Origin of the sequence: Plantibacter sp. H53, from assembly GCF_001650455.1 — a bacterium.
Classification (GTDB): Bacteria; Actinomycetota; Actinomycetes; order Actinomycetales; family Microbacteriaceae; genus Plantibacter; species Plantibacter flavus_A.
In genome coordinates, this window is record NZ_LWCT01000002.1 from 1 (window position 1) to 57472 (window position 57472).

Here is a 57472-nt window from a genome sequence, read left to right on the forward strand (position 1 = left end):
GGGATGGGACGGGCGTGGTTGCGGACGATCCTCGCGAACCCGGACACGGAACTCGTCGGCGTCGTCGACCTCGACACGGCCCTCGCGGAGTCGGCGGTGACCGAGGCCGGGCTCGTCGTGGGCCCCGGGGGTGTCGTCGTCGGCACCAGCGTGTCGGTCGTCGCCGAGGCGACGGGGGCGGACGCGGTCGTCAACGTCACCGTGCCCGCCGCGCACCACCCGGTCAACACCGAGGCGCTCTTCGCCGGATTGCCGGTGCTCTGCGAGAAGCCGATCGCACCGACGGTGGCGCAGGCCCTCTCGTTGGCGGCGACGGCCGAGGCCAGTGGGCAACTGCTCATGACCAGCCAGTCGCGTCGCTACTACGCGTCGATCGCCGCCTTCCGGGAGCAGGTCGCCACGCTCGGTCGGCTCGGGTCCGGGACGACGGAGTTCTTCAAAGCACCGCACTTCGGCGGCTTCCGCGAGGAGATGGCGCACGTGCTGCTCGTCGACATGGCGATCCATGCCTTCGACGCCGCCCGCTACGTCCTCGGCAGCGACCCGATCGCCGTGTACTGCGAGGAGTACAACCCGGGGTGGAGCTGGTTCTCCGCCGACGCCGCCGCGACCGCGATCTTCGAGTTCGCCGGAGGAGTCCGCTACACCTACAGCGGCAGCTGGTGCGCGGACGGCGTGGAGACCTCGTGGAACGGCAGTTGGCGAGTGAACGGTGAGTACGGCACGGCCGTCTGGGACGGCGACTCCGCTCCGCAGCGGCAGCTCGCGCCGCAGGGCGGATCTCCGTCGGCGGTCGAGACCGCCGAGCTCGAGCCGGACGTGCCGGAGGAGATCGCGGGCTCGCTCGTCGAGTTCGTCGACGCCCTGCGCACGGGGCGTGTCCCCTCGGGTGAGGTGCACGCCAACGTGCTGAGCCTCGCGATGGTGGAGGCCGCCGTGCGGTCCTCCGAGTCCGGCGAGCGCGTGGTCATCGCGGACGTGCTCGCCCAGGCGCACGCGCAGGCGATCGAGGCCGAGCCGCGCGACGACGTCCGGGCCGCGCTCGTCGCCTCCCGCTGAGGTGAGGCGGATCGTCGCCCGCGCACCCCGCGAGCGACGATCCGCCTCAGCTCACCAGGTCCCGTCGAGGAGGTCGCGGGTCACGACCAGGTTGAGCACCCGCCAGAGGCCGGAGTGACCAGGGGTCCGGCCCGGCCGGTTCGGCCACCCCTCGAGGCGTGCGACACGGACGAAGCCGACCTCGTGCCACACCGGGTCCGTCTTGCGGAACCGATCCGGCCGCCAGACGACCGGACGCTCCGGCAGATTGCCCGAGGCCGGCTCGCGCTTCGCTCGCAGCGTCGCCAGGGTCTCCGGCCCGGGGACCTGCTCGCCCACCCAGTCGAGCACGTCGAGCTCGGGTGAGTCACCGTATCGGGACCGATGGATGCCGGCGACCCGGAACAGGGCGGTCCGTCCGTTCGGCGCCGTGAACGCGAGGACGTCGCCCGGCGTCAGGTCGTCCTCCACATGGCGCCACGATCGCCGGAGGCGCTTCGGTGCGGGCTGCGGGCCGAGGAGCTGCTCGCGGAGGCGGTCGAGGGCCGCGGTCCGCCTGGCGACCTCCCCCGAGCCCGCTTCGGCCCACAGCTCGAGGTCGGCACCGCGATCGATCGCCGCGAGCGCCCGCGTCCGCACGTCGGGATCGAGCCGGCCGACCTCACTCTGCGCGGCCGCGAGCGGGATCCACAGCTCGCCGTCCTCGCGCTCCACCAGATGGGCGAACGACGCGATGGTCCGTCGCGTCGCCTCGTCGTCCGGCACCCGGTCCTGCACGTACTCGCGGTACTCGGTGCGGATGTCCGACGCCGTGTCGTTCGAGAAGATCGCCGTTCCCCATGCACCCATCCCGGCATCCTGCCAGACCCCTCGCGTCAGCGGCCAGGTGAGGCCCATACGATGGATCCAGCCCGATTCCGAGACGAAGGACGCTGCATGCCATCCCGCCCCACCAAGCTGATCCCGCCGACCTTCTCCCGCACCCCCTCACTCGACGCCGAGGCGGTCGAGCTGAGCGTCGCGATCGAACTCCCCGAGGGCGTCGAGGCGATCGGCCTGGCCGTCGCCCCCACAGCCGACGGCGCCGGCGACGACATCCCCGCCGCGCTCGGACTCGACCGCGCGGCACTGACCCGCGCCGGCTTCACCGGCGAGATCGGCCAGACGCTCGTCATCCCCAGCCAGGACGCCCCGACGTACATCGCGGTCGGCGTCGGTGCACCCGAGAAGCGCACCCCGGCAGCCCTCCGCGACATCGCTGCGGCCTTCACCCGTGCGGCATCCTCCTTCGCGAGCATCGGCCTCGACGTGGCGCGGTCGTTCGACCTCGACCCGGCCTCCGCCGGGCAACTCGTCGTCGAGGGCGCGCTCCTCGCCCGGTACCGCTACACCGAGTTGAAGCGGGAGACGAAGCGCACCCCGCTCGTCGCGCTCCACCTCGTCGCCGGTGCTGAAGACCTGCCCGAGACTGCGACGGGCGCACACCGTGGCGAGGTTCTCGCCCGTTCGGCGAACCTCGCGCGCGATCTCGCGAACACGCCTCCCGGACACCTCACGGCGACCGACCTCGCCGAGGTGGCCGAGACGCTCGGTGCCGCCAACGGGCTCGACGTCGAGGTCTTCGACAAGGACGCGCTCATCGAGCTCGGTCTCGGGGGCCTGCTCGGCGTCAACGCCGGTAGCGTCGAGGAACCGCGCATGATCAAGCTGCGGTACACGCCAAAGGACGACGACGGCTCGCCGATCGAGGCCGCAGGACACCTCGCGCTCGTCGGCAAGGGCATCATGTACGACTCGGGCGGCATCTCGCTCAAGCCGTCCGACCCGTCCCACGCGGCGATGAAGATGGACATGGCGGGCGCCGGAGCGATCCTGTCCGCCATGACGGCGCTGGAGGAGTTGCACTGCACGAGTAGCGTCACGGCGTTCCTCATGTGCACGGACAACATGCCCTCGGGCTCGGCCACGATGCTCGGCGACGTGCTGACGTTCCGCAACGGCACCACCGTGGAGATCAAGAACACCGACGCGGAGGGTCGCCTCGTCCTCGCCGACGGCCTGAGCCTCGCCGTCGAAGAGGAGCCGGACGCGATCGTCGACATCGCGACGCTGACCGGTGCCGCGATCATGGCGCTCGGCACGAAGACGGCGGCCGTGCACGGCACCGACCAGGGCATCGTCGACCAGACGCTCGCCTCATCGAAGGCCACCGACGAGCAGCTGTGGCAGCTGCCGCTCGAACGCAGCTACCGCAAGCAGCTCGACTCGGACGTCGCGGACCTCGCCAACATCGGCGGCCGGTTCGCCGGTTCGACGCTCGCCGCACTGTTCCTCGCGGAGTTCGTCGGCGACATCCCGTGGGCGCACCTCGACATCGCCGGCACCATGCTCGTGGAGTCGGACGAGTCGTGGCGGTCGAAGGGTGCGACCGGGTACGGCACGCGCCTCCTGATCGACCTGGCGCTCAACTTCCGCGCCTGACGCAGGACGCGGCGTCGATGCCCGGTCCCTGAGCCTGTCGAAGGGCGGCGACCGGACCGTCTTTCCCCGCGAGCACTTCGACAGGCTCAGTGACCGGATCAGCCCATCCGCAACCCGGTCACTGAGCCGCAGCCCGGTCCCTGAGCCTGTCGAAGTGTCGAAGGCCGCGCGGCGACAACCTCCGTTGCCGTTCCGGCAAGAAACGGCCGTTCGCAGCCGCTGCCACGGCAGGCTGATGCCATGACCGCTGAGCACGAGCCCGCCATCACCGATCCCGCCGCCTTCTGGGAGCACCGCTACAGCAGCCGCGGCCAGGTGTGGAGCGGCAAGCCGAACGCCGCCCTCGAGCGGGAGGTGGACGCGTTGGCGCCCGGCACCGCGCTCGAACTCGGCAGTGGAGAGGGCGCGGACGCCGTCTGGCTCGCCCGGCAGGGCTGGTCCGTGACCGCCGTCGACATCTCCCCGAGCGCGCTCGCCCTCGGAGCGTCGACCGCGGCAGAGGCGGGGGTCGCCGATCGCATCACCTGGGTGCAGGCCGACCTCGTCGAGTGGGAACCGTCGGCGTCGTTCGATCTCGTCACCGCGACGTTCCTGCACTCCCCCGTCGAGTTCCCGCGCGAGGCGGTCCTCCGTCGCGCGGCATCGGCGGTCGCTCCCGGCGGCACCCTCCTCGTCGTCGGCCACGCCGGTCCGCCGCCCTGGGCGACCGAGCACATCGCGCACGCGCACTTCCCGACGCCCGACGAGGTCCATGCCTCGCTGGAGCTTGAGGCGACCGACTGGGAGGTCGTCACCGCAGGCCTCGTCGTGCGCGCTGCGATCGGGCCCGATGGCGAGCCCGCCGAGCTCGACGACAGTGTCCTCGTCCTCCGTCGCCGTCCCTGACTCAGGAGCGTCTCGGCGTGTCGCGCCGTCCGCCCGGCGTGTCGCACCCGACACGCGGCAGAGGTCCTGAGTTAGGGACACAACAACACCCGCCGCGCATCCCGGCTCAAACCGGATCCCCCCGTCCCTACCTCAGGAGCGTCCCGGCGCGTCGCGGTGCCCGGCCGGCGTGTCGCGCCCGACACGCCGCGGCGGTCCTGAGTTACGAACCGAGGTCGACGGATCAGCGGGTCGGGGGCGCACCCACCGAGCCGCGCTCGATGAGCTTCTGGGCGAGCACGAACTCCTCCGCGTCTGCCCCCGCCCCACCGATCCGGGCGATCAACCGGCGTGCGGATTCCGCACCGAGTTCGTAGATCGGCTGCGACACGACGGTGATCGGTGGCGTGGTGAGGCTCGTCCAGTCGGCGTCGTCGAAGGCGATGAGCGACACGTCGTCGGGGATCGCGAGGCCGAGTTCGCGGATGGTCCGGAAGACCGCGGAACCGACCAGGCTGTCGGAGGCGATGATCGCGGTCACGGGGTCCGGGTCGCCGAGGACCTTCCGGGTGATGACGTCGATCCCCTCCGCACGCGCGTTGAGGTGGACGGACGCGGCCGGGTCCTCGACGCCGGCCTCGCGGAGTGCACCCGTGAAGCCGTCGATGCGATCGCCGACCGAGGAGGATCCGACATCGTCCCCTGCGGCATACGGCTCCCCGTGGCCGAGCGTCGAGATGAACGCGATCCGACGGTGTCCGGCGGCGAGGAGGTGCCGGGTGGCCACGGCCGCCCCGGAGGCGTTGTCGGCGACGACCGTGTCGGCCTCCATACCGGCCGCACGGCGGTCGAGGAGCACCACGGGACGCCCCTCGGCGAGCGCCGTTTGTAAACTTCTCGTTTCGATCGAGGAGGCCGGCGTGACGATGAACCCGTCCACGCGCTTGTCGAGGAGGAGCTCGATCGCTGCCGTCTCGGCATCGACCTCCTCATCGGAATTGGCGAGGATGAGATCGAATCCGGCGGCCTGCGCGACGTCGGATATCCCCCGGGTCGCACGAGCGAAGAACGGGTTCTCGATGTCGCCGATGACCACCCCGATCGTGTTCGACTTCCCCGTGTTCATGCTCTTCGCGAGGGCGTTCGGGCGGTAACCGAGGCGTTCCGCGGCCGCCTGCACGCGGTCCCGCACATCGTCGCTCACGGCCCCGTAGTCGCCGAGCGCGCGGGCCGCCGTGGCCTTCGAGACCCGAGCGGCCTTCGCGACGTCCGACACCGTCGCCTCGCGTCTGCCGGTACCCGGATCCGTTGCCATGTGCCCTCCGATGGGGTCTGCTGCGTCGTTGACGTTGTCCGAGAACCAGGGTACTGTCCTGGACAACCTGTTGAGACCGGTCTCAACCTACGACATTGAGACCGGTCTCACCAGCAGAACGACAGCAATGGAGCTGACGGCGTCCACAAGACACGAGCCGACGGTTCCCTCCACGCACCACGAACTCCTCCCCACGATTGGACTCGCCGTGACGAATCGCTTCACCCTCCGCAGGACGGCGCTCCTCGCCGTCGCTGCGGCGACCGCCCTCATCCTCTCCGCGTGCTCCGGTGGTGCCGGAACCGCCAGCAGCACCGAGGACAACCCGTACGGACTCATCACCCCCGGACAGATCCGCGTCGCCAGCCTCGGCGACTCGAAGCCGTACACCTTCACCGACGCCGACGGGACGTTCACCGGCTTCGACGTCGAGCTCTTCACCGACGTCGCCAAGCGGATCGGGATCGACGACGTCGTCTTCACCGGGCAGGACTTCTCCGGCCTCCTCTCCGCCGTCGCGAATGGCCAGTTCGACGTCGGCGTCGCCGCCATCGGCATCACCAAGGAACGCGAGCAGACCGTCGACTTCTCCAACGGTTACCTCGCCGGGTACCTCACGGTCATGGCGGCGAAGGACTCCGGCATCACCGACGCGGACAGCCTCGCCGGCAAGCGCCTCGGCGTCGTCCAGGGCACCCTCCAGGAGGCCTACGCGGTCAAGCACTTCACCGACACCGAGCTCGTGCGCTTCCCCGACAACAACTCGGCGATCTCGGCCGTCAACAGCGGCAGCATCGACGCCCACTTCCTCGACTACGAGGCGGCGAAAGAGTACGCGGCCCAGTACGGGCTCGTGAACGCCATCGACATCCCGTCCTTCGACGCACCGGCCGGGTTCGCCATCGCGAAGGACAAGCCCGAGTTCAAGAAGGCCCTCGACAAGGCCCTCGCCGAGGCGATGGAGGACGGCACCTGGAAGAAGCTCTACCAGAAGTGGTTCCCGGGCTCTCCAATGCCCGAGCAGTACCTCCCGAAGGCGGAGCAGACCTCCAGCCCCAGCCCGACCTCGTCGACCGAGTAGTCCCCGTCTCGTGGTGCGGGCCGAGCACCGGCCCGCACCACACCATCCCACCCCTCAGGAGCAGACAGCATGGACTGGCTCGACAGCATCATCAAGACCTTCTTCGACTTCGACGCGATGTGGCAGGTGTTCCCGCAGCTGCTCGGCACCGGGCTCGTCAACACCCTCGTCATCTCGATCGCCGCCACGGTGATCGGCGTCGTCCTCGGCATGATCATCGCCATCATGGGCATCTCGCCCTCACGCTGGCTCCGAGTACCCGCGCGGATCTACACCGACGTGTTCCGCGGCCTGCCGGCGATCCTCACCATCCTCCTCATCGGCCAGGGCTTCGCCCGCTTCAGCCAGCAGCTGTTCGGCCCCTCGCCCTATCCGCTGGGCATCCTCGCGCTCAGCCTCATCGCCTCCGCCTACATCGGCGAGATCTTCCGCGCCGGCATCCAGAGCGTCGACCGCGGCCAGCTCGAGGCCTGCCGGGCGCTCGGCATGAGCTACGGCAAGGCGATGCGACTCGTCGTGGTGCCGCAGGGCATCCGCCGGGTCCTCCCTGCGCTCGTGAACCAGTTCATCGCCATCGTGAAGGACTCGAGCCTCGTCTACTTCCTCGGGCTCCTCGTGAGCGAACGCGAGCTGTTCCGGGTCGGTCAGGACGCCGCCGTCCTCACCGGCAACCTCTCCCCGCTCGTCATGGCGGGGCTGTTCTACCTCGTCATCACCGTGCCCCTCACCCACCTCGTCAACTTCTTCGACAACCGCTTCCGGACGGGGCGCCGGAAGGCCACCCCGCCGAAGAGTGGCCTCGACGAACTCGACGAGGTGCAGCCACCCCTGCCAGTCACCACCGGGAGCAACACATGACCTACACCTCTCCCCTGCCCGTCACCGACGGGCACTTCTACCGCGGCTCGAGCCTGGAGCTCCGCGACGTCTCGATGGCGTACGGCGACATCGAGGTCATCCGCGAGGTGAGCATCGACGTCGAGCCCGGCACCACGACGTGCATCATCGGGCCGTCGGGCTCGGGCAAGTCGACGCTGCTCCGCGGGGTGAACCGCCTGCACGAGCCCACGTCCGGCGACGTCCTCCTCGCCGGCGAGAGCGCCCTGAAGATGAAGCCGGAACGGCTCCGGACGCGGGTCGGCCTCGTCTTCCAGCACTTCAACCTCTTCCCCGACCACACCGCGCTCGAGAACGTGGCCCTCGCGCTCCGCAACGTGAAGGGCATGTCGAAGAGCGAGTCGCTCCGGGTCGCGGCAGCACGCCTCGACGACGTCGGACTCGGCGAACGATCGGACCACCGACCCCGCGACCTCTCGGGCGGCCAGCAACAGCGCGTCGCGATCGCCAGGGCACTCGCGATGGAACCCGAGGTCATGCTGTTCGACGAGGCCACGAGCGCCCTCGACCCCGAACTCGTGAAGGGCGTCCTCAACCTCATGGCCGGCCTGGCGCAGCGCGGCATGACCATGCTCGTCGTGACCCACGAGATGGGCTTCGCCCGCAAGGTCGCCGACCAGGTCGTGTTCATGGACGAGGGCCGTGTGGTCGAGGCGGGCACCCCGTCGCAGCTGTTCGACGCCCCGCAGAGTCCCCGCCTGCAGCGCTTCCTCTCCGAGGTCCTCTGATGGCGGCACGCGTCTCCGGCACGATCAGGACGGGCGTCATCGGCTTCGGCACCTCCGGCGCGGTGTTCCACGCGCCGTTCCTCGCCGCGGATCCCGACTACTCGCTCGACCTCGTCGTGACCTCCGACCCGGATCGACGGGCCGAGGCGCTCGGCCGGTACCCGGGTGTCCAGGTCGTTTCGACCGCCGAGGAGCTCTTCGCCCGAGCCGACGAGCTCGACCTCGTGGTCATCGGCTCGCCGTCCGGCACGCACGCCGCGCTCGCGACAGCCGCCCTGGACGCCGGCCTGCACGTCGTGGTCGACAAGCCGTTCGCCGTCACCGCGGCCGAGGGCCGGGCCGTCGTCGATCGTGCTGCAGCTGCCGACCGCCTCGTCACGGTCTTCCAGAACCGCCGCTGGGACGGCGACTTCCTGACCGTGCGGCGGCTGCTCGACGAGGGCGCGCTCGGGCACGTCCATCGCTTCGAGTCACGCTTCGAGTGGTGGAAGCCCGATCCGCCCGCATCGTGGAAGACGGCCGCGACCGCAGCGGAGGGCGGCGGCATCCTCTACGACCTCGGCACGCACGTGATCGATCAGGCCATCCAGCTGTTCGGCGTGGTCGACGACGTCCAGGCGGAACTCGGCGTCGTCCGGCCCGGAGCGGTCGCGGACGACGACGCCTTCGTGGCGCTCCGTCACCGTTCGGGGGTCCGGTCGCACCTGTGGATGGGGTCGCTCGTCGCCCAAGCCGGCCCGCGGTTCCGCCTCCTCGGCTCCTCCGGTGCCTACACCTCGTGGGGACTCGACTGCCAGGAGCCCGCACTCAAGGCCGGCGCCGATCCACGCGACGACGGGTTCGGTCGGCGTGACCCGTCCGGCTGGGGCTCGATCGGAATCGACGGCGCGACGGAAACCGTCCCGATGGCCGACGGCGACTACGCCGCCTTCACCCGCCTCCTGGCGACCGCCCTCCACGACGGCGGTCCTCCACCGGTCGATCCGGCCGACGCGATCGCCGTCCTCGAGATCATCGAGGCCGTCCACGCGGCCGCAGCACCTCACGAACGCAGCACTCCAGAACAGAAAGAGCAGACAGCATGAGCAGCACCACCCAGACCAGCCGACGCGTCGTCGTGATCGGCGGCGGCATCCTCGGAACGTCCAGCGCCGTCGCCCTCGCCCGCCGAGGTGCCGACGTGACCCTCGTGACCGACCGCTCTCTCGCCAGCGGCGCCTCGGGACGATCGCTCGCCTGGTTGAACTCCGCAGCCCAGCGGTCGAGCGAGTACCACGCGCTCCGCGTCCTCGGGATCGATCGCTGGCGGACCTTCGCCGCGCAGATCCCGAGCGCGGACTTCCTCCGCTTCGACGGCGGACTGATGTGGGCACCGGAGGGCGAGTCCTACGCGGAGACCTTCGCCTACGAGCGCGGCATCGGCTACGACGCCCGCTGGCTGGCTCCGGAGGAGGTCGCCTCGGTCACGCCGGGTGTCGATCCGGCCGCCGTGGCTGCGGAGGGCGCGATCTTCAACCCGGGCGAGGGCTGGGTCGAGCTGCCGTCCGTGATCGAGGTGCTGTCCCGCGAGTTCGTCGCCCGCGGCGGGCGGATCGTGACGGACGCCGGCGCCGAGATCGCCTCGTCCGGTGGACGTGCCGTGGGTGCGGTGCTCGCGAACGGCGACCGCATCGAAGCCGACGCGGTCCTGCTGGCGACAGGTCCCGACGTCCCGGCCCAGCTCGCCGCACTCGGCATCACGATCGGCGACCAGAGCCCGGCCGCGTTCGTCGCGTTCACGAAGCCCGCCGCATCCGAGCTCGTCGCCGTCCTCAACACGCCGAAGGTGGCCGTCCGTCGCACCAGGGAGGGCGGCTTCGCGCTGGACTCCGCGTGGTCGGAGGAGGAGATCGAGGTCCGCGACGACGGCTCGCTGCACATCTCGGACTCGACCGTGGAGCGGCTGTTGGCCGAGGGATCGCGGGTGCTCGCCGGCAACCCGACCCTCGAACTCGACCACATCGGGGCCGGCTACAAGCCGATCCCCGGGGACGGCGAGCCGGTCTTCGGTGCGGTCCCGCAGCTGCCGGGCCTCTTCACGGCCTTCAGCCACAGCGGTGCGACACTCGGGCTCATCGCCGGTGAACTCCTCGCGGACGAGATCGTCGACGGCGAACCCTCGCCGCTGCTCGCGACCTTCCGGCCCGAGCGGTACGCGGAGTCACCCGTCCCCGCGTAGGCCTGGTCGGTTCACAACTCAGGATGGCCCCGGCGGGTCACATCGGCCACCCGGCGTGTCCGGCGGGACGCGCCGCACCGGTCCTGAGTTGTGAACCCCCGCCGTCCCCAACTCAGGAGTCGGCCGGTGTGTCGGCGGAGTTGCAGGTCGACACGCCGCAGGACTCCTGAGAACGGAACGGGAGGGACCACGACAGAACGCCCGCCGCACTGCTGGAGTGCGGCGGGCGTTCGGCGTTACGTGGTGCGACTAGTCGGTGCCGGAGTCGAACGCGGCGCCCTCGGAAGCGAGGTCGGTCGCGCGCTCGAGGGCGTCCGCCGTCGGGTCGAGGAGTTCGCCGCCGAGGATCTCCTGCGCCTCACCCTGCTCGAGCTGGCCGACGAGGTCCGCGGTCGCGCCGCCGACGATGCCGGCCGCTGCGTACTGCTCGAGACGCGAGCGCGAGTCCGCGATGTCGAGGTTGCGCATGGTGAGCTGACCGATGCGGTCGTCGGGACCGAACGCCGCGTCGCCGACGCGCTCCATCGAGAGCTTGTCGGGGTGGTAGCTGAGGCCCGGGCCCGAGGTGTCGAGGATCGTGTAGTCGTCGCCGCGGCGCAGACGGATCGAGACCTCGCCGGAGACGGCGGAGCCGACCCAGCGCTGGATGGACTCACGGAGCATGAGCGACTGCGGGTCGAGCCAGCGGCCCTCGTACATGAGGCGGCCGAGTCGGCGACCCTCGTTGTGGTAGTTGGCGACCGTGTCCTCGTTGTGGATCGCGTTGAGCAGACGCTCGTACGCGATGTGGAGGAGCGCCATACCGGGGGCCTCGTAGATGCCGCGGCTCTTCGCCTCGATGATGCGGTTCTCGATCTGGTCGCTCATGCCGAGGCCGTGACGACCACCGATGGCGTTGGCCTCGAGGACCAGCGCGACCGCGTCGGCGTACTCGACGCCGTTGAGCGCGACCGGGCGACCGGCCTCGAAGGTGACGGTGACGACCTCGGAGGCGATCGCGACGTCTTCACGCCAGAACGGCACGCCCATGATCGGCTCGACGAGTTCCATGCCGGAGCTGAGCTCCTCGAGGCGCTTGGCCTCGTGGGTGGCGCCCCAGATGTTGGCGTCGGTGCTGTACGCCTTCTCGGTGGAGTCGCGGTACGGGAAGTCTCGGGCGACGAGCCACTCGCTCATCTCCTTGCGGCCACCGAGCTCGTTCACGAAGTCGACGTCGAGCCACGGCTTGTAGATGCGCAGGCGCGGGTTGGCGAGCAGACCGTAGCGGTAGAACCGCTCGATGTCGTTGCCCTTGTACGTGGAGCCGTCGCCCCAGATGTCGACGCCGTCCTCCTTCATCGCGCGGACGAGCATGGTGCCCGTCACGGCGCGACCGAGCGGCGTCGTGTTGAAGTACGTCTTGCCGGCGTTGCGGATGTGGAACGCACCGCACTGGAGGGCGACGAGGCCCTCCTCGACGAGCGCCGACTTCGCGTCGACGAGGCGCGCGATCTCGGCGCCGTACTCCTTGGCGCGGTCGGGGACGGCGCCGATGTTCGGTTCGTCCGCCTGGCCGATGTCGGCGGTGTAGGTGCACGGGACGGCACCCTTCTCGCGCATCCAGGCGACGGCGACGGAGGTGTCGAGACCTCCGGAGAAGGCGATGCCGACGCGCTCGCCGACGGGGAGGCTGCTCAAGACTTTAGACACGCCTGCGATTCTACGGGTTCGCGCGCCACGGTGTTCATTCGCCCATTCTTGGGCGACGGAAGGCCCATTCGCCCAGGAATGGGCGAATGAACCGGAGCGGAGCACGTCGCCGCCGGTACCGCCTCGCCCGGGCCGGGGGACGGCGGGGGCTGTGGCGATATCGACGGCGACGCTGCTGTGAACCGGACGGATCGGACCAGGTCCACTCAGGCGCTGTTCGGGTCTCGCGCCATGAGCTTCTCGAGTGCATCGGGATGACGATTCGTCGACTCCAGAGTGATTCTCGCAGCGTCGACCGCCCTCCCACATGTCCCACTACTGGGGTCATCGGCAGGGGGCGACAGGCTCCGCGAGACGCGGCACTACCAGATGGTGGCGCGCTCCTCGGGGGCGAGCCATGCGGCGTCGGATTCGGTGACGCCGAACGCCTCGTAGAAGGCGTCGATGTTCCGGACGATCTGGTTGCAGCGGAACTCGTTCGGCGAGTGCGGGTCGATCGACAGCAGTCGGATGACCTCCGCGTCGCGTCCCTTCTGCTGCCAGGCCTGCGCCCAGGAGAGGAAGAACCGCTCCGCGCCGGTGAGGCCGTCGATGACCGGCGGCTCGGCGCCTTCGAGCGACAGCAGGTACGCCTTCCAGGCGATGCCGAGCCCGCCGAGGTCGCCGATGTTCTCGCCGATCGTCAGGGCACCGTTGACGTGGTGGTCGGGCACCTGGGCGGGAGCCAGCGCGTTGTACTGCTCGATGAGCGATGCGGTGCGCTCCTCAAACGCCGCGCGGTCGGCCTCGGTCCACCAGTCGGTGAGTCGGCCGTCGCCGTCGAACTTCGACCCCTGATCGTCGAAGCCGTGTCCGATCTCGTGACCGATGACCGCGCCGATCGCCCCGTAGTTCGCGGCGGCGTCGCGGCCGGCGTCGAAGAACGGGTACTGGAGGATGGCGGCCGGGAACACGATCTCGTTGAAACCGGGGTTGTAGTAGGCGTTGATCGTCTGCGGCGTCATGAACCACTCGTCGCGGTCCAGTGGCTTACCGATCTTGCCGAGCTCGCGGTCCATCTCGAACCGGCTGGCGCGACGGACGTTGCCGAGCAGGTCGTCGGCTTCGAGCTCCAGCGCCGAGTAGTCGCGCCACTTCACGGGGAAACCGATCTTGGGCGTGAACTTGTCGAGCTTCTCCAGCGCGCGCGTGCGGGTCTCGGGGCTCATCCACTCGAGGTTCTCGATGCTGTCGCGGTACGCCTCGACGAGGAAGCCGACGAGGACGTCCATCTCGTCCTTCGACGTGGCGCCGAAGTGCCGGTCGACGTAGATGCGGCCGACGGCCTCGCCGAGCATGCCCTCGACGAGCGAGACGCCGCGCTTCCAGCGCTCGCGCTGCTGCGGCGTGCCGGTGAGGGTCTTGCCGTAGAAGTCGAAGTTGGCGCGACCGAACTCCTCGGAGAGGTACGGAGCGGCACCGTGGACGACCTTCCAGGCCAGCCAGTCCTTCCAGGACTCGAGCTGCTCCGCGACGAGGAGTTCGCCGAGGCCCTCGAGGAAGCTCGGCTCGCGGACGACGATCTCGGCGAACACCGCGTCGGCGGCGCCGATCGCGTCGCGCCAGACGGCGAGGTCCGGGCCGTCGAGGTCGGCACCCGCGGCGAGCGCCGCCGCTTCGTCCCACGAGTACAGGTTGTACGTCTTCTCGCTGTCGCGGGTGGCGACGTTGTCCCAGTGCTTGGACGCGATCGCCGTCTCGAAGGCGAACACGCGGTCGGCGCGTGCGGCAGCGTCGTCGATGCCGGCGAGCTCGAACATCGTCTGGAGGTGTGCGCGGTAGGCGTCGCGGATCTCGGCGAAGGTGTCTTCACGGAAGTAGGACTCGTCGGGCAGCGTGATGCCGCCCTGCTCGGCGAAGACGAGGTAGCGCTCGGGATTGCCCGGGTCGTTGTCGACGAAGAGCTGCAGGAAGCCTCCGACCCCTTCGGCCTCGAACTCGCCGGACAGACGGAGGAAGGACTCGATGGAGTCGACCGCTGCGACGCGGGCGAGCTGGTCGGCGAGCGGGGTCGCTCCGAGGGCGTTGGCACGGTCGACGTCCATGAAGCTCGCGTACAGGGCGCCGATCTTCACGCCCTCCTCGCCGTCGGGGTTCGTCTGCGACTCCTCGATGATGTCGCGGACGGCGTTCTCGGCGTCTTCCGCCAGCTGGTGGAACGATCCCCATCGAGCTTTGTCGTCGGGGATCTCGGTGCGGTCCATCCACTTGCCGTTCACGTGGCGGAAGAGGTCGTCCTGCGGCCGCACGGCCGGGTCGAGTTCGGAACGGTCGATGCCGGAGGCGAGCTGCGCGTCAGTCATGCGGATCAGCCTAGCGACGGCACCTGATCACGGCTCGGGTGTTCTCTCAGAGCGGGCGTGCCGCTCTGGACGGAGTCCTGTGGAGGAGCGTCGCGAGCGCTTCGGGGAACGAGGGACTACCGTTGACCCACCCGGCCGGAAGGAGCCCGCGTGGACTGGTTGGCCGACTTCCCGCCCGGCGTCCTGCTCCTCGTCGTCTTCCTGGTCGTCGCGGTCGAAAGCCTCGGCGTGCCGTTGCCGGGAGAGACCGTGCTCATCGGGGCGACCCTCCTCGCCGCGTCGAGCGGCCTGAATCCGGTGTTCGTCGCCGCTGCGGCCGCCGGTGGTGCGATCCTCGGCGACTCGGTCGGGTACTGGATCGGCAAGCGATACGGTCGGCGGCTCCTGTCGGTGCTGAACCGCAGGTTCCCGAAGCACGTGGGGCCGAAGCGGCTGGGCGCCGCGGTGCACCTCATGCGGCGGTGGGGGCCGTGGGCGGTGTTCGTCGGACGGTTCATCGCGGTCCTCCGCGTCTTCTCCGGACCGCTGGCCGGTATGTTCCGCATGACGTACCCGCACTTCCTCGTCGCCAATGCGGCGGGTGGCATCGCCTGGGCCTCACTCGTGGTGACCGTCGTCACCATCCTGGGGAGCGCTGCGACCGAGTTCCTGCACCGCTTCTCCTGGGCGGCACTCGCGTTGGCCGGCGCCGCGGCCGTCGTGATCGCGGTGGTCGTCGTGTTCCGGATCCGTCGTCGGGCTGCCCAGCCGGCCGGCGATCGCGCGCCGGTGTCGATGACCGAGGCGGAGCTCGACGAACTGCTGTCGCCATCCGGATCGGCCTCGGCCACGACCGACGTCGGAGACCGCGTAGACACGCCGCCCACCCCTGCCGGCTCGGCCCCCGTCCGCACCGATCTGCGCGCCGCGATCGCCGTCGTCCTGACACCGCTGCGCTGGGCCCTGCGGACGACCCCCGCGACCACCGCCTTCGTCACCGTCTTCGTCGCCCTCGGCGTCGTGACCGGTGGCCTGTGGCGCCCGATCGACCAGGCCGCCTGGTACCCGGCGTTCGCCTACGGGGTGCCGAGCCTCGACGCCGGGCGCTGGTGGACGGTCCTGACGGGCATGTTCATCACCGCCGACCCGCTCGCCTACCTCATCGCGATCGTCGGCGCGGCCGTGTTCGGCGGGTGGGTCGAGGTCCGTTTCGGCACGCTGCGGGCGTCGGCGATCTTCGTGACCGGGCATCTCGTCGGCGTCCTCGGAGCCCTCGGTGCGGCCCTGGCGCTGGCTCGGCTCGACTGGCCGTGGGCGCAGTCCCTCGTGACGACGCTCGACGTCGGTCCGAGCTGCGGCATCCTCGCCTGCGTCGCGACCGCGACCGCGTTCATGCGTTCCCCCTACCGGCTGCGCTGGCGGCTGCTGCTCCTGTCGTGGGTGTCGATCGCGCTCCTCTACGTCGGGAAGATCGACGACCTCGAGCACTTCATCACGACCGTCGTCTTCGTGATCGTGACCCGCCTCCTCCTCGGCGAGCACCGGTCGACCCCGCGACCCACCATGCGCGACTGGCGACTCTTCGCGGTCGCCGGGTTGCTCGTGATCGGTGCGGTGCAGCTGCTCGTCACGCTGGTGCCGCTCGACGGGCCGCTCGGCTCGACCACCCTGACGCAGGGCTCCATTTTGGACGTCGGATTCGACACCGTCGCGATCCTGGTGATCGCGAACTGGCTCCGCCGCGGACACCGCTGGGCCTGGTGGGCGGCGATGGCACTCACCCTCGGCAACCTGCTGGTCACCCTCGCCCTCATCGCCCTCGCCTGGCTGGCCCAGGTGCCGGTCGTGGCGTCGACCATCTGGATCTCCGCGAGCGTCCTGTGGGTGGGACAGGCGGTGGTTCTCCTCCTGTCGCGCCACGCGTTCCGGGTCGCGGCGAACCAGGCCAGGCGACGCCTGCCGGGCGCGATCGGTCCTGGTGCGCGGCGAGCGCGCGCCCGGACGGCGCAGCTGCTGCGCGAACACGGCGGCGGACCGCTGGCGGCCTCGGCGCTCCGCCCCGAGAACCGGGTGTTCGTCACGGCCGACGGTGGACACGCGGTCGCCTACCAGCAGCACGCCGGCGTCGCGCTGGCCCTCGGCGAGCCGATCGGCGACCCCGGCGGTGCAGCAGCAGCGGTGTCGGCGTTCGCGACGGCGGCCGAGCAGGAGGGGCTCACCCCGGCGGTCTTCGCCACTCGCGACGCGCGCATCGTGCCCGAGGGGTGGCGGGTGTCGCCGCTCGGTCGAGACCTCGTGCTCGACCTCGGCGAGGCGGATGCATCAGAACCCGCTGGTCCGGACGATGCGACGGGAGCCATCGGCGCGGATTCGACGACCTCGATCCTGCTGCCCGCGCGCGAACTGCCGTGGGAGCTCCGCAGCCAGATCCGCGCGCTGTCCTCGGTGTGGGTGTCCGACCGGCACGTGCCCGAGCTCGGTCTCACCGTGGGTTCGAGCATCGACGCCCCCGATGGCGACGACCAGGAGTCGGCTGCCGCGGTCCGGGTCTCCGTCGTGACCGACGCCGCAGGCACCGTGCTCGCGGCGGTGTCCTGGTTGCCGATCCCCGGGGCCGGAGGCATCGTGCACGGGTGGGCGCTCGACGCGGTACGTCGTGCTCTGCCGGACGACGACGTCGACACGGCTGCGGGTGCGGGTGCGGGTGCGGGTGCGGGTGCGGGTGCGGGTACAGCGTCGGGGGAACGCACCAGCCGAGCCGTCGAGCGGGCCCTGACCGACGCCTGCCGACGATTCGCGTCGGAGGGCGTGGCCATGGTCTCGTTCGCTGCTTCCGGGCTGGCACAGGACGGCACCGAGCCCGACGGCGTCGCCGTGCGCACGATGGCCGGCATCGCCCACCGGGTCGACCCGCTCGTCGGCTTCACCGAGATCGCCGACGTCGCCGAGCGCCTGGGCGCCACCGCCGTGCCGCTGCTCCTCGCCTGTCGCGAGGACGCCGACCAACCGCGGGTCGCCTACGCCGCTGCCGCGGGATTCCTCACGGGCATCCGCCTGCGCGACCTCCCTGGCCTGAGCGGATCGCTGCTCGCGCGGTAGGCCGTCGACTCGTCCCGTCTCGGACGGCGACGCGGCGTGTCACCGCCCGAGGCTAGGCTCGGCGGGTGACCACGGGACAGGACAGGCGGCGGCTGCGGCCCGTCGACCGCGACATCCTGCGGCTCGCGGTCCCGGCGCTCGGGGCGCTGATGGCGGAGCCGCTGTTCCTGCTCGCCGACTCCGCGATGATCGGTCACCTCGGCGTCGTGCCGCTCGCCGGCCTCGGGGTCGCGAGCGCCGTCCTGCAGACGGTCATCGGGCTCATGGTGTTCCTCGCCTACGCGACGACACCGGCGGTCGCCCGTCGGCTCGGGCACGGCGACGAGCGCGGGGCGGTGTCGCTCGGGGTGGACGGCCTCTGGTTGTCGCTCGGGCTCGGCATCGTGATCGGTGCGGCCGGATGGTTCCTCTCCCCCACGCTCGTCGGGCTGTTCGGCGCGACGGACGACGTCGCCCAGCAGGCCGACACCTACCTCGGCATCTCGATGCTCGGCATCCCCGCCATGCTGCTCGTCTTCGGTGCGACCGGGCTCCTCCGCGGCCTGCAGGACACCACCACCCCCCTCGTGGTCGCCGGCGCCGGGTTCGCCGCGAACATCGGCCTCAACTTCCTCTTCATCTACGGCCTCGGACTCGGCATCGCGGGATCCGCCATCGGCACCGTCATCGCGCAGTGGGGCATGGTCGTCGCCTATCTCGTCGTCGTCCTGCGCCACGTGCGGCGGACGGGAGCGAGTCTCCGCCCGCACCGCGCCGGCCTCGGTGGAGCGGCCCGTTCCGGTGGGTGGTTGTTCCTCCGTACGGTCAGCCTCCGTGCCGCGATGCTCATCGCCGTGTTCGTCGCGACCGACCTCGGCACCGACGAACTCGCCGGGTTCCAGCTCGTCATGACCCTCTTCGCCACCCTCGCGTTCGCGCTCGACGCCCTCGCGATCGCCGCGCAGGCGCTCGTCGGCAAGGGACTCGGGGCCGGCGACGTGGCAGGGGTGCGCGCCGTCCTCGTCCGCTGTCTGCAGTGGGGCGTCGGCTCGGGGATCGTGCTCGGCTTGGTCATCGCCCTCGCGAGCCCGGTCATCGGCCTGCTCTTCACGAGCGACCCCGACCTCGCGGCGCTCATCGTGCCCGCGATCGTCGTGCTCGCCGTCACCACCCCGCTCGGTGGCGTCGTCTTCGTCCTCGACGGCGTCCTCATCGGCGCCGGTGACGCGAGGTACCTCGCGATCACCGGGCTGCTCAACACGCTCGTCTTCCTGCCGTTCGCGCTCGCGGTCCTCGCCTGGGCACCCGGCGGGCAGGCGGGACTCACCTGCTTGGCGCTCGCCTTCTTCGTCGGCTATCTCGGTGCGCGGGCGACGACGCTCGGCCTCCGTGCCCGGACGACCACCTGGATGCGCACCGGCGCCTGAACGACGATTGGGGAGTTGTCCCCATTGAGGCCGCAACGCCGGCACGCCAGTCTGGAGGCGACATCGATCCACACCGTTCAGGGGGAACCACCATGCCACTCCACTTCGCTCACCACCGCCTCCGCGTGTCCGCCGTGACCGCGGTCGCCGTCCTCGGACTGTTCGGGCTCTCCGCCTGCAGCGGTGGGGAACCGTCCGACTCCAAGCCCGCGTCGACCTCCTCGGCGAGCAGTGAGCCGGAGACGGAGGCCACCGAGGAGGCGCCCGCTGCGAGCGGCGCGAAGTGCACGGAGGAGCAGGTCAACACCCTCAGCGCGGCGAGCGGCGTGTCCGTCCCGGCAGCCGGTATCGCTGCTGCGAAGGCCTCCTTCACACCCGCCAGCGTCGTGGGCGATCTGCCGGTCGTATGCATGTTGAGCTTCGAAGCCGGCGCGGCTTCCGGCAGCTACGCCGTCCTCTCCGGCGGTGCCGCATCACTCACCGCGGCCGCTGCCAATGCCACCGCCGCGGGCGGCGAGGTCACCGAAGCCGGCGGTACCTTCACCACCTCGATCGACGGGCAGACCGTCGTCGGCGTCCCGTTCACGACGCTCACGAAGGAGACCGCGGGCTTCGAGAACGTGGAGGATCTGGTCGTCATCGCTGCGACCGCGCTGGCCGGATAGCGTTTCCGCTCTGCCAGGCCGACGCCCGCCCACCCGCGCAAGGGTGGGCGGGCGTTCCCGTCGGCGCGGCTCAGCTGGGCCAGGAAGAACAGCACTCGACCCGTGTACCGCGGTGCGGCCACGCCGGCGCCCGTCTATGCCCGTATCAACCGATCGGTGGATACGAGGATCAGCCCCTCCACCGCTACCGGCGCGCGTCGGAGCGGACGAGCATGGTCACCATGAGCACACGACCGATCATCGAAGTCCGCGAGCTGCGCAAGCAGTACGGCGATTTCACCGCCGTCGACGGGGTCTCCTTCGACATCCACCCGGGCGAGACCTTCGCCCTGCTCGGCCCGAACGGTGCCGGGAAGAGCACCACGATCGAGATCCTCGAGGGCTACCGGCACCGGACGGGCGGCGAGGCGAGCGTCCTCGGTGTCGACCCGGCGAAGGGCGGTCTCGACTGGAAGGCCCGCCTCGGCATCGTCCTGCAGTCGAGCGCCGAGGCCGCCAACGTCACGGTCCGGGAGCAGCTCACACAGTTCGCCCGGTACTACGCGGATCCGCGGGATGTGGACGAGGTCATCGAGGCGGTCGGGCTCACGAGCAAGGCGGGCACGCGCATCGGCAAGCTATCGGGCGGTCAGCGTCGCCGGGTCGACGTGGCCCTCGGGGTGGTCGGCCGCCCGGCCCTCCTCTTCCTCGACGAGCCGACGACCGGGTTCGACCCCGAGGCGCGTCGGCAGTTCTGGGACCTCATCCGCTCGCTCAAACGTGACGGTACGACCATCCTCCTCACCACCCACTACCTCGACGAAGCCGCCCAGCTCGCCGACCGCGTCGCCGTCATCGCGGCGGGTCGACTCGTGGAGATCGGCGCGGTCGACGAGATCGGCGGCGCCGAGGCCCGGATCCCGGTGGTGCGCTGGCGCGACGAGCACGGCCTCCGCGAGGAACGGACCGAGACTCCGGCTGCCCGCGTCGCCGCCCTCACCGCTGCCGCAGGTGGAGAACCGCGTGACCTGGAGGTCATCCGTCCGAGCCTCGAGGACATCTACCTCGAGCTCGTCCACGCGGCCGACGGCACTGCGTCGTCGACCACCCCATCAGCAGCACCGTCACCGGCCACGCAGGTCACCACGACAGGAGTCGGCGCATGACCACCATCGACCGCACCATCGCCCCGCTCCTCCCGGCTCTCCCCCGTGGACGCACCCTCCGGCTCGGAGCCAGCCGGATCGGCTACGAGACCCGCATCTACTTCCGCTCCGGCGACCAGGTGTTCTTCACCTTCCTCTTCCCCGTCGTGATGCTCGCGATCTTCTCGACCGCCTTCAGCGCGATGGGGAACGTGGGCGAGGCACCCGACGGCACCGGCGGGGTCAGTCAGGCCGCCTTCTACCTGCCCGGCATGATCGCCGCGGGCATCCTCCTCTCGGGCGTCCAGAACCTCGCGACCGACATCGCGACGGAGAAGAGCGACGGCACCCTTAAGCGTCTCGGCGGCAGCCCGCTCCCGGTGATCTCCTACTTCCTCGGGAAGATGGGGCAGGTCCTCGTCACCTCGGTGCTCCAGATCGCACTGCTGCTCCTCGTCGCGCGGTTCCTGTTCGACGTCACCCTGCCGACCGAGCCCGAGCGGTGGCTCACCTTCGCCTGGGTCTACCTGCTCGGCATCGCGACGTCGGCCGTCCTCGGCATCGCCCTGTCGGCACTCCCCCGCACGGGCAAGAGCGCGACGGCCGTCATCATCCCGATCGTGCTCGTGCTGCAGTTCATCTCCGGCGTCTACCTGTCGTTCACGATGCTCCCCGAGTGGCTGCAGAACGTCGCGAGTGTCTTCCCGCTCAAGTGGATCGCGCAGGGCATGCGCTCCGTCTTCCTGCCGGAGGGGTTCGCCTCGCAGGAGCCGTCCGGTGGCTGGGACCTCCCGACGGTTGCGCTCGTCCTCGTCGTCTGGGCGATCATCGGCCTCGTCCTCACCCGACTCACCTTCCGCTGGGTCCGCCGCTCCTAGCCCGCGAACTGTCAGTTCCGGTGGGTGTACGCCACCGGAACCAGCAGGAAGTGACAGTTCGCGGGCAGGGATGGGAGGGTTGGGACATGGACGGACGACGGTGGTGGGATGTCGCGTTCGGCGCGGGGTGCGTGATCGTCGGCGCGCTCGTGAGCGTCAGCGCGGCCGGGGCATCGGAACGGGTCGTCGGCGTCTGGATCGTGCTGGCGGCTCTCTGCCTCGTGTACTACACGGTCGGGCGACGCACCCTGGAGCGACCGCAGGGCGGACTCTGGTTCGCGATCACCCTCATCGCGCTCACCGCCGTCGGGACGGCGTTCTCCCCGAACGTCCTGACCCTGCAGTGCCTCGTGTTCCCGCTGCTGTGGGTGCTGACACCGAACACCCGGAACGCGATCATCCTCAACATCGCGAGCGCCGCGACCCTCGCCCTCGGCTTCATCGTCGGGCTGGGCGCCACCCCCGACGTGATCCTGCAGGGACTCGCGATCCAGAGCGTCTCGCTCGTCTTCGCGCTGTCCCTCGGTCTCTGGATCACCCGGATCGCCGAGCTCGGCGACGAGAAGGCACGACTCCTGGTCAGTCTGCAGGCGGCCCAGGCCGAAACGGAACGGGCGAGCCGGGAAGCCGGAGCGGCCGCCGAACGGGAACGCATGGCGCGCGACATCCACGACACGATCGCGCAGAGCCTCACGAGCGTGGTGCTGCTCGCTCAACGGGCCCGCTCCGAGGTCGGCGCGACCGTCGCAGGCACGCCGGATGCCTCCCCGCTGGACGGTCGCCCGGTCGCCGCCCTCGACAGCATCGACCTCATCGAGAGCACGGCGCGCGACGCCCTCCGCGAGGCGAGGTCCCTCGTGGCCACGACGGCGGCGATGCCCGCTGCCGACACGACGCTCGGTGACAGCCTCCGACGCTTGGGCGAGCGGTTCGCCCGCGAGACCGGCGTGGCTGTCGACATCGACGCCCCGTCCGAACGGTTCGAGCGGGCACCCGAGGTCGTGCTGCTCCGGAGCGCCCAGGAAGGGCTCGCGAACATCCGGAAGCACGCCGCCGCCGACCGCGCCGAGCTCGTGCTCAGCGTCCACGACGGCTGGGCCGAACTGCGGGTCACCGACGACGGCGTCGGGATCGCGGACCCGGACGGCGCGCTCCTCGGGACCAGCCCGGGCGCGGGCTTCGGGCTGCACGGCATGCACGACCGGGTGACGCTGCTTGGTGGGACGGTGGAACTCACGAGTGCCGCCGGAGCGGGGACGACGGTTCGGGTGCGAGTGCCGGTGACGATCGAAGCGAGCCCTTCGACGAGCTCAGGGACCGGGATTTCGACAAGCTCAGGGACCAGACAGGACACACGATGACACGGATCAGGATCGTCGTCGCGGACGACCACCCCATCGTGCGATCTGGCATCGTCGCACTGCTCGGGCGCGCGGACGACCTCGAGGTCGTGGCCGAGGTGGCGGACGGCGCTGCGGCGGTCGCGGCGGCCGAGGAGCACCGGCCGGACCTCGTGCTCATGGACCTGCGCATGCCGGTCCTCGGCGGCGCGGAGGCGACAGCGCGCATCGTGCTGCGCGTGCCAGGCGTCCGGGTGCTCGTCCTCACGACCTACGAGACCGACGACGACATCCTCGGCGCGATCGAGGCCGGAGCCGGAGGCTACCTGTTGAAGGCGGCGCCCGAGCAGGAGATCCTGGCCGGCATCCGTTCGGTGGTCGCCGGTCAGACGGTGCTCGCACCCACGATCGCGGCGACCCTCGTGGGCCGCATGCAGGGTGGGGCACCGACCCGCCCGCAGCTCAGCGCCCGCGAGCTCGAGGTCCTCGCGCTCGTCGCCGCCGGCAACAGCAACCGCGCGATCGCGGCGGCACTGTTCATCTCGGAGTCGACGGTGAAGACGCACCTGCTGCACGTCTTCGAGAAGCTCGAGGTGGCCGACCGCACCCGGGCCGTCACCCGTGCCCAGGAGCTCCGCCTACTCTGACCGCCACGGCGCCGAGCTGAGCCGCGCACTGACGGCGACCTCGGCGCCCACTGCGGATCACTCCCGCCGTTCGCGACCGATCGTCGGACTAGACCTGACCCCGGGGCTTCGGGGCGTCGGGCTGCGCCGCTGCGTAGGCGGACTGGCCGGTCGCTCCGGGCTCGCCCGCGGGGATCGGGACGAGATACGCCGCGGTGCCGTACGCCGTCAGCTGCGTCCACGCCCCGCCGATGTCGGTGGTCTCGAGACGCATGGCGAGGACCGCGTTGGCGCCGCGCTGTTCGGCGTCCGCGACCAAGCGCCGCATGACCTCCTGACGGGACTCGAACAGCAGCGCGGTCATCCCCGGGACTTCTCCGCCGCCGAGCGCGGAGAAGCCGATCGACATGGAGGAGCCCCAGTCGCGAGCGCGCACCGTGAGGCCGATGACCTCGCCGAGGACTGCGTCGATGCGGTGACCGGCGACCGAGTCGGTCGTGACGACGATCATGCGTCGGCCACCGCTCCGGTGAGCCGCGACAGGGCGGCGAGCGAGAGGGCGGCGATGCCGGTGTCGAGCGTCGGGTGGATGAGCGGGGCGAACTTCGAGGAGTGGTTGCCCGGGAGGTCTTGCTCCATGCGCCCCGACGCGTAGGCTGCGGCGAAGGCCTGCGGGTCGGCGCCGCCGAGGATCCAGTAGACGATTGGCGCGTCTGCGGCCGTCGCCAGCATGCCGACGTCCTCGCTGCCCGTGACGAGACCGGGGTCGACGACGCGGTTGGCACCGAACGCGTCGGCGAACACCGCCGTCACCGTACCGGTCGCCGAGGGATCGTTCACGAGCACCGGGAAGGCCTCGGTGTGTTCGATCACCGGTTCCCGCTCGGCGCCCGAGGCGGCGGCCTCAGCCCGGATGATGCGCTCCATGGAGCCGACGACGCGGTCGCGCACGTGCGGCTCGTAGCTGCGGATGTTCACGCCGATCTGTGCCGTGTCGGGGATGATGTTGTTCTTCGTGCCGGCGTGCATCGTGCCGACGGTGAGCACGGCGGTGTCGGTCCCGGCGACCTCGCGGGACACGATGCTCTGGAGCCTGACGACCGCCGACGCCGCCATGACGATCGGGTCGATCGTCGACTGCGGGCGGGATCCATGCCCGCCGCGGCCGTGGAAGGTGACGCGGTAGGCGTCGGTCGCGGCGAACGACGGCCCGGCGTGCGTGCCGACGACACCGGCCGGCAGCGGACCGACGTGCTGGCCGAACACGATGTCGGGCTTCGGGACGCGTGCGTAGAGGTCGTCGTCGACCATCGCCTGCGCACCGCCACCGGCCTCCTCGGCCGGCTGGAACAGGACGACGAGCGTCCCGGACCAGGTGTCGCGCCGTGCGGCGAGCAGTTCGGCGGCGCCCAGCAGGCAGGTGACGTGGACGTCGTGGCCGCAGGCGTGCATGACCGGGACGTCGTTACCCTCCGGGTCGACCCCGCGTGCGACGCTCGCGTAATCGAGGCCCGTCTCCTCCAGGACGGGCAGGCCGTCCATGTCGGCCCGCAGCAGGACCGTCGGCCCCTCGCCGTTCTCCAGGACGCCGACGACGCCGGTGCCGCCGATCCCCGTCGCGACCCCGTACCCGAGGCCGGTGATGCGATCCGCGACGAGGGCGGCGGTCCGGTGCTCCGCGAAGGAGAGCTCCGGATTGGCGTGGAGATCCTTGTAGACCGGGGCGAGAGACGCGGCGAGCGCCGCCGCCTCCTGCTGGACGAGTGCTGCGGTGGCGATGGGCTGGTCGGTCATGGGTCTCCTTCGAGCGTCGCCTCCACCCTACGGGGCGGGTCCGCCGCACGGCAGGATCTGTCGAAACCCCGGCGAGACCTCAGCGCTGTGGAGCGGGGACCCGTGCCGTCGTCGCGCCGCGGTGGAACCGGACGCTGAACTGCTCACACTCCGGATCGCGGCCGTCGAGCATGGCGATGATCGCGCGGCCCGCGGCCGAACCCTTCTCGCGGGAGGGCTGCCACACCGTCGTGAGGTCGTAGTCGAGCCCCTCGACCCGGATGCCGTCGAACCCGACCACGCTGAGCTCTGCGGGGACGGCGATGCCGAGCTCCTCGGCTGCGCGGATGACGCCGGCGGCCAGGAGGTCGCTCTGCGCGGCGATCGCCGTCGGGCGTTCATCCGCCGGGACGTCGAGGATCGAGTGTCCGGCGACCCGGCCCTCTTCGAGCGATGACCCCGTGGTGACGAACCCCTGCGCGTCGGGGAAGACGTCGCGGAGGCCCTGCAGGCGCTCGATCGCGGGGACCGTCGTGGCGGATCGCTCCCACTCGGGCGTGAGCGGGCCGCGGCGTTCGGTCGGATCGAGGTTGAGGGTGACGACGGCGACGCGCTCGTGGCCGAGGTCGGCGAGGTGCTGGGCCTCCGCACGCACGCCGCCGCGGTTGTCGACGGCGATGTCGGGCACGCCGAGGGCTGCGAGGCCCTCGATCGACACGATCGGCATCCCCCGTCGACTGAGGATCGCGACCGAGCTGTCGAGGTTCGGGCTGCAGCCGATGAGGACGACGCCGTCCATGGGTGCGTTGCTCAACTGCAGCGTGCCCTCCTGCGCGTCGTTCAGCAGGAGGAGTCCCGCGCCGACCGCACCGAGCTCGTCGGCGAGTCCGTCGAGGGTCTGGACCATCACGGGGTCGCGGAAGGAGTGCCCGATCCGGCCGGCGACGACGGCTCCCACGATGCCGCTGCGTCCCTGACGGAGGGAGCGGGCCCGGGGGTCGGGTCCGGCGTAGTCGAGGTCGGCGGCAGCCTGCAGCACGCGCTGCTTGGTCGCTTCGGACACGGGTCCGGCGCCGCTGAACGCGAGCGAGGCGGTCGATGGTGACACCCCCGCGCGCTCGGCGACATCGGCGAGCGTCGGTCGCGAGGGGCGTGTTTCCTGGTCCACGGTCTGCTAGCTTAGTCGACGGAATCGAATCGATTCGATCGACTCCCGATCCACGGGCTTCACCACCCGTTCCACACGGCGCCCAGGCGCATCAGCACCGAACCCGAGGACAACGTGTCAGAGCCGACCAACCCGCACACCGCCCCCGTCGCCCTGCGACCACGCCGCGAACTGCTCGCCTGGCGGAACGCGATCTTCGTGGTCTTCGCCCTCAGCGGCCTCAGCATCGCGACGTGGGTGGCCCGCATCCCCGCCATCCGCGACAACCTCGGACTCACCACCGGCACCGTCGGGCTGCTCATCCTCGGGATGTCGATCGGATCGGTCGTCGGCCTCGTCGCCTCCCAGCACCTGCTCGCGCGACTCGGACCGCGGCGAGGCATGCAGCTGGTGCTCGGGCTCGTCGCGACCGGACTCCTCCTCATCGGCGTCGGCGCGAGCCTCGTACCGCTCGCTGGGATCGTGCTGGTCGGGCTCATCGTCTTCGGCTTCGGAAACGGAGCCCTCGACGTGATGATGAACGTCGAGGGAGCCGCAGCCGAACAGGAACTCGGCAAGACGGTGATGCCGCTGATGCACGCGTGCTTCAGCTTCGGCACGGTCGCCGGAGCGGGGCTCGGCGCTCTGGCCTCGGCGATCGGCCTCGAGGTGTTCTGGCACGCGCTCATCATGGCGGTCGCCATCACCGTCGCGACGGTCGTCGCCGTGCGCTTCGTCCCGGTCCAGCAGGACGTGGCCGCCGAAGCCGACGACGCACCGAAGACGCCGTGGCAGGAGCGTCTCCGCGAGAGCCTCTCGGTCTGGGCGGACGGCCGGCTCATCCTCATCGGCGTCATCATCCTCGGTATGGCTTTCGCCGAGGGCAGTGCCAACGACTGGCTCGCATTGGCCGTCGTCGACGGCCACGGGCAGAGCAACACGACCGGCGCGCTCGTCTACGGGGTCTTCGTCACCGCGATGACCGTCGGTCGCATCGTCGGCGGGCCCCTCATCGACCGCTTCGGACGGGTGCCGGTGCTCCGGGTGTCGGCTGGAGCCGCGATCGCCGGGCTCGTCCTGTTCATCCTCACGCCGGTGACCGGACTGATGATCCTCGGCACCGTGCTCTGGGGACTCGGCGCCTCGCTCGGGTTCCCGGTGGGCATGTCAGCCGCGGCCGACGACTCCAAGCGCGCTGCGGCACGGGTGAGTGCCGTCGCGATGATCGGCTACTGCGCGTTCCTCGTCGGTCCGCCGCTCATCGGCATCCTCGGCGACGCCATCGGCCTGCTGAACGCCCTGTTCGTCGTGCTCGTACTCATCGTGTTCGCCGGCCTTGCCTCTCCGGCCGCCCGCGAGCGCAGCCGCCGCAAGCGCTGAGCCCCGTTCGTTCGCCCATGTTCGGGCGATTCGGGGTTCCGTCGCCCGAACATGGGCGAATGGACGTGCTGCGGTGTCGCGGTAGGCTCGTCGTCGTGCGTTTGGTGATTGCGGAGTGCTCGGTCGACTATGCCGGACGGTTGTCGGCTCACTTGCCGCTCGCCAAGCGGCTGCTCATGGTGAAGAACGACGGCAGCCTGCTCGTCCACTCCGACGGCGGATCCTACAAGCCGCTCAACTGGATGAGCCCGCCCTGCGTGCTCACGACGGTCGAGCCCGACGAGACGCAGGCCGCGGCCGGGATCACCGAGCTGTGGAAGGTCACGCACAAGAAGACCGGCGACGCCCTCATCGTGTCGATCCACGAGGTCCACCACGACAGCGCGCACGAACTCGGCGTCGACCCGGGCCTCCAGAAGGACGGCGTCGAAGCACACCTGCAGAAGCTCCTCGCCGAGCAGATCGAGCTCCTCGGTGACGGCTACCGACTCATCCGCCGCGAGTACATGACCGCGATCGGCCCGGTCGACATCCTCGCCACCGACGCGACCGGGGCGTCCGTCGCGGTCGAGCTGAAGCGCCGCGGCGACATCGACGGCGTCGAGCAGCTCACCCGCTACCTCGAACTCATGAACCGCGACCCGCTCCTCGCTCCCGTGCAGGGCGTGTTCGCCGCACAGGAGATCAAGCCGCAGGCGCGCACCCTCGCCCAGGACCGCGGCATCCGCTGCGTCGTCCTCGACTACGACGCGATGCGCGGCCTCGACGACAGCGACTCCCGCCTCTTCTGACGTCGACTGAGTCCCTTTCTCAGGAGTCCTCCGGCGCGCCGACTTCACCAGGCACCGACACGCCCGGACACTCCTGAGAAAGGCACCACCTACCGCTCAGTGACCTTTCTCAGGAGTCCTCCGGCGCGCCGGCTTCACCAAGCACCGACACGCCCGGACACTCCTGAGAAAGGCACTGGACCGACGGTCACGACTCGGGCTAGACGAACAGCCAGATGAGGGCGACCATCCCGAAGCCGACGATCGAAAGGATCGTCTCGAGCACGGTCCAGGTCGTGAGCGTCTGCTTCACCGACATGTTGAAGTACTTCGCGATGATCCAGAACCCACCGTCGTTGACGTGCGAGAGCGTGATCGAACCCGCGGCGATCGCGATGCCGATGAGCGCCAGCTGCGGCTGCGAGTAGTCACCCGCGAGCACGACCGGCTGCAGGATCCCCGCCGTGATCACGATGGCCGCGGTCGCCGAGCCCTGCGCGATGCGGAGGCCGGAACTGATGAGGTACGCGGACACGATGATCGGCAGGCCGAGCGAACCGAGCACCTCGGCCAACGCCGCGCCCACCCCCGTCGCCGAGATGACGGCGCCGAAGAACGCACCCGCACCGACGACGAGCAGGATCATGCCGATCGGTCGGAGCGACTGGCCGGAGAGCTCACCCAGTTCGGCGAGCGTCATGCCGCGCCGCACCCCGAGCACGTAGTACGCGAGGCAGACGGCGATCGTGAGCGCGACCGCCGGGTTGCCGATGAGCGTCAACGCTTCGAGGACGGGTCCGTTCGGCAGGGCGAGGGCACCGAAGGTGGCGGCGAGGATCAGCAGGATCGGCGTGATGATGATGAGACCGACGCTCCAGAGCGAGACGTCCTTGCGCTCGGGGGCGTCGTCCTCGGGCTCCAGGACGTACTCCTCGGGAACCGAGACCATGACGCGCTTCCCGATCCAGAGCGGCCAGGCGATGCCCGACGCGATGAAGGCTGGGATGCCGCAGAGGAAGCCCATGAGGATGAGCCAGCCGAGCCCGACCTCGAAGGTGCCGGCGAGCGCCGTCGGGCCCGGGTGCGGCGGGAGGAACGCGTGCGTCATCGAGAGGCCGGCGAGCATCGGGAGCGCGTAGAGCACGAGCGACTTCCCGCCGCGACGCGCGGTGATGTAGACGAGGGGCGCGAGGACGAAGATGCCGACGTCGAAGAACACGGGGATACCGAAGATGAGACCGGTGAGCCCCATCGCGATCGGAGCACCGCGTTCCCCGAAGCGACCGAGCAGCTTCCGGATGAGGACGTCGGCACCACCGGAGCGCTCCAGGATCGCGCCGAGCACGGTGCCGAGACCGATGATGATCGTGATGTGCCCGAGGATCCCGCCGAAGCCGGTCTCGAGGAGCGACGCCCCCGGCTTGATCTGCTCGTCGTCGAAGGGGTCCGGCACGGCCACGCCGACGATCTGGTAGATGCTCGTCCCGGTCGCGAGAGCCAGGCCGATGCCGACGATGAAGAGCGAGATGAACGGTTCGAGCTTCACCCGGATGATGAGGAACAGCAGCACCGCGATGGCGACGGCACACAGGATGAGCAGGCCGGGCGTGGTCTGCTGCAACCAGCCGATGGGGTCGCTCGGTGCTGGAGCGGCGGCCGCGACGCTGCGCGCGAGGGCGTTGATGGGCATGGGAGACCTTCTGGATCGGTGGGGAGGCGGGGGAAGCGGTCAGGCCGGGCGGCGGATCGAGCGGCCGGGGACGGCGTCGGTGCGTCGACCGTCGGCGATGACGGCGGCACCGTTCACGAACACCCACGGGATGCCGACGGCCTGCTGCCGGGGCTCGGCGAACGTCGCGCGGTCGGCGATGGTCGTGGGGTCGAACAGGACGAGGTCGGCCACGGCTCCGACGCGGAGCACGCCGCGGTCGCTGAGGCCGAGGCGCGCAGCCGGCCGCGAGGTGAGGTGGGCGACGGCGTCTTCCAGCCCGAGCACCCCCTCCTCGCGGACGTAGTGGCCGAGGTAGCGCGGGAAGGTGCCCCAGGCGCGCGGGTGTGGCTTCGCGCCGATCAGGATCCCGTCGCTCCCGCCCGTGTGGGCCGGGTGCACCATCATCGTGCGCACGTTGGCCTCGTCGCCGACGTGCTGGAGGATGCCGGTCGCGAGCCGGTCGGTTTCGAGCAGCGCGAAGAACAGGGCCGTCGGGTCGCCCGACCATGCGTGTCCCGCATCCTCGGCGGCGATGTCGGCGACGGTCCGTCCGACGAAGCCGGCGAGCTCGGGGTTCGCGACGCCGGAGATCTCGATCGTGGCCCAGTCGGTGACGACACCGTGACAGCCGTCGGTGCCGAGCACCTCGAGCTCGTATCGGATCCGCGCCCGGACGTCGTAGTCGCCCAGACGCTCGATCGTCGCGTCCGGCCCCCCGACCGCCGCCCAGCTCGGCAGCAACGCCGACAGGGTCGTCGAACCCGGCAGGTACGGATAGGTGTCGAGCGTGATGTCGACGCCGTCCGCGATGGCGGCGTCGATGAGGGCCACGAGTTCGGCGGCCCGGCCGGCGTTGACGCCGAAGTTCATCGTCGCGTGCGTGAGGTGCAGCGCGCAGCCGGAACGACGACTGATGTCGATCATCTCCGCGTACGCCTCGAGTGCGCCCTTGCCGTACGAGCGCTGATGCGGTGCGTAGAAGCCGCCGTGCTCCGCGACGGTGCGGCACAGCGCGACGAGTTCCTCGGTGTCGGCGAACATGCCGGGCACGTAGGTGAGGCCGGAGGACATCCCGACCGCGCCCTCCCGCATGCCGGCGGCGACGAGCTCCTGCATCCGAGCGATCTCGTCGGCGGTCGCAGCCCGGTTCTCGGTGCCGACCACGAGCATCCGGACGGAGCCCTGCGGCACCAGGTAGGCGACGTTCAGCGCGGTCCCGCGGTCGACCCGGTCGAGGTACTCGCCGACGGTCCGCCACGCGAAGTCGACGTCGTCGGGTTGCCCGTTCCAGCCGGCGATCTGCTGCCGGACGATCGACATCGTGCGGTCGTCCGTCGGGGCGTAGGAGAGCCCGTCCTGTCCGAGGACCTCCGTGGTGACGCCCTGCGAGACCTTGGCGAGGTGCTCGTGGTCGCGGAGGACCGCGAGGTCGGAGTGTGCGTGCATGTCGATGAAGCCGGGCGATGCGACGAGACCGACGGCGTCGATGATCAGGGCGTCAGCGGGTGCGTCGGCTTCCGCAGACGCCCCGATCGAAGCGATGCGGCCCCCGTCGATGAGGAGCGACCCGTGCACGCTCGGTCCGCCGGTGCCGTCGACGATGCGAGCGCCGCGGATGACCACCGCGCGCGCTCCGTCCGTCGGTCGCGACGTCACGGCAGGAGGGCCGCCGCGGTGAAGGCGGTCGCACGCTCGGTGACGCCGGCCCAATCGGCCGCGGCGACGTCGGCCGCACCGACCACACTCGAACCCGCGGTCACGGCGGCTGCGCCGGCCTGGATGTACTCGCGGGCGTTGCCGGCGTGCAGTCCGCCCGACGGCACGAGCCGGAGACCCGGGAACGGACCCTTGAGGTCTTTGAGGAAGCCGGACCCCATGGCGGCGGCCGGGAAGATCTTCACCGCGTGGGAACCGAGGGACGCGGCGCGCATGACCTCGCTCGGCGTCATCGCACCGAGCAGGAACGGGATGCCGGCGGCGGTGGCGACCTCGGCCACCTCCTCGCTCAGACCGGGCGTGACCAGGAACTGCGCACCGCTGTCGATGGCGCGCTGCGCGGTGTCGCGGTCCACGACCGTCCCCGCGCCGATCACGGCCCCGTGGTCACCGATCGCGTCGGCCGCGGCACGGATCAGGGCTTCGACGCCCGGCGTGGTGAAGGTGAACTCCACACTGCGGATCCCGCCCGCGGCGAGCGCCCGGCAGAGTTCGACCGGGTCGGGGATGACGGGCACGCGGACGACGGCGATGGCGCGGTCGGCGTACAGGGCGTCGAGGGGGTGCGGCGTGGTGGGAGGGGTCTCGAGCGTCATGCGGGGCTCCTGTTCGGTTCGGCTCAGCCGAAGGTGGTGGTGACGGCGTCGACGGCGCTCGGTTCGGCGAGACGGACGTCGTCGATGACCACGAGCGCACGCCACTTGTCGAAGGTGGTGCACGGGTGGGAGAGGCCCAGGCGGATGACGTCGCCGACCTCGACGTCGCTGCCGGGCGGCAGGGAGACGAAGGTGTGCTGGTCGTTCATGGCCGTGGTCGTCGCGCCCGGGAGTGGTTCGACGGTGGCGGATCCGGCGCGGCGGACGCCCTGCACCTCGGGGAGCCCTTCGTCGAAGGGGAAGTCGCGCTTCCCGCCGTCGACGAGCGCGAGGCCGGGCTCGGGGCGGGAGACGATCGTCGCCCAGCCGTGGATCGCGGAGCGGAAGTCGCCGGTGCCCTCGTGGCGGCCCAGCGGGGTGATCCCCCGGTAGAAGCCGTCGTCGTGGGTGACATACGCGCCGGAGCGCAGCAGCACGTCGACGGCGCGTCCGCGAGCACCGTCGAGGTCGCGCAGTTCCGCGAGGACCTCGGCGACCACGTCGAAGTAGGCACTGCCCCCGGCGGTCACGATGAGGGTCTCGACGCGATCGTCGTAGCGGCCGGCGGCGAGGAGCCCGGTGTGCAGCTCGGCGAGCGAGGTCAGGTAATCACGCACGATCTGCAGCGAGCCGTCGTCGCCGTGGTGCGCGAGGGCCCCCTCGTAGCCGCTGACGCCGGCGAGCGCGAGCTCGGGCGAGGCGACGACGGCCTCGGCGATCTCGAGCGCGGTGGCGTGGTCCCGGGCTCCGGTGCGGCCACCCGGCGCACCGAGTTCCACGAGCACGTGGAGCGGGCGACGCGGTGGCTGCTCGGCGAGCACGCGCGACATGATCTGCACGGCGCGGACGGAGTCGGCCCACACGACGATCTCGGCGTCGCCGCTGGCGAGGGCCCGCCCGACGGCGCGCAGGTGTTCGGGCTGTACGAGGGCGTTGGCCAGCATGATGTGGGGAATCGACCAGTCGAGCGCGACGGAGAGCTGCCACGGGGTCGCGACGGTGATGCCCCAGGCACCCGCGTCGAGCTGACGCTGCCACAGGGCCCGGTTCATCGTGGTCTTGCCGTGCGGCGCGAGGCCCACCCCGGCGCGGTCGCACCACTGTCGCATGGTCTCGACGTTGTCGGTGACCGCCGAGCGGTCGAGCGTGACGAGCGGCGTCGTGAAGTCGGCTAGCGCCGGTCGACCGGCGAGGAACGTGGCGGCGTCGGTCCCGACGGACGCCGGTGGGAAGCCCTTGAGGCTGCCGTCGAGCACGCCCAGTGCACCGGCATCGAAGTCGTCCGTCATGGTCTCCTCGTTTCGCGATCGAGCGCTGCGCCCACCGACACCGTGAGCGTCGAGCGTTGCGCATCTTGCAACGCACATTGCACTCAGCGCTACGTCTGTTCTAGCATTGCATCCACAGGCCGTCAACCGGACCCGGCCGAGACGCGAGGGGAACCGTGATGACGACATCACCGTCCACCGTGAGCACGATCGGCGAAGCGATGGTCGTCCTCCTGCCCGAGGGGCAGCTCCCGGTCGCCGAAGCCCGCGAATACCGGACGGGCGTCGGCGGTGCCGAGTTCAACGTCGCCTCCAGCCTCGCGCGCCTGGGCATCCCGACCCACTGGATCTCACGCCTCGGCGACGACGGGTTCGGCGACTACATCCTCGAGACGGCCCGGCTCGACGGCGTCCTCACCGACGCCGTCGAGCGTGACGACCACCGGCCCACCGGCCTCTACGTCAAGGAGACGGTCGTGAGCGCCGACGGCGACCGTCGGCCGCGGATGCACTACTACCGCAGCGAGTCCGCCGCGTCGCAGCTCAGCGCCGACACCCTTGGGCACGAAGCGACCCGGGCGGCCATCACCGCCTCGGCCATCGTGCACACCTCCGGCATCACCCCGGCGCTGTCCGACTCGACCGCGCTGCTCGTAGGCGAGCTGGGCGACGCGCTCCCCCGAGACACCGTCCTGAGCGTCGACCTCAACTTCCGGCCGCGACTCTGGGAGCGTCGCTCGACCGCCCCGCTGCATCGCCTGCTCGACCAGGCGTCCGTCCTGTTCCTGGGCGTCGACGAAGCGGAGTTGTTCTTCGGCCACACGGACGCCACCCGCCTCTTCGCCGAGCTGCCGACCCTGCGGCGCATCGTGCTCAAGGACGAGGAGAACGCCGCGACCACCCTCCACCGCGGGTCCGAGGCGGGCGTCGACGTGCGGTCGTTGTCGGTCGACGTCGTCGAGACCGTCGGTGCGGGCGACGCGTTCGCCGCCGGCTACCTCGCCGGGCTGGCCTCGGGTCGCTCCGACACCGCCTGCACGCGGCTCGGCCACGCGGTAGCGGCGTCGACGCTCGTCTGCCACGGCGACCGCCCCGAGCTCGTGCCGGACGCCCAGGGTGTCAGCACCATCGTCGAGGCGACCGATGAGGAATGGGCGTCGTGGCGCATCACCGCAGAGCGCCCACTGCCGTGGACCACCGTCGGCGCACACGGGATGATCGACGCATGAGCCAGTCCCTGTCCCGCGCGCTCGACCTCCTCCGCGAGATCGTCTCGGGCACCAACTCCCTCGACGCGCTCGCGGCGACGGCCGGTGTGCACAAGACCACGGTGCTGCGCCTGCTCAACACGCTCGAGGAGCACGGCTTCGTCACGCGCGACGCGTCGTTCCGGTACCACCTCGGGCGCGCGATGTTCGAGCTGACCCAGACCGCGCTCGACGAGCAGGACGTCCGCGGCGTCGCCGCTCCGCACATCCGGGCGCTGGGGGCGGCCACGGGCCAGACGGTGCACCTCGCCGCCTACGAGGGCGGCTCCGTCTTCTACATCGACAAGGTCGAGTCGCGTCAGCCCCTCCGCATGTATTCGCGCGTCGGCCTGCCGGCCTCCCTGTACGCGACCGGCGTCGCGAAGGTCCTCCTCGGCGGACTCGACGAGGCGGAGCGTCGACGCGTCGTCACGGGCATCGTGTTCGAGCGGTACACCGACAAGACCATCGCCGACGCCGACGCCCTGCTCGCCGAGATCGAGCGTTCGACCGAACGCGGATGGGCCGAGGACCACGAGGAGCACGAGAGCTTCATGAACTGCGTGGCCGCTCCGGTCTTCGGGCCCGACGGCCGGGTCACCGCGGCGGTGTCGATCTCCGTCCCCACCATGGTGCTCCCCCACAGCGGCGTCCGCGCCCTCCTGCCGCAGCTCCTTGCCACCACAACCGCGATCTCCACCGAACTCGGCTACGCGCCACCGGCGCCCGCGGAGGCACCCGTAACCTCCTGACCTCCCACCCGTCCCGTCCCTGATCACCTACCCCGGTCCCTGAGCTTGTCGAAGGGCCACCAACCGAAGGACACACCCCATGACCGAACGCACCGCCATCTCCACCACCGACGCCCCGGCTCCCGCGCACACCTTCTCCCAGGGCGTCCGCAAGGGCAACTTCGTCCAGGTCTCCGGCCAGGGCCCCGTCGACCCCGCGACGAACGAGTACCTGTTCCCGGGCGACGTCGCCGCGCAGACCACCCGCACCCTGCAGAACGTCGAGGCCATCCTCGCGGCCGGCGGCGCGACCTTCGACGACGTCATGATGCTGCGCGTCTACCTCACCAAGCGCGAGGACTTCGCGATCATGAACGACGCCTACGGCGAGTTCGTCGGCTCGCGCGTCAAGGGTGGCGTCCTGCCCTCCCGCACCACGGTCTTCACGGGCCTCCCCCGCGAGGAGATGCTCGTCGAGATCGACGCCATCGCGATCGTCGACTGACGCACGTCCATTCGCCCGAGTTCGGGCGAATGAGCGTTCGTTCGCCCATCTTCGGACGAACGAGCACGTCTCGCCGGAGGCTGGTAGCGTGGTGCGCGATAGCGCCTAGGGTTCCGGAGCGACAGCTCGACTGGTCCGAGCGGCGCCACGGTCGGCGGCCAGCCGACGACCGTCATCTGACAGGACAAAAGCCCGGAGGACCCTGATCGTCGCGCCCGCGAGGATCGGAAGGGTCCCACGTGTCTCTGCTCGCCGTCACCATCGTCCTCGCTGCCGCGGTCTGCCACGCGGCGTGGAACATCGTCGCCCACGGCGTCAGCCGGATCGGCATGCCCTTCCTCTGGTGGGGGGCCGTGTCGAGCACCGTGTTGTGGGCGATCGTCGTCCCCTTCACCGGCGGGCTCGGTACGGACGACCTCACCGGCTTCGCCATCGGCGTCGTGGTCTCAGCCGTGCTGCACTACGTCTACATGCTCGTGTTGCAGCGCGGCTACGCCGGCGGACGCCTCTCCACCGTCTACGCCACGGCGCGCGGCACCGGCCCGACGATCAGCGTGATCATCGCCGTCCTCCTGCTCGGTGAACGCCCGTCACTGCTCGCCTTCCTCGGTGTCGCGGCGATCGTCGTCGGCGTCGTCGCGATCGGGTTCGTCGACCGTGGGAGCGACCCGTCACCGGTCGCCGTGGACGTACGCGCCACGCGACGACGCATCGACCCTGCAGTCGCCTTCGGACTCCTCACCGGGGTCGCGATCGCGGCCTACACGATCTGGGACGCGCACGCCGTCCGCACGTGGGGCGCCTCGCCCGTCGCGTACATGGTCGGCTGCACCGCGGTCGAGGTCGCGCTGTTCTCCGGTTCGCTCGGTCGCCGGGCGCGCGAGCTTCCGGCGGTCCTGCGCGCCCACTGGCCACGCATCCTCGCCTTCGGGGTGCTCTCGCCGATGTCGTACATCCTCGTGCTCGTCGCCATCACCATGGCACCGGTCGCCCTCGTCGCGCCGATGCGCGAGGTGAGCGTCATCCTCGTCAGCCTGTTCGGTGCACTCGTACTCCGCGAGGGCCGACCCGTGCGCCGGATCGCCGCGGCGACCGTCGTCGTGATCGGCGTCGCCCTCCTCGCGGGCTGACCCGGCTCCGAGGCCTTCGCGAGCGCGCCCCTGCGACGTGAGCGCGGGCCTCCGGAGGGGCGCACTCACGCCACAGGGGCGCGGTCGGGTCAGCGCACCGCGCTGGCCGCAGGGATCACCAGTCGTGGACGGTTCCGTCGGCGAGACGGTTGTAGGGCAGGTAGGCCCGCTGATACGGATACTTGCCCGCTTCGTCCACGTTCAACTCGACACCGAGGCCGGGCTGGTCCCCCGGGTGGAGCATGCCGTCCTCCCAGGTGTACGACTGCTGGAACACGGCGTCGGTCTTCGCGCCGTGCTTCATGTACTCCTGGATCCCGAAGTTGTGGATCGCCAACCCCAGGTGCATCGCGGCCGCCATACCGACCGGGGAGATGTCCGTCGGCCCGTGCATGCCCGACTTGATCTGGTACTGCGCCGCATAGTCCAACGTCTTCTTCAGATGCGAGATCCCACCCATGTGCGTCACCGCACCACGCACGTAGTCGATCAGCTGTTCGCGGATGATCTGCTGGTAGTCCCAGACCGTGTTGAAGATCTCACCGATCGCCAACGGCGTCGTCGTGTGCTGCCGCACGAGGCGCAACGCCTCCGGGTTCTCCGCCGGCGTGCAGTCCTCGAGCCAGAACAGGTCGTAGGGTTCGAGGCTCTTGCCGAGCTTCGCGGCCTGGATCGGCGTCATCCGGTGGTGGCCGTCGTGCAGCAACGGCAGCTCCGGACCGAACTCGTTCCGCACCGCCTCGAACACCGTCGGGAGGTGACGCAGGTACGACCTCGTGTCCCAGTCCTCCTCGTTCGGCAGGCCGCCACGCTGCGCCGGCTCGTGGTCGTACCGGACACCCGTGTTGCCCTCGAACGTCGCGTTCGACGCGATGCCGTAGATCGACTGCAACCCCGGCACCGCCGTCTGGATCCGGATGGCCTGGTAGCCCTGCGCCTGATGCTCGCGCACACTGTCGAACAACTCCTCGTTCGTCTTCCCCGACGCATGCCCGTAGGCGAGCAGCCCCGTCCGGGACGCACCGCCCAGCAACTGATACACCGGCATGCCCGCAGCCTTGCCCTTGATGTCCCACAACGCCATATCGACCGCCGCGACCGCCGCCATCGTCACCGGCCCCCGACGCCAATACGCCGACCGGTACAGGAACTGCCACGTGTCCTCGATCCGCGACGCATCACGGCCCAGCAACAACGGCACCACGTGCTCGGACAGATACGCCACCACCGCCAACTCGCGCCCGTTCAACGTCGCGTCCCCCAGGCCGGTCAGGCCGTCATCCGTCGTGAGCTTCAACGTCACGAAGTTCCGATCGGGACTCGTGACGATGACCTCAGCCTTGTCGATGTTCATGGGTACTACTCCTTCGTGCGTTGCGGCCGATGTGGCCGGGGTGGTTCCGACGGACTGCGGGTCGGCTGCAGTGGCGGGTGTCAGGGGTTCCGTGGGCGTCCGGTCAGCTCGTCGACCAGGTGCTCCAGCTCGGTGACGAGCTTGGAACCGCCATCCGGCTCCGAGCCGAGGAGGCGGGGATCGATCAGGCGCACGAGCGCCGCGGTCCGCTCCCGACCCTGGAACCTGAGCGCCTCGGCGACGGCGGCACCGCTCGCGTCACCCGGCCGGTCGTCGCCCTGGACGGCCGCGACCCATGCGGCGATCACGCGCAGGGACCCGGTTCCCGGCCGACCGGCGGCCCGTTCCGCGAGGAGGGTCGACACGATCCGCACCCGCAGCTTGGTGACCCCCTCGAGGGCGATCTGCTGCAGCCGATGCTCGATGCGCGCGTTGTCGAAGCGCTCCAGGAGCGCGGTGCGATACGCCGTCAGCCCGAGGTCGTCCGGCAGGTGGCGCTCCGTCTCGTCCCAGTACTCGTCGACCCAGGCCCGGCACTGCTCGTCGCCGACCGCCTCGGCGACCGTCGCATGACCGCGCAGCGGGCCCGCGTAGGCGAGGAGGCTGTGGGCGCCGTTGAGCAGCCGCAGTTTGCGTTGCTCGTAGGGCTCGAGGTCGTCGACGAACCGGGCACCCGCAGACTCCCACGCCGGCCGCCCGGCGGGGAAGTCGCCGCTCAGCACCCAGTCGGTGAAGGGCTCGGTGACGACGGGAGCGGCGTCGGCGAATCCGGTGAGCGTCGCGGCCGTCGCTTCGTCGGCGGCCGTGGGACGCGGCGTGATACGGTCGACCGAGGACGAGACGAACGAGACCTCGTCGGCGATCCACCGAGCGGTCTCCGGGCTGACCCGGTCGGCGAGGGCGAGCATCGCGCGACGGACCAGCGCGCCGCCGTCGGCGATGTTGTCGCACGGCAGGATCGCGATCGGACCGGCCCCGGCACGACGACGGGCTTCGAGGCCGAGAAGCAGTCTGCCGAGCGTCGTCGTCGGTCGCGCGGCGCGGAGGTCCCCCTGTTCGGCGAAGGCCTCGGACAGCAGGGCGACGTCCTGCTCGACCGCCGGATCCGATGCGTCCGGCCTCCCCTCGGCATCGAGCCGGTACCCGGCCTCGGTGACCGTGAGCGTGACGATGGCGGTGGTCTCGGCGGCCAGGAGGTCGTGGAGCCGTGCGACGTCGCCACCGTCCCGCGCCTCGACGATCGAACCGACGATCGTCGCCGAGTCGCCGTCCGCCGATCGCTCGACGACCGTGTAGAGGCAGTCCTGGGCGTCCAGATCGACTGCGGCCTGCGGACTCCGGCCGGTGAAGGCGGCGATGCCCCACTCGTGATCGGGGTCGGCGAGCTGGGTGTACCAGGCCTGATGGGCACGGTGGAAGGCGCCGAGTCCGAGGTGGACGATCCGGACCGGCGCCGACGGGAACTCGGGCAGCCGCGCGCGGGACAGAGGCGGGACCGCCTGCTCCCCCTGGGCTCCGGCAGCGCTGTCCGCGGTCGTCACGGTGCTCACAGTTTGAACACCCGTCGCGGCTGGTCGACGACGAGGTCGAGGATGATGCGTTCGGCCGTCGCCTCGTCGATGCGCCCCTCCCGCACGAGTCGCGCGAGGAACGACGCGTCGAGGCGCCTGGACATGTCGTGTCGGGCGGGGATCGAGAGGAACGCCCGCGTGTCGTCGATGAACCCCGATCCGCGTGAGAACCCGGCTGTCTCCGTCACGGCGGACCGGAAGCGCAGGACGGCGTCGGGCGCGTCGAGGAACCACCACGGTGCGCCGATGAAGACACTCGGGTAGAACCCGGCGAGCGGTGCGATCTCCCGCGAGTAGCTCGTCTCGTCGACACTGAAGAGGACGAGGTGGAACCCCGGAGCCGTGCCGAACCGCTCCAGCAGCGGACGCAGGGGACGGACGTAGTCGGTGCGGACCGGGAGGTCGTGGCCGGTGTCCGGCCCGAAGCGGGCGAGCGTCGGCGAGTGATGATTGCGGTGGACACCGGGGTGCACGGTCATGACGAGGCCGTCCTCGACGCTCATCCGGGCGCTCTCGAACAGCATGTGCGCAGCGAACCGCTCGAGGTCCGCGGCGTCGGCGGTCCCCGACAGCGCGCGGTCGAACAGCGTCGCGGCGTCCGCCTCCTCGAGTTCGATCGTGAGCGGCTGCGGGACACCGTGGTCGGCCGACACCGCCCCGTGCTCGATGAAGTGGCTACGGCGCCCGACGAGCGCCTCGAGATACCCGCGGTAGCTGGACTCCGGTGTCCCGTTCCAGGCGGCGAGTGCCGCGACCCGCTCCACCCACCCGGCCTTCGTCGGATCGAGGTACGCGTCGGGCCGGAAGGTCGGCAGGACGCGCCCGCTGAAGGTGGGGTCCGCCGCGAGGGCGGTATGTGCGGCGAGGTCGTCCATCGGGTCGTCGGTGGTCGCGAGCACCTCGATGCGGAAGCGGTCGAACAGCGCACGCGGACGGAACGCCGGCGCTTGGAGCGCCTCGTGGATCGTGTCGAAGAGCCGGTCGGCGTTCGCTCCGTCCGGCTGCTCCGTGACACCGAACTGCTCACCGAGGATCGAGCTCAGCCAGTACCCGGAGGCGGTGCCGGCGTACAGGTGCCAGTGCTCGCAGAAGCGTCGCCAGGCGTCCCGCGGCGCGGCGACGGCACCACCCTCGGCGAGGTCGGGCACGCCGACGTCCGCGAGCGAGAACCCGGCGGCGTGCAGCAGGCGGGTGACGTAGTGGTCGTGCCGGAGGAACAGCTCGGTGGCGTTCGCGAACGGGGTGTCCTCAACGAGGATCACCGGATCCACGTGTCCGTGCGGCGAGACGATCGGCAGGGCCTCGACCGAGCGGTAGAGCGCCCTGGCGACGTCGCGGGTCCCCGGGTCGGCGGGGAGGAGGCGGTCTGGATCGTTCTGCAGCGTCGTTGGCACGCCTCCATTGAAACCGGGAGACCTCCGCCTGTCAACCGATTGCCATGTCCTTCTGGCAATCGCTTGCCAGATCGACGACCGTCTGCGAGACTGATCCCGCTTCCGCCCGGAACCGTCGTGGTCCAGCACCACTGAAACGCTTCAGCGACGCGAGGAGCAGACCCCGCTATCAAAGGAGATTGCAGTGGCAAACAGCGTTCGTATCGGAATCGCGACCGCGGGAATCCTCGCCCTCGCGCTGACCGCGTGCTCGGGGCCGGGCGGCGACGACTCGGCCGACGGCCCGGTGACGCTCGAGTTCTGGGCCTGGGGCTCGAACATCGACAAGCGCGTCGAGGTGTGGAACCAGGCCAACCCCGACATCCAGGTCAACATCTCGCAACCCGCGAGCGGAGCGGACATGCCCGTCCGCGTCCTGAGCGCGGTGCGAGCCGGCGACGGCCCCGACATCGCGCAGGCGGAGTACACGCAGCTGCCGACCTACGTGTCGGCCGGCGTCCTCGCCCCACTCGACAGCGCGAAGCAGGACCTCGAGGAGGCCTACTCCCCCACGGTGCTCGAGAGCGTGTCCTTCGACGACACGGTCTACGGCGTCCCGCAGGATCTCGGGCCGGCGCTCTTCGTCTACCGGAACGACCTCTTCGCGCAGTACGGCCTCACCCCGGCCGCGAGCTGGGAGGACTTCCGCGCCCTCGCCGAGCAGGTCCGCACCCTCGACGGTGACCGCTACCTCTTCAATTTCAGCTCGATCGACGCCGACCAGTTCATGGGACTCGCCCTGCAGAACGGCGCCCAGTGGTGGGACTACGCCGACGAGCAATGGGGTGTCGACATCGACAGCGCCGAGACGCGGGAGGTCCTGGACTTCTGGCAGGGCATGGTCGAGGACGACCTCGTGAGCACCTACCAGACCGGCAGCCCCGAGCAGATCGAGGCGACCGCGAGTGGCCGGGTGCTCGGCACGATCGCCGGCGCCTGGGCTCCCGGTCCACTGCTCAACCAGTACCCCGACACCGTCGGGCTCTGGTCGGCCGCGCAGATCCCGCAGTGGGACGCCGCCGATCCGCGGGTCTTCGCCCGCGGCGGTTCGGCCAACGTCATCCTCAAGGAGAGCCCGCACTACGACCAGGCGCTCGAGTTCATCACCTGGCTGAACGCGTCCGATGAGGGCGCCGAGGGGCTCGTCGAGGTCAACAAGTTCACCGGGGCCCTGCACGGCCAGGAGATCGACCGCACGCCGCCGGAGCTCATGCCCGAGGACACCACCTACTGGCCGAGCGCCACGGAAGCGGCGTCGAAGCTCGTCACCGTGCAGTGGGGACCGAACACGCAGGTGGCCTTCACCGCCATCACCGACGAGCTCGGCAACGCCATCGAGGGGACGAGCCCGTGGGCCGATGTGCTCCCGAAGGTGCAGGACATCGTCGAGAAGGACCTGGCGGGCTGATGACCGCGCCGACCATCGAGCGGGGCCGCGGTCGGACGGAGGACGATCCGACCGCGGTCCCCACCAGACGGCGCGTCTCGCTGACCCGCCCGCACCACCTGTTCGCGTGGGTGCTCATCGCCCCCGCGGTCGTCCTGTTCGTCTTCGTGTTCGTCATCCCGATCGTGTACTCCGGCGGCCTCAGTCTCATGGGCACCGCGGCGGGTGCGAGCGCCTACGGCGTGCGCGAGGAGGTCTTCGTCGGCCTCGGCAACTACACGAAGGTGCTCCAGGACCCCACATTCTGGACGAGCCTCGGCAACCTCGCCGTGTACGCGCTCTTCCTCGTGCCGATCATGATGCTCACGGCGATGCTGTTCGCGCTGCTGCTCGACCTCCCGAGAGCCCGCCTCCGCGCGTTCAGCCGCATGGCGATCTTCCTGCCGTACGGCGTGCCGAGCGTCATCGCGGCGCTCATGTGGGGCTTCCTGTACGTGCCCGAGATCAGCCCGATCTACCAGCTCGCCGAGACCTTCGGCCTGCAGTTCCCGACGCTGCTGCGCGGCGACCTCGTCATGACGGCGATCATCAACGTCGTGCTGTGGGGCGGGATCGGCTTCAACACGATCATCCTGTACACCTCGCTGCAGTCCCTGCCGAAGGAGCAGATCGACGCCGCCCGCATCGACGGCTGCAACGAACCGCGCATCGCCTGGTACATCAAGCTGCCGCACATCGTGCCGGCCACGATCCTCACCGGGCTCTTCTCGATCATCGGCGCCCTCCAGGTGTACAGCGAGCCGCAGATGCTCTCGAGCCTCACCCCGGCCATCAGCTCGACCTACTTCCCACTGATGCGGGTGTACCGGGACGCCTTCGCCCACGACGACCTCAACTCGGCGTCGGCGGCATCCATCATCCTCGCCCTCGCCACGGTGCTGCTGTCGCTCCTGGTGCTCGGCGGGCAACGCCTCGCAGCTCGGAGGAACGCATGACCACCACCGCACGCACCGCGGAACGCGCGGAGGAGGACCGTCGCGCTCGCGAGACCGTCGTCCGCGCCGATCGCGGCCGCATCCGCAAGCCGAAGGAATCCGTCAGCCTCGTCCACAAGCTCGGCGGAATCCTCCCGACGGTCGTGCTCCTGATCGCCGTCCTCTACTTCCTGCTCCCGATGGTGTGGGTCGTGTTCGCCGCCACGAAGAGCACCGGCGAGCTGTTCTCCACGAGCGCGTTCACCTTCGGGTCGAGCCTCATCGACAACATGGCCGACCTGTTCGCGTACGAGAACGGCTCCTTCGCGCGCTGGTTGGGCAACAGCTTCATCTACTCGATCGGCGGCGCTCTCCTGTCGACCGCCGTCTCGGCCGCCGCCGGCTACGCGCTCGCGCTCTACCGGTTCCCGGGTAAGAAGGCCGTGATGGTCGGACTGCTCGCGGGTGTGCTGCTCCCGACGATCACGCTGGCGATCCCGCAGTACATGCTCTTCGCACAGCTGAACCTCACGAACACCTACTGGGCGGTGCTCATCCCGATCTCGATCACCCCGTTCGGGATCTACCTCTCCTACGTGTTCGCGCGGGGCTCGGTGCCGCAGGAACTCCTCGAGGCGGCTCGGGTGGACGGGTCGAACGAGGGGCGCACCTTCGTCTCGATCGGCCTGCCGCTCTTGTTCCCCGGTCTCGTGACCGTGTTCCTGTTGCAGTTCATCGGTGCCTGGAACAACTTCCTGCTGCCGTACATCATGCAGTCGAAGTCGGAGCTGTCGCCTATCACGGTCGCCATGTTCCTCATGCTCAACCGTGGCGGTAGCGAACCGGTGCTCTACTCGGTCGCCATCGCCGGGGCGCTCGTCGCCGTCATCCCCGTGGTGATCTTCGTGCTCGTCCTGCAGCGGTTCTGGCGCCTCGACCTCATCTCGGGGAGCCTGAAGTAGCGATGACCATCCCACCGACGACGGAACGGAACCACATGTCCGACTCGAACCCGACCGCCCAGCGGTACCCGCTCACCGGGTACGGCGTGATCGTCCCCTCCGAACGCATCCCCGGTGCGTTCGCGTCCGGAGCCGACTACGCCGAACCGACCATCGTCGGCAACCTCGTCGTCGCCGACGGAGACGGGTGGACGCGCCATCCCGACTACGACGCGAGCATCCGACGCGGGTCGTTCGCCATCCTGTTCCCCGGCGACCTGTCGCTCGCCGACCCCGACTTCCCGGCGGAACGCGTCACGGCGTACCTCGACGCCGTCATGCCGATCATCGGTTCGGTCTCGGAGCCCGGCGCGAAGATCGTGTTCGGGAGCGGGACGGCGCGCACCATCCCCGCCGGGGTGGACGTCACGGCCGCCCGCGCGAGGTTCGCAGAAGTCGTCGTCGAGACGCGCGACACGGCGGAGCGGAACGGACTGCAGATCGTCCTCGAACCATTGAACCGGGACGAGACGAACCTGCTCAACTCGCTCGAGGAGACGGTCGCCTTCCTCGACGAGTTCGGGATCGACCGCGTGCCCGTCGTCGCCGACCTCTTCCACATCATGCTGGAGGAGGAGCCGCTCGCCGTCGTCAAGGCCCTCGGCGCCCGCATCGGACACGCCCACATCGCCGATGCCGGACGACGGCCGCCCGGCCAGGGCGACTGGCCGCTCGCCGAGTTCATCACGGCCCTGCGCGACGGCGGCTACGACGGCCCCGTCACCGTCGAGTGCTTGTTCGAGGACTTCGAACCGGAGCTCGAAGCCGCCCTCGCGCACCTCCGCCAGCTCGCCTGAGCCGGCACGGACACCGACCCACCCCACGCACAGAACTGGAGCGAACCCCCGCATGTCCCGACCGCACCGCATCGCCATCGCCGGCGCCGGCATCATCTCGAAGCAGCACGGCATCGTCATCGACCAGCTTCGCGACGAGTTGGAACTCGTCGCCGTCGCCGACCCGGAGCTCGCGAAGGCGGAGGACCTCGTCGCCGAGCGCGGCGGACGGGCGTTCACGACCCTCGCGGAGGCGCTGGCGCAGACCGACCCCGACATCGTCGTCGTCTGCACCCCCACCGGCCTGCACGCCGACCTCGCCATCGAGGCGCTCGAGGCCGGCAAGCACGTCATCATCGAGAAGCCGGCCGACGTCACCGTCTCGCGGACGGACGACATCATCGCCGCGCAGGAGCGCGCCGGTACCGTCGTGACCGTCATCTCCCAGCACCGCTTCGACCCCTCGACGGAGATCGTCCTCGCCGCCGCCGAACGCGGAGACCTCGGGCGCATCACCTCGGGCATCGCCTCGGTCGACTGGTGGCGCGGGCAGAGCTACTACGACTCCGGCGACTGGCGCGGCACCTGGGCGCTCGACGGCGGCGGCGCGCTCATGAACCAGGGCGTGCACACGGTCGACCTGCTGGTCGCCCTCCTCGGACGTCCCGTCGAGGTCTTCGGGTACACCGCGCTCCTCGCCCACGAGCGCATCGAGACCGAGGACGTCGCGGTCGGTGTCGTCCGCTTCGCATCCGGTGCGCTCGGTGTCATCCACGGCTCGACGGCCGTCTACCCGGGCCTCGTCGCGCGGCTGCAGGTCCACGGCGACCGAGGCTCCGCGGTCATCGAGAACGACCAGCTGACCTACTTCCACTCCACTCCCGCGGGAACGGAGCGCGCCGAGGCCTTTTTCGGCTCGCAGGGCAAGGACACGAACCAGGCGGCGCAGTTCGCCGACGAGACGCAGGCGGGCTCGAGCGTCGCCGGACAGATGTCGGACGCGCACCTGCACCAGTACCGGAACGTCCTCGCCGCGATCCGCGGAGAGGAGCAGCTCCGCGTGACGCTGGCCGAGAACCGCCAGGCGATCTCGATCATCACCGGTCTTTACGAGTCCGCACGCACGGGCCAACCGGTCCGCCTCGACGCCGTTGCGGCGGTGGCCCGATGAGCGCTCAGCGGACGAACCGGGTGGCGGCGAACCCCATCCCGTACTGGAGTGCGCGAGGCAAGACCCGCGAGGTGTTCGAGGAGGCCTTCGCCGACTTCCAGCGCATCGGGTTCACCGCGGTGAAGGCCGACATCCCCGAGGGCATGACCGCGGACGAGTACCGCACGTGGATCGGCGGCTACGGCCTCGCACCGTCGCTCAGCCTGTTCAGCAGCGCGTTCGACGAGACGATCGTCCTCGCCGAGGTCCTCGAGGCGGCGAAGGCGTTCGGGGCGGCCCAGGCCTCCCTCGGACTCGACCGGACGATGATCTCCTCGATGGCGATCCCGGCACGCATGGCCACGCCGGCGATCGGCGCCGACTTCTCCCAGGGGCGGCTCGACCTGGCCATCGAGAACGCCGGCCGGACCTGCGAGGTCCTGCTCGCCGAGGGGATCCGCCCCCTGCACCACTCGCACGTCGGTGGCGTCTTCGAGACCGAGCACGAGATCCGCAGTCTGCTCGACACCCTCGGACCGGACCTCATCGGGTTCGGGCCCGACACCGGACACCTCCGCTGGGCGGGAGCGGACCCGGTCGCGATGATCACCGATTACCGTGACCGCCTCGGCGGCATCCACATCAAGGACGTCTACGCCGATCACCTCGACGGCGCGGCGGACGGTGCGCTGAGCTACCACGAGACGTCGCAGACGAAGCGGCTGTGGGCGGAACCCGGGCTCGGTGTGCTCGACTTCGACGCGATCGTCGCGGCGATGCCCGCGGACTACGACGGCGACTACATGATCGAGGTCGACTTCCCGAGCGTCGAGAGCGTCTACGAGTCCCACCGCTTGTCGTACGAATGGGCCGGCCACGCACTCGATGTCGCGACCCGCTGACCAGGCAGGCCTGAGCCCGCACGCCGAGGCCGCGGCAGTACGATGGCTCAGGTCGCCGAGGGCGGCGATCGAGAGGAGCGGGCCCCATGAGCACCTCTGACGCATCCGCGGAGACGATCGCTCCCGAGCCCGGAACGCCCGAACCCACGGCGGGGGCCGCGAAGACGAAACGTGCGGCGACGATCTACGACATCGCGCAGCTCGCCGGCGTCAACCCGTCGACCGTGTCGCGGGCGCTGAGCCGCCCTGGCCGCATCAACGAGAAGACGGCGCAGAAGATCCACGACGCCGCCAAACAGCTCAACTACGTGGCGAACCCCGCCGCCCGGGCGCTCCCCACCGGGCGCACCGGCACGCTCGGCCTCATCGTCGCCGACATCACGAACCCGATGTTCTTCGACGTCGTCCGCGGTGCGGAGCGTGAGGCCGCCGAGCGCAACTACACGCTCGTGCTCGCGGAGTTCAAGGAGTCGGCGGAGATGGAGCTGCTGACCGCCAGGCGGCTCATGCCGTCGGTCGACGGTCTCATCCTCGCGACCTCGAGGCTCCTGCCCGACGACGTGCGCGCGCTGGGCCAGGAGAAGCCCGTCGTCGTGATCAACCGTCAGGTCGACGACGTCGACAGCATCGTCGCCGACGTCGACCCGGGCCTCACCGCGGCGATCGACCACCTCGCGGAGCTCGGTCACCGGAGGCTCGCGTTCGTCTCCGGCCCCGGCCGGTCCTGGATGTCGCGGCATCGGTGGAGCCGGACGAGGGAGCTGTGCGCCGAACGCGGCATCGAGACGGTGCGAGTGCCGTCGACGCAGCCGGACATGGCCGCGGGCAGGGCGGCGGCCACGGCCGTGCTCGAGACGGGTGCCACCGCGGTCCTCGCGTACAACGACCTCCTGGCCATCGGCATCATGCTGGAGCTGCGCTCGCGTGGCATCGAGATGCCCGCCCAGCTGAGCCTCATCGGATTCGACGACATCTTCGGTTCGGACTTCACGACACCGGCGCTCACGTCGATCCGAAGCCCGCACATCGCCTCCGGCTCCTACGCCGTGCGGACCCTCTTCGCGCACCTCGGGGGCACCGACGTCCCGACCATCACCGACCTCGCGACCACGCTCATCATGCGCGAGTCGACCGCCCCGCCGCCCACGGACTGATCCCCGCCGCCGCCCAGCCCTTCGACAGGCTCAGGGGCCGGATGGCCCGTCGCCCAGGGACCGGAATGAGCTCAGGAGCCGCTCTCGCCCAGGGACGCACCGCCTCAGGCGACGAGTTCGATCTCGACGCGCGCGCCGAGCGGCAGCCCGACGACCGCGACCGTGGTGCGCGCAGGGTAGGGCGCCGAGAAGACCGACTCGTAGACGCTGTTCATCGACGCGAAGTCGGCCATGTCGACGAGGTAGACGTTCACCTTGACCACGTCGGCGAACCCGCGACCGGCGGCCGTCAGCACCGACTCGAGGTTGGCGAACACCCGGCGGGTCTGTTCGGCGACATCACCGTCGACGAGGGCTCCGGTCACCGGATCGATGGGCGTCTGCCCGGACAGGTACAGCGCTCCGGTCGGGGCGACCGCGGCATGCGAATACGGCCCGACGGGCTTCGGAGCGTGCGGGTCGTTCACCGTGGATCGCGTCATGGCCTCAGCCTAGGTGGCGACGAAGGCACGGATCGCCGAGGCGATCGCTCGTGGTGCCGTGTGCTGCACGACGTGCCGGTGGCCGGGCACGACCGCCATCGAACCGTGTGACGCCCGATCACGAAGCAACCGACTCCATCCCGTACCGGCGATTGGGTCGTTCCCGCCGCGGACGACGAGCACGGGAGCGGTGACCTCGACGATGCGGTCCTCGATGGGGAAGTCGACCATCCGTCGCACCTGCCGCAGGAACCACGACGGCCCTGCGCGGAGGTAGTCGACGAAGACCCGTCGGTTCACGCTCATGGTCTCACCGACCGTGTCCCACGCGAGTGCCAGCGCCTGCGCCACCATCGACCGATGATCGCGGTCCGTCACCGGACCGATGATGACGACGGCACGCGCCAGATCGGGGCGCTGAGCGGCCAGTTCGACGACCCACTGCGCGCCCATGGAATGACCGACGAGGACGAACGGCGCGGTCCCGAGCGTGTCCAGCGCGTGCCCGAGTGCCGTCGCCATCTCTCCGACCTCGACCGTGCGGACGGGCCTCGCCTGACCACCGAACCCGGGGAGGTCGACGGAGACGGTGTCACTGTCGCGGGCGAGGTCGTCGTGCAGCCGGGCGAAGTACCGGTGCGAGGTGCCGACACCGTGGACGAGGACGAAGCGGGCCGCGCCGGGGTCGCGATCGGCGGTCGTGGAGATGATCCGGAAGGAGAGGTCGTCGAGCACGAGCTGCGCGTCGCGTCGCGTCGCCCCTACTGCCATGGGGAACCGGAGTATCGTCCAGTCGTCATCCGGACACCGTACCGGGTGCCCGCGCCGGACAGGCCTCGTTGGTGGGAGCACTCAGCTTCGGGGTGCCGCCCTTCGACAGGCTCAGGGACCGGGGATGCCACTCAGGGACCGGAATTCCACTCAGCGGGCGCTCGACGCGAGGGTGACACTCGGGTACTCGCCGAAGCGGCTCGTGTAGGAGGCCGCGAACCGCCCGAGGTGGGTGAACCCCCACCGTCTGGCGACCTCGGCGACCGTGGCCAGGCCCGGTTCCGCATCCCGCAACTCCTGCCACACGCGATCGAGGCGGATCGAGCGCAGGTAGTCCGTGGCGGTGACGTCGTACTCACGGCGGAACGCCGCCTGCAGGCTGCGCAGGCTGAGCCCGGCGGCCTCCGCGATCTCCGCGGTCGCGATGGGTCGGTGGGCGTTCGCGACCATGAACTCGACGGCGGCGCGGGCCTTGCTGCTCGGAGGAACCGCCAGATCGGTCCGTGGCTGCAGAGCGAGATGTGGGAAGACCTCGAGCAACGTGACGGCGGCCGCTCGGTTCGCCTCGGCGCGCAGCACCGCGGAACTCCCGTCGTCGTAGATCACGCGCGCGACGGTCGCCACCGTCTCGGTCCAACGCCGCAGGGCGTCGCCCGACGGGCGGAACGTCGTGTCGAACCGGATCGGACCCACCGACCCCTCGGTGTCCGCCGCGACGCCTTCCACGTACGCACCGCCGAAGTGCATCATGTTGAGCCGATAGTCGATGAGATCGAACTGCGCGGGCCGGTCATTCGCGAACATCGAGGGCACGCCAGGGTGGAGCTTCATCGGCGAGCCGAGCAGGTCCATCACGCCCTCGCCACGCGTGAGCCAGGTCACCACGTACTCGTCCTGGGTGAAGGAAGCACCCGTGATCCGGCCCTCGACCTGCGACGCGCGCAGCGCGAGGTCGGCGTCGCCGATGGACGTGAAGCGGTATCCGAAGTCGGTGGCCGTCGGTTCGACGGTGATCCCGCCGATCTGGTACGCCTCGCGGTACAGCTCGCGCGCGTCGTCGACGTCGCCGCCCGCGGCCTCGAACCGCTCCGCGGGCCCAGCATTCACGCTCATCCTGCCCAGAATCTCACGAGTCCGTGGTAGCTCCATCTTTGGAGGATCGGCGTTCGTTTATCGGATAGGGCCGGGTCTCCGGCGAGCGCCAAGCATCACCCGATGTACGAGGTGTTGGACCGGGCCTCCCCTGCCACGACGGCCGTCAGGTCGACCTCGCGGCCGTCGAGCCGGAAGGTGAACCGCCCTGTCTGCTCGACCGTGGGGGTCTCCGTGAGGTACTGCCGGAGTTCGGCTCGCTCGCTCTCGTGCAGCCACACCACCGGATCGGAGGTCGACTTGAACTCGAGGATGGCCGCCACGTCCTGGAGCATGCGTCGCTCGTCCGGGTCGAGGAGGTTGCGGGCGCTGCGGAAGTAGACGGCGTCGGGGTCGACCTCGTAGACGTCCTTCAGCCAGACGCGGTTGACGGAGTCGACGATCGAGTTCCATGCGCCGACGCCCGACGGGTCGCCGACCCGTTCGGCGTTGTCCCAGAACGGACCGACATCCGGCCCCACGCGCGCGCCGTCGAACACCCCGATGGACGGGATCATCGGGACGCCGCAGCCGAGCAGGTACACGTCGTCGCCGACGGTCTCCCTGATGAACGAGATCGCGTCCCGGTAGGCGGTCTCGCGGTGGACGTCCTGATGCCGCCGACCGGCGACGGCCCCCGCGTACATGAAGTCGAGCTTGAGGTAGCTGAAACCCCACCCGGTGACGCGCTCGAAGACCTCGCGGAGGTGGTCCTGCACCTCCCGCTGCGTGGTGTCGAGCGAGTAGTAGTGGGAGTTCCAGTTGTAGCCGGTCGCCAGCGGGCGGCCTGCGTCGTCCTGCACGAGGAGGTCGGGGCGCTCCCGCGCGATCGTGGATTCGGGAAGCGCGATCATGGGGGCGAGCCAGAGCCCCGGGCGGAACCCGGCCTCGGCGATGCGACCGGCGGTCGCCTGCATGCCGGACGGGAAGTCCGGACCGGCCGTCCAGTCGCCCACGATCGGCTCCCAGCCGTCGTCGAGCTGGAACACGTCGAAGGGGTACCCGGTGAGGTCGGCCACGGTGCGGGCGACCAGCTCCTCGTCGATGCCCTCGTAGTAGGAGTACCAACTGCTCCAGACGCGACCGGCGCGCTGCGAGCGCCGCCCGAGCCGTTCGGACAGGATGGCCGCGTAGTCGGCGAAGGCCTGCTGCTCCGGTCCGAACGTGACGAACCACTCGGCTTCGTCGGTCTCGCTCCGCGCCCAGATCGTGTTGCGGTCGGCACCGACCCTGGGGTTGCCGAGCCCGAGGGTCCCGATGAGCAGCACGGTGCCGTCCGGTCCCGCGATGGCTCCGACACCGCTGCCGGAGTGGAGGTGCGGGGTCTCGTTGACCGCATCGTCGGCGGTGAGCAGCCGGTCGGGGTTGTTCTTGATGCCGATGGTCTCGCCGTCCGTGGTGGTCCAGCCGCTCGGGCTCCACGAGTTCCAGCCGTGCCGGTAGAACCCGGTGTCGCCGAAGGGGTGGAGGATCGCGACCGGACCGGCGGGCACGACGAAGCCGGTGCTCGTGGCGGTCGGTTCGCCGGCGAGGTTCGCGGGGACGCGGAGGTCACCGAAGGTGAAGGTGTGCAGCATGGCCGGCTTTCTGTCTGGATGGGCGCTCTCGGGATCGACGCGGGATTCACGCCTGCCACCGCGGGGCTGCCGCGGGTAGAGTCGAGGAGGCGGAGTTAATACTGCAATGTGCCGTGAAAAGTCGCAAGGGGGGAATGGCGGATGCCTCGAGAGGCGATGGTGGAGCCCTCCGGCGGATCGATGGGCAGTCGATCGTTGCTCCGGAGGATGAACTCGCTCGGTGTGCTGCGCGCCCTGCTCCCGGAGCCACTCACCCTGCGGGAGTTGGCGAACGCGTCCGGGCTGTCTCGGACGGCCATCGACGCGATCGTGACGGACCTCGTCGAGATGGGCTGGCTCGAATCCGTCCAACGCGCCTCGGCGTCCCGGATCGGCCGACCGGCCACCGCCTTCAGCGCGCGGGCCGGACTCGGCCACCTCCTGTCACTCGACATCGGCGCGAACCACATCCACGCCGTCGTGACGGACCTCGCCGGTGCCGTCCTGGGCCAGCGCACGGCTCGCCTGCCCGAGGACACGGGCGCGACCGAGCGCATCACCCTGGCGCTGGCGACCGGCGATGCGGTGCTCAGCACCCTCAGCCTCACCCGCGGGTCGGTGTGGATCGTCGCCGTGGGCTCCCCGGGTGCGATCGGCCGAGACGGCGAGGTGCTGCACTTCGGCGGAACGGGGCTGCCGGACTGGGTCGGACTGAACCTGCGCGAGCGGTTCGAGCAGGAGTTCGACGGAGCCGTCCTGGTGGAGGGCGACGTCGCGCTCGGCGCCCGCGCGGAACTGACCGTCGGCGCAGCACAGGGCCACCGCGACGTCGTCTACCTCCTCTGCGGCGTGCGCACCAGCGCGGCCTCCATCGTCGACGGAAAGGTGCATCGCGGCGTGCACGGTGCCGCAGGGATCGTCGGCGAGATGCCCGAACTCCGGTGGTCCCGCTTGAACGAGCGGTACGGCGAGTCGGTCCTCGGCTCTCCACGGCCGTCCCGCGAAGCGATCTTCGAGGCGGCTCGTGCCGGTGACCGGATCGCCCTGACGGCGATGGAGGAGTTCGCGGACGACCTGGCCACCGGCGCGGCGGCCATGGTCCTCGCACTCGATCCGGAACTCCTCGTGGTCGGAGGCGGCAGCGCTCCGGGCGCGGACGTCTTCCTGCCGCGCTTCATCCGCACCCTCGGCGGGATCTGCCCGCTGCCACCGGACGTGGTCGTCTCCTCGCTCGGTTCGGAGGCGGTGGCGATGGGTGGCGTCAGCCTGGCGTCCCAGCACCTCGACACCGTCCTGCAGACGGCCGTCCGAGACGTGGAGCGGTTCCCCGACCCGGCGGGAGCGCAGCTGCTCGTCAAGCGGGACAAAGCGTCCTGAGCCGTCGCTAATCCACGACCGGCCGTGTGTCAGCGACCGCCGGGCTGCGCGGCGAGGAGCGGCGACCGTCGCTCGGGGATCGCCGCGTCGTAGACGTCCTGGATCACGTCGAACGCCTTCCGCGCTTCTGCGGGGTGGAGCCAGAAGGCGCCCGGCTCGTCGAGCCCCGCGTAGAAGTCCTGGATCAGCCGTTCATGGGAGACGCCCCAGTAGGCACGCGCTCCGCTGGCCGTCACGCGCTCGACCGTGGTCTCGACGCGCCCGTCGGCGAAGCGGACAGTGAGTTCGGCGCCGAGGCTCAGCGTGCCCCGCTCGCAGACGACGTCGATCGTCACGGGCAGGTTCGCGACCCCGGCGACCGTCGCGTAGACCGTGCTCGTCGCGCCTCCCGCGTGCACGATGCGGAGCTCGGCCGTGTCCTCGACCTCGATCACCTCGGCGAGCGCGCGGGTGGCGATCGATCCCGTCGCCTCGACCGGGTCGCCGACCAACCACTGCACGAGGTCGATCGTGTGGATCGCCTGATTCATGAGGAGACCGCCGCCGCCGGTCGCCCAGCGACCACGCCAAGGGCGATCCTCGTAGTAGGCCGCCGTCCGATGCCACGGCACGACCGCCGAGGCGCCGAGCACTGCGCCGAGCTCACCCGAGTCGAGGAGTTCCTTGGCGCGTTCCGCCGGCTGGTTGTAGCGGTTCTGGAAGCACACCGCGATCTTCGCGCGACTGTGCTCAGCAGCGGCCAGGAGCCGTTCGGCCTCCTCGCGCGTGTGGGCAAGGGGCTTCTCGAGGATGACGCTGATCCCGCGCTCGAGCGCTCGGATCGCCTGGTCGGCGTGCAAGTGGTGCGGGGTGCAGATGTGCACGACGTCGGGTCGCGCCTCGTCGAACAGCCGATCGAGGTCGGTGAAGCCCGGGACACCCGTCGTGGCCATCGCCGCATCGAGCCGGCCGGTGTCGACGTCGCACACCGCCACGAGCTGCGCGCCGGGGACCGTTCCGATCGCCGCGAGGTGGAGTGTGCAGATGTCACCGCACCCGATCACGGCGACGCGGCGGAGGACGGGGGCTGGCCCGCGGCTCATCGCAGCTCGATCCCCAGCTCGTCGGTGAGCCTCCGGAAGGCCCGGGCGGCGACGCCGAACGAGGCGGGACCGGAGAAGCCGCCGAGCGCGTGGGTGTCGGCGAGGTGCGGCTCGAGCGAGGCGAACCCGGTGTAGCCGTCGTCGCGCAACGCCGTGAGCGTCTCACGCAGTTGCCCGTCGCCATCGCCGGACGGCACGACCTGGCCGCTCGCGGCGACCGCGTCCTTGACCTGCAGGTAGTCGAGGTAGGGGCGCAGCATCGCGTAGCCGTCGTCGAACGGAGCGACGCCCACCTGGACGAAGTTCGCGTTGTCCCAGGCGAGACGGAGTGCCGGTGATCCGACCGACTCGACGAGGTCGAGGATGCGCTCCGGGACGTCGCCGTAGATGTCCTTCTCGTTCTCGTGCAGGAGCACGACCCCCTCACGCTCGGCGAGGTCGGCGAGCAGGCGCATGCGGACCAGGACGTCGTCGCGGATGGTCTCCACCGGGACGCCCTCGCCGCGGAAGAACGAGAAGATGCGGATGTTCGGGGTCCCGAGGGCGTGTGCAGCGGCGATCGCTCGCGAGAGGCGGGCGACCTCCAGCTCGGCGTCGAGGGCCACGTCGACCTTGCCGATCGGTGAGCCGATGGCGGACACACCCATGCCCGACCGCTCCAGCTGCGCACCGAGTCGGGCGAGCTGGTCGGCGTCGAGGTCGATGATGTTGACGCCCCACGCGCTCCGGACCTCGATGTGCGATGCACCGAGCGCCTCGAGCACGGCGATCTGCGTCGTGGGGTCGGCGTCGATCTCGTCGCCGAAGCCCGACAGGGTCCAGCTCACCGGGTGTTGTGCATTCACGTGCGCTTCCGCCTTCGCGTTCGTTCTCGTCATCGGGAACCAGACAGTGGGGCTGCCGGTCCTGTCAGCCTACGACTCTGGCAACCGGTTGACAACCCTTCCCTGTGGGTCGGCCAGCGCGGTGCGCTGACGCGAGCGCGGGGTATGCACTCGAGCGCGCCCCTCCGGAGACCCGCGTTCGTGCGCCAGCACCGCGCTCGGGCCGCGACGCACACTCACGCCCGGGCCACCGCGCTCACGCCGCCATGCCCGCGCTCACGTCAGCGCACCGCGCTGGGCATCGAACCCGGCCGGAGGGGTCGCCCTAGGATGGAGCGTGTGACCGATCTCTACCTCGCCAGTACGACCGTGTCCTTCCACCGCAGCTGGTCCTGCGTGCTGTTCGACCTCGACGGCACGATCGTGGACTCGGCTCCCGGCATCATCTCCCGCATGAAGGCGACGCTGGCGAACGTCGGTGCCCCCGTCCCGTCCGACGAGTCCCTGCTGCGCTGGGTCGGGCCGCCGCTGCTCGACTCCTTCCGCGACTTCGCGGGCATGGACCCGCTGCAGTCGCAGCTCGCCCTCACCGAGTACCGCCGCCAGGTCGCCATCGAGGGTGCCGAGGTCGGCACCGCGGTGTTCCCAGGCGTCGCCGGGCTGCTCGCGCGCATCTCCGAGGCCGGCATCCCGATCGGGCTCGCGACCTCGAAGCCCGAGTCGCAGGCGAACACGATCCTCGACCACTTCGGTCTGAGCCAGTA

At 70.4% G+C, this 57472-nt stretch carries 50 protein-coding genes (1 of these 50 cut by a window edge); 30 read left to right on the forward strand and 20 right to left on the reverse strand.

The genetic code is table 11. The features are described 5' to 3' along the window. On the forward strand, nt 1-1059 hold a 1059-nt coding region (locus A4X17_RS01415), incomplete at its 5' end, for a Gfo/Idh/MocA family protein (protein WP_064294107.1). A gap of 51 nt (nt 1060-1110) precedes the next feature. Here the strand turns inward: A4X17_RS01415 and A4X17_RS01420 are convergent. After that, nucleotides 1111-1887 carry a hypothetical protein gene (locus tag A4X17_RS01420; RefSeq protein ID WP_157583282.1) on the reverse strand — a complete coding sequence of 259 codons (777 nt, stop codon included), beginning with the start codon at nt 1885-1887 and terminating at the stop codon, nt 1111-1113. An 87-nt stretch (nt 1888-1974) separates the two neighbouring features. On the opposite strand from A4X17_RS01420, the gene A4X17_RS01425 reads away from it, so the two are divergent. After that, a complete protein-coding gene (locus A4X17_RS01425) occupies nt 1975-3519 on the forward strand; it encodes a leucyl aminopeptidase (protein WP_064293891.1) in 1545 nt (514 codons plus the stop codon). Between the two features lie 240 nt (nt 3520-3759). Further along, nucleotides 3760-4404 (forward strand): cyclopropane-fatty-acyl-phospholipid synthase family protein, encoded by a 645-nt coding sequence (locus tag A4X17_RS01430; protein WP_064293892.1) that lies wholly within the window; start codon nt 3760-3762, stop codon nt 4402-4404. A gap of 223 nt (nt 4405-4627) precedes the next feature. Here the strand turns inward: A4X17_RS01430 and A4X17_RS01435 are convergent, their stop codons facing one another. Continuing rightward, entirely contained in the window at nt 4628-5698 is a 1071-nt protein-coding gene (locus A4X17_RS01435) for a LacI family DNA-binding transcriptional regulator (RefSeq protein WP_064293893.1), read from the reverse strand. A gap of 208 nt (nt 5699-5906) precedes the next feature. Between A4X17_RS01435 and A4X17_RS01440 the strand changes: the two genes are divergently transcribed. The 5 genes from A4X17_RS01440 to A4X17_RS01460 all read left to right on the forward strand — a co-directional run bounded on the left by A4X17_RS01440 (nt 5907) and on the right by A4X17_RS01460 (nt 10622). Then, entirely contained in the window at nt 5907-6779 is an 873-nt protein-coding gene (locus A4X17_RS01440) for an ABC transporter substrate-binding protein (RefSeq protein WP_064294108.1), read from the forward strand. 69 nt (nt 6780-6848) lie between these two features. Then, nucleotides 6849-7637, forward strand: coding sequence for an amino acid ABC transporter permease (locus tag A4X17_RS01445; protein WP_064293894.1), 789 nt, complete (start codon nt 6849-6851; stop codon nt 7635-7637). After that, nucleotides 7634-8404, forward strand: a complete 771-nt coding sequence (locus tag A4X17_RS01450; protein WP_064293895.1) for an amino acid ABC transporter ATP-binding protein — start codon at nt 7634-7636, stop codon at nt 8402-8404. The genes A4X17_RS01445 and A4X17_RS01450 overlap by 4 nt, the downstream gene beginning before the upstream one ends. After that, nucleotides 8404-9489, forward strand: a complete 1086-nt coding sequence (locus A4X17_RS01455; protein WP_082915844.1) for a Gfo/Idh/MocA family oxidoreductase — start codon at nt 8404-8406, stop codon at nt 9487-9489. The genes A4X17_RS01450 and A4X17_RS01455 overlap by 1 nt, the downstream gene beginning before the upstream one ends. After that, on the forward strand, nt 9486-10622 hold the full coding sequence (locus A4X17_RS01460) for an FAD-binding oxidoreductase (RefSeq protein ID WP_064293896.1): 1137 nt from the start codon (nt 9486-9488) through the stop codon (nt 10620-10622). Before A4X17_RS01455 ends, A4X17_RS01460 begins: the two co-directional genes overlap by 4 nt. Nucleotides 10623-10871: 249 nt before the next feature. Here A4X17_RS01460 and argG read toward each other — a convergent pair whose 3' ends face one another. Both argG and A4X17_RS01470 read right to left on the reverse strand, forming a co-directional pair. Beyond that, nucleotides 10872-12311 carry an argininosuccinate synthase gene (gene argG / locus A4X17_RS01465; RefSeq protein ID WP_064293897.1) on the reverse strand — a complete coding sequence of 480 codons (1440 nt, stop codon included), beginning with the start codon at nt 12309-12311 and terminating at the stop codon, nt 10872-10874. 362 nt (nt 12312-12673) lie between these two features. After that, nucleotides 12674-14653: a M13 family metallopeptidase gene (locus tag A4X17_RS01470; RefSeq protein WP_064293898.1), complete on the reverse strand. Its 1980-nt coding sequence runs from the start codon at nt 14651-14653 to the stop codon at nt 12674-12676. Between the two features lie 150 nt (nt 14654-14803). Here A4X17_RS01470 and A4X17_RS01475 point away from each other — a divergent pair, with 150 nt between their 5' ends. The 7 genes from A4X17_RS01475 to A4X17_RS01505 all read left to right on the forward strand — a co-directional run bounded on the left by A4X17_RS01475 (nt 14804) and on the right by A4X17_RS01505 (nt 23791). Continuing rightward, entirely contained in the window at nt 14804-17731 is a 2928-nt protein-coding gene (locus A4X17_RS01475) for a VTT domain-containing protein (RefSeq protein WP_064293899.1), read from the forward strand. Nucleotides 17732-17796: 65 nt separating this feature from the next. Continuing rightward, nucleotides 17797-19137: an MATE family efflux transporter gene (locus A4X17_RS01480; protein ID WP_255376682.1), complete on the forward strand. Its 1341-nt coding sequence runs from the start codon at nt 17797-17799 to the stop codon at nt 19135-19137. Nucleotides 19138-19229: 92 nt separating this feature from the next. After that, a complete protein-coding gene (locus A4X17_RS01485; RefSeq protein ID WP_064293900.1) occupies nt 19230-19802 on the forward strand; it encodes a hypothetical protein in 573 nt (190 codons plus the stop codon). Between the two features lie 221 nt (nt 19803-20023). Continuing rightward, entirely contained in the window at nt 20024-20947 is a 924-nt protein-coding gene (locus A4X17_RS01490; protein WP_082915875.1) for an ABC transporter ATP-binding protein, read from the forward strand. Next, nucleotides 20944-21804, forward strand: a complete 861-nt coding sequence (locus tag A4X17_RS01495) for an ABC transporter permease (protein ID WP_064293902.1) — start codon at nt 20944-20946, stop codon at nt 21802-21804. The genes A4X17_RS01490 and A4X17_RS01495 overlap by 4 nt, the downstream gene beginning before the upstream one ends. An 86-nt stretch (nt 21805-21890) precedes the next feature. Next, a complete protein-coding gene (locus tag A4X17_RS01500; protein ID WP_064293903.1) occupies nt 21891-23165 on the forward strand; it encodes a sensor histidine kinase in 1275 nt (424 codons plus the stop codon). Further along, nucleotides 23162-23791: a response regulator transcription factor gene (locus A4X17_RS01505; RefSeq protein WP_064293904.1), complete on the forward strand. Its 630-nt coding sequence runs from the start codon at nt 23162-23164 to the stop codon at nt 23789-23791. The genes A4X17_RS01500 and A4X17_RS01505 overlap by 4 nt, the downstream gene beginning before the upstream one ends. Nucleotides 23792-23879: 88 nt before the next feature. On the opposite strand, the gene A4X17_RS01510 is transcribed toward A4X17_RS01505, so the two are convergent. The 3 genes from A4X17_RS01510 to A4X17_RS01520 form a co-directional block, all read right to left on the reverse strand. Beyond that, nucleotides 23880-24281, reverse strand: a complete 402-nt coding sequence (locus A4X17_RS01510) for a YbjQ family protein (protein ID WP_064293905.1) — start codon at nt 24279-24281, stop codon at nt 23880-23882. Further along, nucleotides 24278-25564: an amidohydrolase gene (locus A4X17_RS01515; RefSeq protein WP_082915845.1), complete on the reverse strand. Its 1287-nt coding sequence runs from the start codon at nt 25562-25564 to the stop codon at nt 24278-24280. The genes A4X17_RS01510 and A4X17_RS01515 overlap by 4 nt, the downstream gene beginning before the upstream one ends. 79 nt (nt 25565-25643) lie before the next feature. Continuing rightward, a complete protein-coding gene (locus A4X17_RS01520) occupies nt 25644-26711 on the reverse strand; it encodes a LacI family DNA-binding transcriptional regulator (RefSeq protein WP_064293906.1) in 1068 nt (355 codons plus the stop codon). A gap of 114 nt (nt 26712-26825) precedes the next feature. Here A4X17_RS01520 and A4X17_RS01525 point away from each other — a divergent pair, with 114 nt between their 5' ends. Both A4X17_RS01525 and nucS read left to right on the forward strand, forming a co-directional pair. Beyond that, nucleotides 26826-28070 (forward strand): MFS transporter, encoded by a 1245-nt coding sequence (locus A4X17_RS01525; protein WP_064293907.1) that lies wholly within the window; start codon nt 26826-26828, stop codon nt 28068-28070. A gap of 95 nt (nt 28071-28165) precedes the next feature. After that, nucleotides 28166-28861 carry an endonuclease NucS gene (nucS, locus tag A4X17_RS01530; RefSeq protein WP_064294112.1) on the forward strand — a complete coding sequence of 232 codons (696 nt, stop codon included), beginning with the start codon at nt 28166-28168 and terminating at the stop codon, nt 28859-28861. Nucleotides 28862-29060: 199 nt separating this feature from the next. Here the strand turns inward: nucS and A4X17_RS01535 are convergent, their stop codons facing one another. Genes A4X17_RS01535 through A4X17_RS01550 form a run of 4 tightly spaced genes read right to left on the reverse strand, consistent with a single transcriptional unit; the run spans nt 29061 to nt 34191 of the window. Further along, nucleotides 29061-30530 (reverse strand): GntP family permease, encoded by a 1470-nt coding sequence (locus A4X17_RS01535; protein WP_064293908.1) that lies wholly within the window; start codon nt 30528-30530, stop codon nt 29061-29063. Nucleotides 30531-30569: 39 nt separating this feature from the next. Continuing rightward, nucleotides 30570-32207, reverse strand: a complete 1638-nt coding sequence (locus A4X17_RS01540) for an amidohydrolase family protein (RefSeq protein WP_231884263.1) — start codon at nt 32205-32207, stop codon at nt 30570-30572. After that, nucleotides 32204-32863: a bifunctional 4-hydroxy-2-oxoglutarate aldolase/2-dehydro-3-deoxy-phosphogluconate aldolase gene (locus A4X17_RS01545; protein WP_064293910.1), complete on the reverse strand. Its 660-nt coding sequence runs from the start codon at nt 32861-32863 to the stop codon at nt 32204-32206. The genes A4X17_RS01540 and A4X17_RS01545 overlap by 4 nt, the downstream gene beginning before the upstream one ends. Nucleotides 32864-32886: 23 nt before the next feature. Beyond that, nucleotides 32887-34191 carry an amino acid deaminase gene (locus tag A4X17_RS01550; protein ID WP_064293911.1) on the reverse strand — a complete coding sequence of 435 codons (1305 nt, stop codon included), beginning with the start codon at nt 34189-34191 and terminating at the stop codon, nt 32887-32889. A gap of 158 nt (nt 34192-34349) precedes the next feature. Here A4X17_RS01550 and A4X17_RS01555 point away from each other — a divergent pair, with 158 nt between their 5' ends. From A4X17_RS01555 to A4X17_RS01570, 4 genes are all read left to right on the forward strand, one after another. Then, the gene (locus A4X17_RS01555; RefSeq protein ID WP_064293912.1) at nt 34350-35399 is read left to right on the forward strand and encodes a sugar kinase; all 1050 of its coding nucleotides are present in this window, start codon (nt 34350-34352) and stop codon (nt 35397-35399) included. After that, entirely contained in the window at nt 35396-36169 is a 774-nt protein-coding gene (locus tag A4X17_RS01560; RefSeq protein WP_064293913.1) for an IclR family transcriptional regulator, read from the forward strand. Before A4X17_RS01555 ends, A4X17_RS01560 begins: the two co-directional genes overlap by 4 nt. A gap of 79 nt (nt 36170-36248) precedes the next feature. Continuing rightward, nucleotides 36249-36653 carry a RidA family protein gene (locus A4X17_RS01565; protein WP_064293914.1) on the forward strand — a complete coding sequence of 135 codons (405 nt, stop codon included), beginning with the start codon at nt 36249-36251 and terminating at the stop codon, nt 36651-36653. Nucleotides 36654-36892: 239 nt separating this feature from the next. After that, on the forward strand, nt 36893-37783 hold the full coding sequence (locus A4X17_RS01570; RefSeq protein WP_064293915.1) for an EamA family transporter: 891 nt from the start codon (nt 36893-36895) through the stop codon (nt 37781-37783). A gap of 115 nt (nt 37784-37898) precedes the next feature. On the opposite strand, the gene manD is transcribed toward A4X17_RS01570, so the two are convergent. The 3 genes from manD to uxaC all read right to left on the reverse strand — a co-directional run bounded on the left by manD (nt 37899) and on the right by uxaC (nt 42102). Further along, nucleotides 37899-39137, reverse strand: a complete 1239-nt coding sequence (manD, locus tag A4X17_RS01575) for a D-mannonate dehydratase ManD (RefSeq protein ID WP_064293916.1) — start codon at nt 39135-39137, stop codon at nt 37899-37901. Between the two features lie 80 nt (nt 39138-39217). Continuing rightward, nucleotides 39218-40678, reverse strand: a complete 1461-nt coding sequence (locus A4X17_RS01580; protein WP_082915876.1) for a mannitol dehydrogenase family protein — start codon at nt 40676-40678, stop codon at nt 39218-39220. 5 nt (nt 40679-40683) lie between these two features. Continuing rightward, nucleotides 40684-42102, reverse strand: a complete 1419-nt coding sequence (uxaC, locus tag A4X17_RS01585; RefSeq protein WP_064293917.1) for a glucuronate isomerase — start codon at nt 42100-42102, stop codon at nt 40684-40686. Between the two features lie 184 nt (nt 42103-42286). On the opposite strand from uxaC, the gene A4X17_RS01590 reads away from it, so the two are divergent. The 7 genes from A4X17_RS01590 to A4X17_RS01620 all read left to right on the forward strand — a co-directional run bounded on the left by A4X17_RS01590 (nt 42287) and on the right by A4X17_RS01620 (nt 49485). Then, on the forward strand, nt 42287-43549 hold the full coding sequence (locus A4X17_RS01590) for an ABC transporter substrate-binding protein (RefSeq protein ID WP_064293918.1): 1263 nt from the start codon (nt 42287-42289) through the stop codon (nt 43547-43549). Further along, the gene (locus tag A4X17_RS01595) at nt 43549-44523 is read left to right on the forward strand and encodes a carbohydrate ABC transporter permease (protein WP_079000544.1); all 975 of its coding nucleotides are present in this window, start codon (nt 43549-43551) and stop codon (nt 44521-44523) included. Before A4X17_RS01590 ends, A4X17_RS01595 begins: the two co-directional genes overlap by 1 nt. Next, nucleotides 44520-45464: a carbohydrate ABC transporter permease gene (locus tag A4X17_RS01600; RefSeq protein ID WP_082915847.1), complete on the forward strand. Its 945-nt coding sequence runs from the start codon at nt 44520-44522 to the stop codon at nt 45462-45464. The genes A4X17_RS01595 and A4X17_RS01600 overlap by 4 nt, the downstream gene beginning before the upstream one ends. Nucleotides 45465-45466: 2 nt before the next feature. After that, nucleotides 45467-46300: a sugar phosphate isomerase/epimerase gene (locus A4X17_RS01605; protein ID WP_064293919.1), complete on the forward strand. Its 834-nt coding sequence runs from the start codon at nt 45467-45469 to the stop codon at nt 46298-46300. 52 nt (nt 46301-46352) lie between these two features. Further along, nucleotides 46353-47450, forward strand: a complete 1098-nt coding sequence (locus A4X17_RS01610) for a Gfo/Idh/MocA family protein (RefSeq protein WP_064293920.1) — start codon at nt 46353-46355, stop codon at nt 47448-47450. After that, on the forward strand, nt 47447-48331 hold the full coding sequence (locus A4X17_RS01615; protein WP_064293921.1) for a sugar phosphate isomerase/epimerase: 885 nt from the start codon (nt 47447-47449) through the stop codon (nt 48329-48331). The genes A4X17_RS01610 and A4X17_RS01615 overlap by 4 nt, the downstream gene beginning before the upstream one ends. 86 nt (nt 48332-48417) lie before the next feature. Then, nucleotides 48418-49485 (forward strand): LacI family DNA-binding transcriptional regulator, encoded by a 1068-nt coding sequence (locus A4X17_RS01620; protein ID WP_082915848.1) that lies wholly within the window; start codon nt 48418-48420, stop codon nt 49483-49485. A gap of 104 nt (nt 49486-49589) precedes the next feature. Here the strand turns inward: A4X17_RS01620 and A4X17_RS01625 are convergent, their stop codons facing one another. The 4 genes from A4X17_RS01625 to A4X17_RS01640 all read right to left on the reverse strand — a co-directional run bounded on the left by A4X17_RS01625 (nt 49590) and on the right by A4X17_RS01640 (nt 53446). Further along, nucleotides 49590-49967 carry a RidA family protein gene (locus A4X17_RS01625; protein WP_064293922.1) on the reverse strand — a complete coding sequence of 126 codons (378 nt, stop codon included), beginning with the start codon at nt 49965-49967 and terminating at the stop codon, nt 49590-49592. 9 nt (nt 49968-49976) lie between these two features. Next, nucleotides 49977-50738, reverse strand: coding sequence for an alpha/beta fold hydrolase (locus A4X17_RS01630; protein WP_064293923.1), 762 nt, complete (start codon nt 50736-50738; stop codon nt 49977-49979). Nucleotides 50739-50888: 150 nt separating this feature from the next. Continuing rightward, nucleotides 50889-51851: a helix-turn-helix domain-containing protein gene (locus A4X17_RS01635; RefSeq protein ID WP_064293924.1), complete on the reverse strand. Its 963-nt coding sequence runs from the start codon at nt 51849-51851 to the stop codon at nt 50889-50891. A 95-nt stretch (nt 51852-51946) separates the two neighbouring features. Beyond that, the gene (locus tag A4X17_RS01640) at nt 51947-53446 is read right to left on the reverse strand and encodes a glycoside hydrolase family 36 protein (RefSeq protein WP_064293925.1); all 1500 of its coding nucleotides are present in this window, start codon (nt 53444-53446) and stop codon (nt 51947-51949) included. A 207-nt stretch (nt 53447-53653) separates the two neighbouring features. Here A4X17_RS01640 and A4X17_RS01645 point away from each other — a divergent pair, with 207 nt between their 5' ends. Beyond that, nucleotides 53654-54802 (forward strand): ROK family transcriptional regulator, encoded by a 1149-nt coding sequence (locus A4X17_RS01645; protein WP_231884264.1) that lies wholly within the window; start codon nt 53654-53656, stop codon nt 54800-54802. Between the two features lie 29 nt (nt 54803-54831). On the opposite strand, the gene A4X17_RS01650 is transcribed toward A4X17_RS01645, so the two are convergent. Together A4X17_RS01650 and A4X17_RS01655 are read right to left on the reverse strand one after the other, a co-directional pair. Next, complete coding sequence (locus A4X17_RS01650; RefSeq protein ID WP_064293926.1) at nt 54832-55884, reverse strand: Gfo/Idh/MocA family protein; 1053 nt, start codon at nt 55882-55884, stop codon at nt 54832-54834. Further along, nucleotides 55881-56762 carry a sugar phosphate isomerase/epimerase gene (locus tag A4X17_RS01655; RefSeq protein ID WP_064293927.1) on the reverse strand — a complete coding sequence of 294 codons (882 nt, stop codon included), beginning with the start codon at nt 56760-56762 and terminating at the stop codon, nt 55881-55883. The genes A4X17_RS01650 and A4X17_RS01655 overlap by 4 nt, the downstream gene beginning before the upstream one ends. A gap of 285 nt (nt 56763-57047) precedes the next feature. Between A4X17_RS01655 and A4X17_RS01660 the strand changes: the two genes are divergently transcribed. After that, nucleotides 57048-57472, forward strand: the 5' portion of a protein-coding gene (locus A4X17_RS01660; RefSeq protein WP_231884265.1) for an HAD hydrolase-like protein. Its footprint extends 271 nt past the window's final position; 425 of the gene's 696 nt are visible here — the first part of the coding sequence; the start codon lies at nt 57048-57050; the stop codon falls past the right edge of the window.

Excerpts from the sequence above, each read along its gene's own strand:
- A4X17_RS01450 (WP_064293895.1), top strand. The coding sequence starts at position 7,634 with ATGACCTACACCTCTCCCCTGCCCGTCACCGACGGGCACTTCTACCGC.
- A4X17_RS01635 (WP_064293924.1), bottom strand. The coding sequence starts at position 51,851 with ATGAGCGTGAATGCTGGGCCCGCGGAGCGGTTCGAGGCCGCGGGCGGC.
- A4X17_RS01555 (WP_064293912.1), top strand. The coding sequence starts at position 34,350 with ATGACGACATCACCGTCCACCGTGAGCACGATCGGCGAAGCGATGGTC.
- A4X17_RS01455 (WP_082915844.1), top strand. The coding sequence starts at position 8,404 with ATGGCGGCACGCGTCTCCGGCACGATCAGGACGGGCGTCATCGGCTTC.
- A4X17_RS01460 (WP_064293896.1), top strand. The coding sequence starts at position 9,486 with ATGAGCAGCACCACCCAGACCAGCCGACGCGTCGTCGTGATCGGCGGC.
- A4X17_RS01485 (WP_064293900.1), top strand. The coding sequence starts at position 19,230 with ATGCCACTCCACTTCGCTCACCACCGCCTCCGCGTGTCCGCCGTGACC.
- A4X17_RS01615 (WP_064293921.1), top strand. The coding sequence starts at position 47,447 with ATGAGCGCTCAGCGGACGAACCGGGTGGCGGCGAACCCCATCCCGTAC.
- A4X17_RS01490 (WP_082915875.1), top strand. The coding sequence starts at position 20,024 with ATGAGCACACGACCGATCATCGAAGTCCGCGAGCTGCGCAAGCAGTAC.
- A4X17_RS01650 (WP_064293926.1), bottom strand. The coding sequence starts at position 55,884 with ATGAGCCGCGGGCCAGCCCCCGTCCTCCGCCGCGTCGCCGTGATCGGG.
- manD (WP_064293916.1), bottom strand. The coding sequence starts at position 39,137 with ATGAACATCGACAAGGCTGAGGTCATCGTCACGAGTCCCGATCGGAAC.
- A4X17_RS01515 (WP_082915845.1), bottom strand. The coding sequence starts at position 25,564 with ATGACCGACCAGCCCATCGCCACCGCAGCACTCGTCCAGCAGGAGGCG.
- A4X17_RS01630 (WP_064293923.1), bottom strand. The coding sequence starts at position 50,738 with ATGGCAGTAGGGGCGACGCGACGCGACGCGCAGCTCGTGCTCGACGAC.
- A4X17_RS01565 (WP_064293914.1), top strand. The coding sequence starts at position 36,249 with ATGACCGAACGCACCGCCATCTCCACCACCGACGCCCCGGCTCCCGCG.
- A4X17_RS01600 (WP_082915847.1), top strand. The coding sequence starts at position 44,520 with ATGACCACCACCGCACGCACCGCGGAACGCGCGGAGGAGGACCGTCGC.
- A4X17_RS01655 (WP_064293927.1), bottom strand. The coding sequence starts at position 56,762 with ATGACGAGAACGAACGCGAAGGCGGAAGCGCACGTGAATGCACAACAC.
- A4X17_RS01560 (WP_064293913.1), top strand. The coding sequence starts at position 35,396 with ATGAGCCAGTCCCTGTCCCGCGCGCTCGACCTCCTCCGCGAGATCGTC.
- A4X17_RS01610 (WP_064293920.1), top strand. The coding sequence starts at position 46,353 with ATGTCCCGACCGCACCGCATCGCCATCGCCGGCGCCGGCATCATCTCG.
- A4X17_RS01435 (WP_064293893.1), bottom strand. The coding sequence starts at position 5,698 with ATGGCAACGGATCCGGGTACCGGCAGACGCGAGGCGACGGTGTCGGAC.
- A4X17_RS01500 (WP_064293903.1), top strand. The coding sequence starts at position 21,891 with ATGGACGGACGACGGTGGTGGGATGTCGCGTTCGGCGCGGGGTGCGTG.
- A4X17_RS01535 (WP_064293908.1), bottom strand. The coding sequence starts at position 30,530 with ATGCCCATCAACGCCCTCGCGCGCAGCGTCGCGGCCGCCGCTCCAGCA.
- A4X17_RS01645 (WP_231884264.1), top strand. The coding sequence starts at position 53,654 with ATGAACTCGCTCGGTGTGCTGCGCGCCCTGCTCCCGGAGCCACTCACC.
- A4X17_RS01470 (WP_064293898.1), bottom strand. The coding sequence starts at position 14,653 with ATGACTGACGCGCAGCTCGCCTCCGGCATCGACCGTTCCGAACTCGAC.
- A4X17_RS01420 (WP_157583282.1), bottom strand. The coding sequence starts at position 1,887 with ATGGGTGCATGGGGAACGGCGATCTTCTCGAACGACACGGCGTCGGAC.
- A4X17_RS01425 (WP_064293891.1), top strand. The coding sequence starts at position 1,975 with ATGCCATCCCGCCCCACCAAGCTGATCCCGCCGACCTTCTCCCGCACC.
- A4X17_RS01545 (WP_064293910.1), bottom strand. The coding sequence starts at position 32,863 with ATGACGCTCGAGACCCCTCCCACCACGCCGCACCCCCTCGACGCCCTG.
- A4X17_RS01505 (WP_064293904.1), top strand. The coding sequence starts at position 23,162 with ATGACACGGATCAGGATCGTCGTCGCGGACGACCACCCCATCGTGCGA.
- A4X17_RS01510 (WP_064293905.1), bottom strand. The coding sequence starts at position 24,281 with ATGATCGTCGTCACGACCGACTCGGTCGCCGGTCACCGCATCGACGCA.
- A4X17_RS01620 (WP_082915848.1), top strand. The coding sequence starts at position 48,418 with ATGAGCACCTCTGACGCATCCGCGGAGACGATCGCTCCCGAGCCCGGA.
- A4X17_RS01550 (WP_064293911.1), bottom strand. The coding sequence starts at position 34,191 with ATGACGGACGACTTCGATGCCGGTGCACTGGGCGTGCTCGACGGCAGC.
- A4X17_RS01595 (WP_079000544.1), top strand. The coding sequence starts at position 43,549 with ATGACCGCGCCGACCATCGAGCGGGGCCGCGGTCGGACGGAGGACGAT.
- A4X17_RS01640 (WP_064293925.1), bottom strand. The coding sequence starts at position 53,446 with ATGCTGCACACCTTCACCTTCGGTGACCTCCGCGTCCCCGCGAACCTC.
- A4X17_RS01605 (WP_064293919.1), top strand. The coding sequence starts at position 45,467 with ATGACCATCCCACCGACGACGGAACGGAACCACATGTCCGACTCGAAC.
- A4X17_RS01495 (WP_064293902.1), top strand. The coding sequence starts at position 20,944 with ATGACCACCATCGACCGCACCATCGCCCCGCTCCTCCCGGCTCTCCCC.
- A4X17_RS01445 (WP_064293894.1), top strand. The coding sequence starts at position 6,849 with ATGGACTGGCTCGACAGCATCATCAAGACCTTCTTCGACTTCGACGCG.
- A4X17_RS01625 (WP_064293922.1), bottom strand. The coding sequence starts at position 49,967 with ATGACGCGATCCACGGTGAACGACCCGCACGCTCCGAAGCCCGTCGGG.
- A4X17_RS01430 (WP_064293892.1), top strand. The coding sequence starts at position 3,760 with ATGACCGCTGAGCACGAGCCCGCCATCACCGATCCCGCCGCCTTCTGG.